78 protein-coding genes and 1 pseudogene (1 of these 79 running past the window's edge) are annotated in these 54,479 nt (G+C 32.6%); 7 read left to right on the top strand and 72 right to left on the bottom strand.

The window, feature by feature from the left end; translation table 11 throughout:
• The 53 genes from ACKI32_RS09545 to ACKI32_RS09285 form a co-directional block, all read right to left on the bottom strand.
• Positions 1-210: part of a hypothetical protein coding region (locus ACKI32_RS09545; RefSeq protein ID WP_407415832.1), annotated on the bottom strand (this coding region is incomplete at its 3' end). The annotated region extends 339 nt beyond the left edge of the window; the window shows 210 of its 549 annotated nt.
• Positions 211-214: 4 nt separating this feature from the next.
• Positions 215-505 carry a hypothetical protein gene (locus ACKI32_RS09540; RefSeq protein ID WP_407415830.1) on the bottom strand — a complete coding sequence of 97 codons (291 nt, stop codon included), beginning with the start codon at positions 503-505 and terminating at the stop codon, positions 215-217.
• Positions 506-3,196 carry a hypothetical protein gene (locus tag ACKI32_RS09535; RefSeq protein WP_407415828.1) on the bottom strand — a complete coding sequence of 897 codons (2,691 nt, stop codon included), beginning with the start codon at positions 3,194-3,196 and terminating at the stop codon, positions 506-508.
• Positions 3,196-4,881 (bottom strand): hypothetical protein, encoded by a 1,686-nt coding sequence (locus ACKI32_RS09530; RefSeq protein WP_407415826.1) that lies wholly within the window; start codon positions 4,879-4,881, stop codon positions 3,196-3,198. The genes ACKI32_RS09535 and ACKI32_RS09530 overlap by 1 nt, the downstream gene beginning before the upstream one ends.
• On the bottom strand, positions 4,878-5,081 hold the full coding sequence (locus tag ACKI32_RS09525; RefSeq protein ID WP_407415824.1) for a hypothetical protein: 204 nt from the start codon (positions 5,079-5,081) through the stop codon (positions 4,878-4,880). The genes ACKI32_RS09530 and ACKI32_RS09525 overlap by 4 nt, the downstream gene beginning before the upstream one ends.
• Positions 5,072-5,536: a hypothetical protein gene (locus ACKI32_RS09520; protein ID WP_407415822.1), complete on the bottom strand. Its 465-nt coding sequence runs from the start codon at positions 5,534-5,536 to the stop codon at positions 5,072-5,074. The genes ACKI32_RS09525 and ACKI32_RS09520 overlap by 10 nt, the downstream gene beginning before the upstream one ends.
• 1 nt (position 5,537) lies before the next feature.
• Positions 5,538-6,701 carry a baseplate J/gp47 family protein gene (locus ACKI32_RS09515; RefSeq protein WP_407415820.1) on the bottom strand — a complete coding sequence of 388 codons (1,164 nt, stop codon included), beginning with the start codon at positions 6,699-6,701 and terminating at the stop codon, positions 5,538-5,540.
• On the bottom strand, positions 6,688-7,095 hold the full coding sequence (locus ACKI32_RS09510) for a hypothetical protein (RefSeq protein ID WP_407415818.1): 408 nt from the start codon (positions 7,093-7,095) through the stop codon (positions 6,688-6,690). The genes ACKI32_RS09515 and ACKI32_RS09510 overlap by 14 nt, the downstream gene beginning before the upstream one ends.
• A gap of 20 nt (positions 7,096-7,115) precedes the next feature.
• The gene (locus ACKI32_RS09505; protein WP_407415816.1) at positions 7,116-8,027 is read right to left on the bottom strand and encodes a hypothetical protein; all 912 of its coding nucleotides are present in this window, start codon (positions 8,025-8,027) and stop codon (positions 7,116-7,118) included.
• Positions 8,015-9,544, bottom strand: coding sequence for a hypothetical protein (locus ACKI32_RS09500; protein WP_407415814.1), 1,530 nt, complete (start codon positions 9,542-9,544; stop codon positions 8,015-8,017). The genes ACKI32_RS09505 and ACKI32_RS09500 overlap by 13 nt, the downstream gene beginning before the upstream one ends.
• Positions 9,541-10,350 (bottom strand): peptidoglycan-binding protein, encoded by an 810-nt coding sequence (locus ACKI32_RS09495; protein ID WP_407415812.1) that lies wholly within the window; start codon positions 10,348-10,350, stop codon positions 9,541-9,543. Before ACKI32_RS09495 ends, ACKI32_RS09500 begins: the two co-directional genes overlap by 4 nt.
• Positions 10,347-10,760 (bottom strand): hypothetical protein, encoded by a 414-nt coding sequence (locus tag ACKI32_RS09490; RefSeq protein WP_407415810.1) that lies wholly within the window; start codon positions 10,758-10,760, stop codon positions 10,347-10,349. Before ACKI32_RS09490 ends, ACKI32_RS09495 begins: the two co-directional genes overlap by 4 nt.
• Before the next feature lie 20 nt (positions 10,761-10,780).
• Entirely contained in the window at positions 10,781-12,835 is a 2,055-nt protein-coding gene (locus tag ACKI32_RS09485; protein ID WP_407415808.1) for a hypothetical protein, read from the bottom strand.
• Positions 12,836-13,007: 172 nt separating this feature from the next.
• On the bottom strand, positions 13,008-13,367 hold the full coding sequence (locus tag ACKI32_RS09480) for a hypothetical protein (protein WP_407415806.1): 360 nt from the start codon (positions 13,365-13,367) through the stop codon (positions 13,008-13,010).
• Between the two features lie 145 nt (positions 13,368-13,512).
• Entirely contained in the window at positions 13,513-13,962 is a 450-nt protein-coding gene (locus ACKI32_RS09475) for a hypothetical protein (RefSeq protein WP_407415804.1), read from the bottom strand.
• 3 nt (positions 13,963-13,965) lie between these two features.
• Complete coding sequence (locus ACKI32_RS09470) at positions 13,966-15,033, bottom strand: hypothetical protein (protein WP_407415802.1); 1,068 nt, start codon at positions 15,031-15,033, stop codon at positions 13,966-13,968.
• A 35-nt stretch (positions 15,034-15,068) separates the two neighbouring features.
• Complete coding sequence (locus tag ACKI32_RS09465) at positions 15,069-15,575, bottom strand: hypothetical protein (protein ID WP_407415800.1); 507 nt, start codon at positions 15,573-15,575, stop codon at positions 15,069-15,071.
• Positions 15,572-15,931, bottom strand: coding sequence for a hypothetical protein (locus tag ACKI32_RS09460; RefSeq protein ID WP_407415798.1), 360 nt, complete (start codon positions 15,929-15,931; stop codon positions 15,572-15,574). Before ACKI32_RS09460 ends, ACKI32_RS09465 begins: the two co-directional genes overlap by 4 nt.
• Entirely contained in the window at positions 15,919-16,332 is a 414-nt protein-coding gene (locus ACKI32_RS09455; RefSeq protein ID WP_407415796.1) for a hypothetical protein, read from the bottom strand. The genes ACKI32_RS09460 and ACKI32_RS09455 overlap by 13 nt, the downstream gene beginning before the upstream one ends.
• Positions 16,333-16,346: 14 nt before the next feature.
• Positions 16,347-16,694 carry a hypothetical protein gene (locus ACKI32_RS09450; protein ID WP_407415794.1) on the bottom strand — a complete coding sequence of 116 codons (348 nt, stop codon included), beginning with the start codon at positions 16,692-16,694 and terminating at the stop codon, positions 16,347-16,349.
• Between the two features lie 50 nt (positions 16,695-16,744).
• A complete protein-coding gene (locus tag ACKI32_RS09445) occupies positions 16,745-17,629 on the bottom strand; it encodes a hypothetical protein (protein WP_407415792.1) in 885 nt (294 codons plus the stop codon).
• Positions 17,630-17,652: 23 nt separating this feature from the next.
• On the bottom strand, positions 17,653-18,150 hold the full coding sequence (locus tag ACKI32_RS09440; RefSeq protein ID WP_407415790.1) for a hypothetical protein: 498 nt from the start codon (positions 18,148-18,150) through the stop codon (positions 17,653-17,655).
• 21 nt (positions 18,151-18,171) lie between these two features.
• Positions 18,172-18,702 (bottom strand): hypothetical protein, encoded by a 531-nt coding sequence (locus tag ACKI32_RS09435; protein WP_407415788.1) that lies wholly within the window; start codon positions 18,700-18,702, stop codon positions 18,172-18,174.
• 144 nt (positions 18,703-18,846) lie between these two features.
• The gene (locus ACKI32_RS09430; protein ID WP_407415786.1) at positions 18,847-20,487 is read right to left on the bottom strand and encodes a phage minor head protein; all 1,641 of its coding nucleotides are present in this window, start codon (positions 20,485-20,487) and stop codon (positions 18,847-18,849) included.
• Positions 20,480-21,778: a DUF935 family protein gene (locus ACKI32_RS09425; RefSeq protein WP_407415784.1), complete on the bottom strand. Its 1,299-nt coding sequence runs from the start codon at positions 21,776-21,778 to the stop codon at positions 20,480-20,482. Before ACKI32_RS09425 ends, ACKI32_RS09430 begins: the two co-directional genes overlap by 8 nt.
• Positions 21,779-21,780: 2 nt before the next feature.
• Positions 21,781-23,220 (bottom strand): hypothetical protein, encoded by a 1,440-nt coding sequence (locus ACKI32_RS09420; RefSeq protein ID WP_407415782.1) that lies wholly within the window; start codon positions 23,218-23,220, stop codon positions 21,781-21,783.
• The gene (locus ACKI32_RS09415; RefSeq protein WP_407415780.1) at positions 23,183-23,767 is read right to left on the bottom strand and encodes a hypothetical protein; all 585 of its coding nucleotides are present in this window, start codon (positions 23,765-23,767) and stop codon (positions 23,183-23,185) included. The genes ACKI32_RS09420 and ACKI32_RS09415 overlap by 38 nt, the downstream gene beginning before the upstream one ends.
• Before the next feature lie 97 nt (positions 23,768-23,864).
• On the bottom strand, positions 23,865-24,206 hold the full coding sequence (locus ACKI32_RS09410) for a hypothetical protein (protein ID WP_407415778.1): 342 nt from the start codon (positions 24,204-24,206) through the stop codon (positions 23,865-23,867).
• Positions 24,207-24,278: 72 nt separating this feature from the next.
• Positions 24,279-24,566: a hypothetical protein gene (locus tag ACKI32_RS09405; protein ID WP_407415776.1), complete on the bottom strand. Its 288-nt coding sequence runs from the start codon at positions 24,564-24,566 to the stop codon at positions 24,279-24,281.
• Positions 24,567-25,019: 453 nt separating this feature from the next.
• A complete protein-coding gene (locus ACKI32_RS09400) occupies positions 25,020-25,268 on the bottom strand; it encodes a hypothetical protein (protein WP_407415774.1) in 249 nt (82 codons plus the stop codon).
• Positions 25,269-25,330: 62 nt separating this feature from the next.
• On the bottom strand, positions 25,331-25,837 hold the full coding sequence (locus ACKI32_RS09395) for a hypothetical protein (RefSeq protein ID WP_407415772.1): 507 nt from the start codon (positions 25,835-25,837) through the stop codon (positions 25,331-25,333).
• A complete protein-coding gene (locus tag ACKI32_RS09390; RefSeq protein WP_407415770.1) occupies positions 25,816-26,079 on the bottom strand; it encodes a hypothetical protein in 264 nt (87 codons plus the stop codon). Before ACKI32_RS09390 ends, ACKI32_RS09395 begins: the two co-directional genes overlap by 22 nt.
• Before the next feature lie 31 nt (positions 26,080-26,110).
• Complete coding sequence (locus ACKI32_RS09385; RefSeq protein ID WP_407415768.1) at positions 26,111-26,275, bottom strand: hypothetical protein; 165 nt, start codon at positions 26,273-26,275, stop codon at positions 26,111-26,113.
• Between the two features lie 108 nt (positions 26,276-26,383).
• On the bottom strand, positions 26,384-26,539 hold the full coding sequence (locus ACKI32_RS09380; protein ID WP_407415766.1) for a hypothetical protein: 156 nt from the start codon (positions 26,537-26,539) through the stop codon (positions 26,384-26,386).
• A gap of 25 nt (positions 26,540-26,564) precedes the next feature.
• A complete protein-coding gene (locus ACKI32_RS09375) occupies positions 26,565-26,792 on the bottom strand; it encodes a hypothetical protein (RefSeq protein WP_407415764.1) in 228 nt (75 codons plus the stop codon).
• 2 nt (positions 26,793-26,794) lie between these two features.
• Positions 26,795-26,974 carry a hypothetical protein gene (locus ACKI32_RS09370; protein WP_407415762.1) on the bottom strand — a complete coding sequence of 60 codons (180 nt, stop codon included), beginning with the start codon at positions 26,972-26,974 and terminating at the stop codon, positions 26,795-26,797.
• Positions 26,975-27,200: 226 nt separating this feature from the next.
• Complete coding sequence (locus ACKI32_RS09365; RefSeq protein WP_407415761.1) at positions 27,201-27,389, bottom strand: hypothetical protein; 189 nt, start codon at positions 27,387-27,389, stop codon at positions 27,201-27,203.
• Entirely contained in the window at positions 27,386-27,550 is a 165-nt protein-coding gene (locus ACKI32_RS09360; protein ID WP_407415760.1) for a hypothetical protein, read from the bottom strand. Before ACKI32_RS09360 ends, ACKI32_RS09365 begins: the two co-directional genes overlap by 4 nt.
• Positions 27,551-27,742, bottom strand: a complete 192-nt coding sequence (locus ACKI32_RS09355; RefSeq protein ID WP_407415758.1) for a hypothetical protein — start codon at positions 27,740-27,742, stop codon at positions 27,551-27,553.
• 74 nt (positions 27,743-27,816) lie between these two features.
• A complete protein-coding gene (locus tag ACKI32_RS09350) occupies positions 27,817-28,167 on the bottom strand; it encodes a hypothetical protein (protein WP_407415756.1) in 351 nt (116 codons plus the stop codon).
• A gap of 187 nt (positions 28,168-28,354) precedes the next feature.
• Positions 28,355-28,549 carry a hypothetical protein gene (locus ACKI32_RS09345; RefSeq protein ID WP_407415754.1) on the bottom strand — a complete coding sequence of 65 codons (195 nt, stop codon included), beginning with the start codon at positions 28,547-28,549 and terminating at the stop codon, positions 28,355-28,357.
• 20 nt (positions 28,550-28,569) lie between these two features.
• The gene (locus tag ACKI32_RS09340) at positions 28,570-29,079 is read right to left on the bottom strand and encodes a hypothetical protein (protein WP_407415753.1); all 510 of its coding nucleotides are present in this window, start codon (positions 29,077-29,079) and stop codon (positions 28,570-28,572) included.
• Between the two features lie 171 nt (positions 29,080-29,250).
• Positions 29,251-29,781: a hypothetical protein gene (locus ACKI32_RS09335; protein WP_407415751.1), complete on the bottom strand. Its 531-nt coding sequence runs from the start codon at positions 29,779-29,781 to the stop codon at positions 29,251-29,253.
• A complete protein-coding gene (locus ACKI32_RS09330; protein WP_407415749.1) occupies positions 29,782-30,573 on the bottom strand; it encodes a hypothetical protein in 792 nt (263 codons plus the stop codon). It lies immediately after the preceding gene.
• Positions 30,574-30,577: 4 nt separating this feature from the next.
• Positions 30,578-30,787 (bottom strand): hypothetical protein, encoded by a 210-nt coding sequence (locus ACKI32_RS09325; RefSeq protein WP_407415747.1) that lies wholly within the window; start codon positions 30,785-30,787, stop codon positions 30,578-30,580.
• Positions 30,788-31,330: a hypothetical protein gene (locus ACKI32_RS09320; RefSeq protein WP_407415745.1), complete on the bottom strand. Its 543-nt coding sequence runs from the start codon at positions 31,328-31,330 to the stop codon at positions 30,788-30,790.
• Complete coding sequence (locus tag ACKI32_RS09315) at positions 31,327-31,641, bottom strand: hypothetical protein (RefSeq protein WP_407415743.1); 315 nt, start codon at positions 31,639-31,641, stop codon at positions 31,327-31,329. Before ACKI32_RS09315 ends, ACKI32_RS09320 begins: the two co-directional genes overlap by 4 nt.
• A gap of 1 nt (position 31,642) precedes the next feature.
• Complete coding sequence (locus ACKI32_RS09310; RefSeq protein WP_407415741.1) at positions 31,643-32,407, bottom strand: hypothetical protein; 765 nt, start codon at positions 32,405-32,407, stop codon at positions 31,643-31,645.
• Complete coding sequence (locus ACKI32_RS09305; RefSeq protein ID WP_407415740.1) at positions 32,407-32,649, bottom strand: hypothetical protein; 243 nt, start codon at positions 32,647-32,649, stop codon at positions 32,407-32,409. Before ACKI32_RS09305 ends, ACKI32_RS09310 begins: the two co-directional genes overlap by 1 nt.
• Positions 32,634-32,870: a hypothetical protein gene (locus ACKI32_RS09300; RefSeq protein ID WP_407415738.1), complete on the bottom strand. Its 237-nt coding sequence runs from the start codon at positions 32,868-32,870 to the stop codon at positions 32,634-32,636. Before ACKI32_RS09300 ends, ACKI32_RS09305 begins: the two co-directional genes overlap by 16 nt.
• Positions 32,867-33,217 carry a hypothetical protein gene (locus ACKI32_RS09295; RefSeq protein ID WP_407415736.1) on the bottom strand — a complete coding sequence of 117 codons (351 nt, stop codon included), beginning with the start codon at positions 33,215-33,217 and terminating at the stop codon, positions 32,867-32,869. The genes ACKI32_RS09300 and ACKI32_RS09295 overlap by 4 nt, the downstream gene beginning before the upstream one ends.
• Entirely contained in the window at positions 33,214-33,474 is a 261-nt protein-coding gene (locus ACKI32_RS09290; RefSeq protein ID WP_407415734.1) for a hypothetical protein, read from the bottom strand. The genes ACKI32_RS09295 and ACKI32_RS09290 overlap by 4 nt, the downstream gene beginning before the upstream one ends.
• Positions 33,471-33,926, bottom strand: a complete 456-nt coding sequence (locus ACKI32_RS09285) for a hypothetical protein (RefSeq protein WP_407415732.1) — start codon at positions 33,924-33,926, stop codon at positions 33,471-33,473. Before ACKI32_RS09285 ends, ACKI32_RS09290 begins: the two co-directional genes overlap by 4 nt.
• Positions 33,927-34,243: 317 nt before the next feature.
• Between ACKI32_RS09285 and ACKI32_RS09280 the strand changes: the two genes are divergently transcribed.
• Complete coding sequence (locus ACKI32_RS09280; protein WP_407415730.1) at positions 34,244-34,426, top strand: hypothetical protein; 183 nt, start codon at positions 34,244-34,246, stop codon at positions 34,424-34,426.
• A gap of 557 nt (positions 34,427-34,983) precedes the next feature.
• Here the strand turns inward: ACKI32_RS09280 and ACKI32_RS09275 are convergent.
• Positions 34,984-36,078 (bottom strand): type I restriction endonuclease, encoded by a 1,095-nt coding sequence (locus ACKI32_RS09275; protein WP_407415728.1) that lies wholly within the window; start codon positions 36,076-36,078, stop codon positions 34,984-34,986.
• Between the two features lie 184 nt (positions 36,079-36,262).
• On the opposite strand from ACKI32_RS09275, the gene ACKI32_RS09270 reads away from it, so the two are divergent.
• Positions 36,263-36,685 carry a hypothetical protein gene (locus tag ACKI32_RS09270; protein ID WP_407415726.1) on the top strand — a complete coding sequence of 141 codons (423 nt, stop codon included), beginning with the start codon at positions 36,263-36,265 and terminating at the stop codon, positions 36,683-36,685.
• 1 nt (position 36,686) lies between these two features.
• On the top strand, positions 36,687-36,974 hold the full coding sequence (locus tag ACKI32_RS09265; RefSeq protein WP_407415724.1) for a zinc ribbon domain-containing protein: 288 nt from the start codon (positions 36,687-36,689) through the stop codon (positions 36,972-36,974).
• A gap of 4 nt (positions 36,975-36,978) precedes the next feature.
• Here ACKI32_RS09265 and ACKI32_RS09260 read toward each other — a convergent pair whose 3' ends face one another.
• Both ACKI32_RS09260 and ACKI32_RS09255 read right to left on the bottom strand, forming a co-directional pair.
• Positions 36,979-37,278 carry a hypothetical protein gene (locus ACKI32_RS09260; protein WP_407415722.1) on the bottom strand — a complete coding sequence of 100 codons (300 nt, stop codon included), beginning with the start codon at positions 37,276-37,278 and terminating at the stop codon, positions 36,979-36,981.
• A 3-nt stretch (positions 37,279-37,281) separates the two neighbouring features.
• Complete coding sequence (locus tag ACKI32_RS09255) at positions 37,282-38,682, bottom strand: hypothetical protein (RefSeq protein ID WP_407415720.1); 1,401 nt, start codon at positions 38,680-38,682, stop codon at positions 37,282-37,284.
• 138 nt (positions 38,683-38,820) lie between these two features.
• Between ACKI32_RS09255 and ACKI32_RS09250 the strand changes: the two genes are divergently transcribed.
• A complete protein-coding gene (locus tag ACKI32_RS09250; protein WP_407415718.1) occupies positions 38,821-38,988 on the top strand; it encodes a hypothetical protein in 168 nt (55 codons plus the stop codon).
• Here ACKI32_RS09250 and ACKI32_RS09245 read toward each other — a convergent pair.
• Positions 38,983-39,309, bottom strand: coding sequence for a hypothetical protein (locus ACKI32_RS09245; protein WP_407415716.1), 327 nt, complete (start codon positions 39,307-39,309; stop codon positions 38,983-38,985). The genes ACKI32_RS09250 and ACKI32_RS09245 overlap by 6 nt on opposite strands.
• 43 nt (positions 39,310-39,352) lie before the next feature.
• On the opposite strand from ACKI32_RS09245, the gene ACKI32_RS09240 reads away from it, so the two are divergent.
• Both ACKI32_RS09240 and ACKI32_RS09235 read left to right on the top strand, forming a co-directional pair.
• Complete coding sequence (locus ACKI32_RS09240; RefSeq protein WP_407415714.1) at positions 39,353-40,717, top strand: MATE family efflux transporter; 1,365 nt, start codon at positions 39,353-39,355, stop codon at positions 40,715-40,717.
• Positions 40,718-40,887: 170 nt separating this feature from the next.
• Positions 40,888-41,412: a hypothetical protein gene (locus tag ACKI32_RS09235; protein WP_407415712.1), complete on the top strand. Its 525-nt coding sequence runs from the start codon at positions 40,888-40,890 to the stop codon at positions 41,410-41,412.
• On the opposite strand, the gene ACKI32_RS09230 is transcribed toward ACKI32_RS09235, so the two are convergent.
• The 13 genes and pseudogenes from ACKI32_RS09230 to ACKI32_RS09170 form a co-directional block, all read right to left on the bottom strand.
• On the bottom strand, positions 41,413-42,429 hold the full coding sequence (locus ACKI32_RS09230) for an alcohol dehydrogenase catalytic domain-containing protein (RefSeq protein ID WP_407415710.1): 1,017 nt from the start codon (positions 42,427-42,429) through the stop codon (positions 41,413-41,415).
• Positions 42,426-43,133, bottom strand: a complete 708-nt coding sequence (locus ACKI32_RS09225) for a 2-C-methyl-D-erythritol 4-phosphate cytidylyltransferase (RefSeq protein WP_407415708.1) — start codon at positions 43,131-43,133, stop codon at positions 42,426-42,428. The genes ACKI32_RS09230 and ACKI32_RS09225 overlap by 4 nt, the downstream gene beginning before the upstream one ends.
• Before the next feature lie 6 nt (positions 43,134-43,139).
• Positions 43,140-43,724 carry a class I SAM-dependent methyltransferase gene (locus tag ACKI32_RS09220; RefSeq protein ID WP_407415706.1) on the bottom strand — a complete coding sequence of 195 codons (585 nt, stop codon included), beginning with the start codon at positions 43,722-43,724 and terminating at the stop codon, positions 43,140-43,142.
• 115 nt (positions 43,725-43,839) lie between these two features.
• Positions 43,840-44,442, bottom strand: coding sequence for a class I SAM-dependent methyltransferase (locus tag ACKI32_RS09215; protein ID WP_407415704.1), 603 nt, complete (start codon positions 44,440-44,442; stop codon positions 43,840-43,842).
• 312 nt (positions 44,443-44,754) lie between these two features.
• Positions 44,755-45,978: pseudogene (gene argJ / locus ACKI32_RS09210) on the bottom strand (bifunctional ornithine acetyltransferase/N-acetylglutamate synthase).
• 12 nt (positions 45,979-45,990) lie between these two features.
• Positions 45,991-46,416 carry a hypothetical protein gene (locus ACKI32_RS09205; RefSeq protein WP_407415702.1) on the bottom strand — a complete coding sequence of 142 codons (426 nt, stop codon included), beginning with the start codon at positions 46,414-46,416 and terminating at the stop codon, positions 45,991-45,993.
• Between the two features lie 21 nt (positions 46,417-46,437).
• A complete protein-coding gene (locus ACKI32_RS09200; RefSeq protein ID WP_407415700.1) occupies positions 46,438-47,640 on the bottom strand; it encodes a hypothetical protein in 1,203 nt (400 codons plus the stop codon).
• Positions 47,633-48,658, bottom strand: a complete 1,026-nt coding sequence (locus ACKI32_RS09195; protein ID WP_407415698.1) for an NYN domain-containing protein — start codon at positions 48,656-48,658, stop codon at positions 47,633-47,635. The genes ACKI32_RS09200 and ACKI32_RS09195 overlap by 8 nt, the downstream gene beginning before the upstream one ends.
• Before the next feature lie 70 nt (positions 48,659-48,728).
• The gene (locus ACKI32_RS09190; RefSeq protein WP_407415696.1) at positions 48,729-49,472 is read right to left on the bottom strand and encodes a metallophosphoesterase family protein; all 744 of its coding nucleotides are present in this window, start codon (positions 49,470-49,472) and stop codon (positions 48,729-48,731) included.
• 5 nt (positions 49,473-49,477) lie between these two features.
• Positions 49,478-49,828 (bottom strand): nascent polypeptide-associated complex protein, encoded by a 351-nt coding sequence (locus ACKI32_RS09185; protein ID WP_407415694.1) that lies wholly within the window; start codon positions 49,826-49,828, stop codon positions 49,478-49,480.
• A gap of 78 nt (positions 49,829-49,906) precedes the next feature.
• On the bottom strand, positions 49,907-51,043 hold the full coding sequence (locus ACKI32_RS09180) for an aldo/keto reductase (protein WP_407415692.1): 1,137 nt from the start codon (positions 51,041-51,043) through the stop codon (positions 49,907-49,909).
• Positions 51,037-51,324 carry a hypothetical protein gene (locus ACKI32_RS09175; RefSeq protein ID WP_407415690.1) on the bottom strand — a complete coding sequence of 96 codons (288 nt, stop codon included), beginning with the start codon at positions 51,322-51,324 and terminating at the stop codon, positions 51,037-51,039. Before ACKI32_RS09175 ends, ACKI32_RS09180 begins: the two co-directional genes overlap by 7 nt.
• Positions 51,325-52,383 carry an acyltransferase gene (locus ACKI32_RS09170; RefSeq protein ID WP_407415688.1) on the bottom strand — a complete coding sequence of 353 codons (1,059 nt, stop codon included), beginning with the start codon at positions 52,381-52,383 and terminating at the stop codon, positions 51,325-51,327.
• A gap of 39 nt (positions 52,384-52,422) precedes the next feature.
• Here ACKI32_RS09170 and ACKI32_RS09165 point away from each other — a divergent pair, with 39 nt between their 5' ends.
• Positions 52,423-52,956: a DNA-3-methyladenine glycosylase I gene (locus ACKI32_RS09165; RefSeq protein WP_407415686.1), complete on the top strand. Its 534-nt coding sequence runs from the start codon at positions 52,423-52,425 to the stop codon at positions 52,954-52,956.
• 2 nt (positions 52,957-52,958) lie between these two features.
• Here the strand turns inward: ACKI32_RS09165 and ACKI32_RS09160 are convergent, their stop codons facing one another.
• Positions 52,959-53,996, bottom strand: coding sequence for a sulfate/molybdate ABC transporter ATP-binding protein (locus ACKI32_RS09160; RefSeq protein ID WP_407415684.1), 1,038 nt, complete (start codon positions 53,994-53,996; stop codon positions 52,959-52,961).
• Between the two features lie 23 nt (positions 53,997-54,019).
• A partial coding sequence (locus ACKI32_RS09155; RefSeq protein ID WP_407415682.1) for a molybdate ABC transporter permease subunit occupies positions 54,020-54,479 on the bottom strand: 460 nt, incomplete at its 5' end.

Genomic DNA, 54,479 nt, shown 5'->3' with positions numbered 1-54,479 from the left:
AACACATGACGGTACAAGAACACCATCATTGATTTCAAAGAGATAATTTTTCCGTTGACTATCACGGAGAATACAATAGGTTTTTTTATCCTGCCAATCCTCGGTTTTGAAATTAAAATTTAATTTCAAGTAGTCATGGCTTTTATTGGCTAGTGGTTTTGGTTTTTCAAGTTTTAATGTTTGGTTTTCAATATTAAAGTTTAAATCCAAATGTTCATCCCTCCTGTTCTAAGTTAGTTATTCTAGTTAAGATGTTTGTTAAGTCGAGGCTAATGCATAATGGATTGTCTATGCTTCCATCTAAGAATAGGAGAATGCCTTTTGCTCCTTCTTTTGTGTAACCCATTAGCTCGATGTAGTTTAATACCCCCATATCAGTTTCAACATCCACATGGTTATCAGAGTAAACTTTTCTGATTATGCAAAGAATGGGTTGCGGTATTTGTTGTATTTGGTGTTGTATTTGGATGTCAATTTCATCACTTATTGTTTTATCCTCCTCCATTTAACCACCACTCCATATTACTGTAGTGTTACAAGATTTGTATTTATTTGTACTTGCAAATACTAATTTAACATCCATAAGATAGCTATTATAATAAGACATAAAATAACCACTACTATTTGTTGTTTGTTGTTCTAAAACAGTACCATCAAGATTTTTTATAGTTATAGTTTGATTTGATATTGGTTCATCGGTAATTTTATTGTATAAGTATCCTTCAATACGACCATCACTTCTATATGTGCAATTTCTAAATTCTGTATCATATTCTCGAACCCTATATTGTTTATTTTGTGTTTCAACAGAATAATTATCATTATCACCATCAAAAACAGCTTTATAATGAAATATACCAGTTGTTGTACAATTTACACTTTGACTGTAATCTCCATTACTGTCTGTTGTAAGTGTATATAATACAGCACTTCCATTTTGTATTTTAACAGTTTTATTAGCACCAGCACTTAAATTCCCACTAATTATGAGTGTAGTATCAACATAAATAGATGAAGGTGGTGTTAATGTACAAGTTAAAGTCGGTTGATTTTTCACAGTAACATTAACACTACTATTACTACTATAATAAGTACAACTCCCATTATATTGTGCTTTAATAGTATATGAACCAATACCCAAACCACTAATGGTTGTACTGTAATTTCCACTACTATCCGCTCTTGCAGAAGTTACATAAGTGTTATTCTTGTAAATGTAAATATTTGCATTTCCAACACTAACAGTACCATACACTGTAACTGAATCATTTGGAGTAATCTCTGAATTATTAACATTACAAGTAATGCTGGATGCATATCCATTAATACTTACATAATTAGAACTAGATGTTTTACTTTCATATTCGTTATCCCCACTGAACACTGCATTTATAAGCCAGGTCCCCATACAATTACAGTTAATACTTGTGGAATAGTTCCCACTGCTATCAGTATTCACGGTTGTGATGAAACTTGAACCATGATAAATTTTAATTTGTTTACTTGCAACACCAGACCCCCCAGCAGTTAACCTACCAGAAACTGTGATGTTTGCACCAACATTAACATTAGAGTTTGAAACTCCGCAGGTAAGTGCAGTTTCGTATTTTGAGACAGTAACACTAACCGCAGAGGAAGTAACCTCTTCACATTTAGCAGTTAAAGAAAGGTCATCATCTGTTGAAAGAACATAATCAAAAGTAGCAACACCATTTGCATTAGTGGGTTCAGTTCCTAACAACAAGTTACCATTATAGAATTTAACATCAAAACCACTACAAGCACTATCCAAAGTATTTAAAACTGTAGCAGTTAACGTAACTGTATCTCCAACTTTCACACTATTACTGTTACTGGCAAGTGTAACTGTTCCTGGAGTATTAATCCAACGAACAACAATAAACTCGCTATCAACATTAGTATAAGTCCCATCACCAGCATAACTAGCAGAAACGGTTAACTGTTTATCCCCATTATAAGACAATATTTTACTGAAAGCGCCATTACTATCAGTTGTTAAACTAAAAGTATCTCCATCACTAGTAACCAATGAAACAGTTTTATTAGACAAAGCAGTTGTGCCGAATTTCAATGTCCCACTAATTGTGATGTTTGAACCAGGCACCACAGCATTATGATCAGCTGCCAATGTTATTGTTGTTGGTTTCTTAACAACATTCACACTAAGATTATCACTTGAAATAGCATCAGCAGTAATAACACCTTTGAAAATATATTCACCAACACTATTCGGAGTATAATTATACATAGCGATACCCGACGAGTTAGTTGTACCTGTTCCTAATGTATTGTTACGGTTACGGAATGTTACTTCAACACCACTTCCACCCGCAACACTATTCATCTTATATTGAGCAGATAAAGTCAAACTATCACCAATATAATACGGCCCACTACCAATAATTAATTCTAATGTTTTAGTTAATTTGATAATTGGTTTGTCCTGTTTGATTAGGATTTCTGCATCAAAACCAACAATCATATTAAAATCCAAATCAGATAAAGGTATAACAACATCTTCAAACTCTTCCAAATCAATTGTAAGAGTATCTGTGACAATATTATTCCGATTACTATCCATAACATTAACATCACTGACACTGAAAACATTGACTTTCATTTGGTAGTTGTTGTTTTTGAAAATTGGATCCACTAATCTGACTGTTGCGGTTGATGATAATGTTTCTTCAGTGATTAGTATTCCATTGTCAACAACAGTCACATTATCTAAACTGAAACTGTAATCTGCATAAGTACCATGCACCAAACCTTCATTAATACTGATATTGTCTTTGAATTCAATGTTATTTCTTAATAATTGTATATAATTATTAAATTCTTCTGTGGATACACTGTCGCTTATATCGAATAAAGGAACCGCTGTATCATCGAATATAACGATGTCTTCGTTATCAGTTATGAAGTTGAAAAATAAGTTGTTTGTATTTGTAGTGATTATGCATTTATTTTCTAAAATCTTCACTATTTTATCGTTGTTTGAAGTGATTTGTTTGCAGTAAAACAAAGGGAATATCTTATATAATCCACTACCTAAACTAACTGTTTTGAAAAGGTCTGAACCAAGTATATCTGATAGACTCAAACTCATGTTTCTCACATTTATGAGTTTATGATATAACTCAAGTTCAGGATTAATTAAGCTTGAAAAATACATTATTCATCCTCCCATATTATTTTACGATTTCTGTTTTCAATTCCCGAGGATTCACGTGTTATTTGCACATGTTCTTTAAATATCCAATCACTACCGCTTACGCAGTAGCATAAGCTTTTGTCTTCATAGCCTGCTTCGGGACTGCTGAATACTGCTTCCTCAATTTGTGAGTAATAATATTTACAGAACACATGGGATAGGTTATTGTATGGTGCATTGCACCAGTTCACATTATTATCTTTACTTAAATCCTTGTGGTTTGCATTGTTGATTAAAGCATTTTCACCTATCATGAATAATGCCTGGGCATACATGAGGTTTGCTGCTTCATAATCTCTACCAGTATAATCAATATCGAAAATACTATCTGCAACTATTGCCTCACCATCGACTTGATAAAGGAATGCTGGATTGTTAATGTCAATGAATCCCATGTCCGTATTGTGGAAACTGGAGGTTCTAACTGTTAAAGTACCACCGTGCAGTATGCAATTGTGATTGTTTATGAATTTACAATCTGAAATATTGGTAATAAAATCATTAGGAACATTAAGACTAGAAATATCAATATCACATGAAATAACACTTCCAAGATTATTATAAGAGTCATTACTTGCACCTGTGAAACTACATTTTGTTAAATTAACTTTACTATTCTTTCTTTGGAATATTACCGGATTACCATTACTAATGTTAATATTTTCTAGTTTTAAATTACAATCTCCAGTAACAAAGAAAGAATATTCATCTAAATCTAAGTTATGTTCTGCTCCTTTAATTAAGACATCATGATTCACATAGATATGATTATAAAACAGAATGTCATCAGTTAACTGAAGTATACTTGCTCCAGAGTTAATCTGATTGACCAGGTCAACATAGGTTCCAACATTAACATAGTTAACTGGCAAAATAAATCTGAATGTTTTACTCAAAACATCCTCATTCTCAAGAATAGTAAAGAACACTTCAAGATTTTTATTACTGTTAAAATTGGTTAAATCAATTTCAAAACTTCCATCAGACAAACTAAAATTATCTGTTTTACCTAGATATGAAACAGTACAAGTAGCATCAAAACCAGTAGGAGCATTAAAAGAAACAGTATTAACTTTTCCCACAATCAGATTAGCATCCAAACTAACCTCATAATCAATTTTACGAACATAAACCATAAGATAATGATTTGATAAAATAGTGTTAACTCCACGAGCTAAAGTGATTGTAGTATCACTTTCCGCACCAGTAGTGAGATTAACATACCTAATAGTCTTATCCTCACCAATTTCGTCATGATTAACAAAGATACAATTAGGATTCACAAGCTTGTTGGTTAATCTTACGATATTAAAACTTGAAGCAAGATTAGAACAATACAATACTAATGTAATGCTTTCTTCTGTTGTAGTGTAAGACAGAACACCAGTACTACTGTCCCATGTAGCATTTGCATCAATATAATCTCCTTCACTATCCAATATGTAGTAACCACCAGTCCAAGCCGTATTTTGTGGTTTGAAAGTGAAAGTATGATTGCTTCCAGATATTGTATGACTGCAGATGACAAAATCGTATTTTACATCTAAATAAGCAACAGTACCAATGTTTGATGTGTCTATTCTATGATATGAGCCATTAATTCCATATCGACTCATGCAAGAATTAATATCTTCAACAGTAATCATTGATTTACCTCCGTAACAGCGCCTGTGATTTTATCAATGCTGAATTTACGTCCTCTTAGTTCCAGGTATAAATCTTCGCCTCTGTCGATTACGTGACTGAACACGGTTTTGAAATCCATGTCCCACATTTCATCATAATCAAACTGTAATCTTAACTGGGCGCATATGTCGTCATCTGTAACCCATTCGCTCAAAGCCATGTTATACCACTACCTAATACAAATTTTTTCTCAAGGATCTCTTGTGTTGTTTCATCAACAACACCCATAAATCCATTACTTGATATATACTCATTATCACTAGTTAGCATTGTATCTGCCTCAAAGTCATTTACTTTCACATAGAGTTCAACATTATACACACTTTTCAAGAAGTATGTAGTTAAATGACCTAAACTCTCATAAATAATTCGATTACGATAATCATCATCAGATTCATCAATCTTTCGAGGCAAACCAAAATCATTACCATGCAAATCAAGATACTTTCCAGTTGCATCCTGTAAGAAAAATTGTTCCATCCAATCCCGTTCCTCAAAACGGTCCAACCATTCACCAATAGTATTCATGATAATCTTTCTTCCAGGATTATCCTGCCGATGTAATGCTGAATGAGGAGGTAATCTAGCAATAATTTCTTCACCAAACATTGACATTTTAACTCACCACATTCTGAGAAATAGTCACAGTTCCAAGTTTAAACACCTCATCATCCTCACAAGTAATCTCTGACAACTCTTCATTATCAATAGTCACAGTAACGGATTCAACACCCTCAAAACTTTCAAGACAAGGATATAACTTATATTTTGACAAAGGCTCACCAATAAACAAACCATCAAAGTCCATACTCGGAATATTACTACCACCATTAAAGAAATCAGCAATAGCTGTTTTCAATTCATCCTCATCAAGCTCAACAAGAACATCTAACGCAACACTTAAATCCAATGTGACATAAGTAGGTCTTGCAACCGTAAACGTATGATTCACAACAATATTAAATGTATTAGTAAATTCACTTGCCACCTCAACAAGAACATCATCCGGAGTAGGTTTAACATCACCATTAACCAGGACCTTTTTTGTGTACCCTGTAGCATTGACCAATACTACATCATGAACACCATCAACATTATTTCCTAACTCTTCATAGTGTCCAATGCTACCGAAATCATCTTTTCTGATGTAAGCCAATAATCTCTCACGGTATTCATCATCCTCTTCATAATCAGTTCCACCAGAAAATGCCTCTTCATTAACAACACTTAAACCAGGAATGTTTAAATATTCATCATCAATAATAGTTACTGTTTCAGCAACACAATTACCATCACTACCCACAGTTAAACATGTGACCGCTGCATTCGCCTCATCATCACCAACACTAATAATCGTTTCATTATCAGTGATAAATTCCAATCCATTATCTTCACAAACAACAATTGTACCTTCGGGGATAATCAGTTCAGTTGTTGCAACTTCAGGGATGCTGAAAGTCACATAACCAGTAGCCTCCATTCCCACATCTCTTTCAAGACCTATGAAAGGATTCAAACCATGTTTATCCAACCATTCACCATAAGCAGTATCAACAAAACCAATTTCTGTCAGTTCATTTTCAGATTCCATTAAAATATAGACATCAACTGCAAACGCTTCTAAAATATTTCTGATTTCACTTCCTTCATTGAAATCAGTTATTTTTGTTTCACCAACCTCAAGCAATAAGGAGTAAAAATCAATCATTTGTTGAACAAGATTGTTTCGACTTATTTCCTCACCTAATAGATTGTAAAAACTTTCATCATTCACTGCCATCAACAGTCACCTCCCCAGTTTCGTTAAGAACAAGACTTAAACTTAAATCTGAGTCTTCATTATACGTATTATCAATTTCCAGTTTAATTTTACCATCACCAGTATAACTTATTTCTACAGTAGCGTCTTGCAATCGGGGATCTTGTTTTAATGTTGATTCAACTTCTATTTTCACAAATTTTAAAAGAGTTTCATCAATTAGTTCTCCCATGAAAGAATAGAGTTCGCTACCGTAATTTGAGTAATATAACTCTAAAAATCCTAATCGGGTGTTTAATCGATTAACAATTGATTGAACAATATTGTCTTCATTACTAGTTAATTCTAAATCCCCATTTAGATTATTAAAACTCCAATCGGAACGGATGTCAGTTCCTAATTCATAAATACTCATAAAATTAATACCTCACGTTTTTAACAACCACCATTTCTTACACTTCCATTAATGCCCTCAAAAACATTTTTATTGGTTCCTGCAGCACCTAATACCCGAGTATTATGTGCTCCACTTGCTCCAGATTGGTCACAATAATACCATTTACCATCGATTTTAACCCTAACCCAAAAGTGGTAATGCCCATTCATAATATCACAAGTGAAACCAGCACAACGATACATAGCCTGTAAACAAGCAGCACCATCACCACAATTATGATGTGCATCATTCCAACATTTTTTAAAACCGCCCGCTTTCATTTTCTTCATACATTCATACCCTGAGTAAACATGGGTTTTTTTGTAGTATTCATGTATTGCTTTAGCTTGAGCCAAAGCTTTCTTCGGATTACCCGCAGCTTTAAAAGCTTTAGTAACTACTTCTTTTATGAATGCTTGGTCTGATTTACTGAATCCACTAACATTTTTCAAAGTAATGTTACTAGAAACAGATTTAACAGTGTTTTTAGTACTGGAATTATTATTTTGATTAACTGCATCAGTATAAGCTTTCAAGAAATCGTTTTTAGAATCCTTAAAACTTATTAAATTAGACGCAAAAGGATTTAAATCCAATTCCATTTTCGCAGACTTACCATCGTTAGTAATAGTACTTCCTTCAATGTACCAACGATTTTTTTCGTAACCACTATACCGACTATAAGTACTATTCAATGCCTTACTAATAGCCTCCATATTCGCTAAATCAAAAACATCAGATAGTGCTTCAGTAAACAAGAACTGATTAGTATGAACAAGTTTCAAGTTAGGATTACCTAGTGGCAAAGTGATTTTCAAGGAGTATAAATCCCCTACACTTTCAACAATTTTTTTAGTAGCTTCACCTTCATCTTGATAACCTAAAAACACCATACTTATCACTTGATCCATTTGACATCATGTTTTGTCCAACTATCGTAATACTTATAATAACTGCCGGTGGTTTTGTAATTGTCTCCACCTGCAAGGAATTTCGCTACCATCTCTTTAGCATTCTTACCAAACATCCATGGAACACCATGCTGAGACATCCATTTGGCAGGATAATCTAGGTGAGCGTAACTTTGGCTTCCCTCCCAATCATGGGCGGGTCCAAGGTGTTTGTAGTATTTTCCACCTTTCAAGATACCAGTTTGTGCCGGTGGGAAGAAACCTACTACTACACGAGATTTATTCTTTTTCAAGGGATTTAAGAACCAACTACTCTCCCCAAGTTCTCTTAGTGAACCTGCACAGAAACCACCAAAAAGGACAAACCACACACCTTTCTTACATTTCTCGCGGTTTAAATAATGGTAACTAGGACCCACACTTGTAACATGAACTTCCCATCCTCGCTTTTGTAGCAAGGCTTTCATGTCATTCATTTTCTTCATATCACTAGTTTTACCATCAATCGTATCAATACTCAACCATACCACTTTCTTTTTAGTACCATACGGATTACTAGTTTTAGTTGCGGTTGTTGATTTTTTAGAAGAAGATGATTTACTAGAAGATGAAGATGATGTGGATTGGTTTGGATTATCAACAGTTGTGGTAATCTGTCCGAAAAATGCGGTTAAATCGAGATTAACCATTTCTTGAGCACCATAATACTTTCCAACATTTGTTTTATCAGTGGATTTCACAATAACTCCAGTAATAATATTTGTAGTGTCAAATTTATGATCCGCACTTGCAATCTCTGGAGCGGTTAAATGCAAACCAGTTTCCAACCAATCTTTTTTATGATAGGGTTGAATATGTAATACACCATATATGTCAAAATAAACATCAATATATGCTCCAGTACCATAAACAAGGTCACGAATTATTTCAATCCAAGACTTATCACGTATAATCATCTGATTTTTCTGAGTCATCGGATTAAAATTAGTAATGCTCCCATAATACTTCTGTTCGTATTGGTGTGCAGGTCTTAAACCAGATAACATCTTTTCATATTGTTTGAGTTTAGTTTTAGAAACAGCACCAATAAGGGTAACCCCCCCTCTAGTGATAAGATACTTTAAAACACGGTGCAATGATTTTTTAACTGAAATTATATCCACTTTAGATTGATAAAGCCTACTAAAATCTTGACATTGATAATTATACAACCCCGTATCTTCATCATACTCAACATTTAATATGATTCCACCAAAGGATTCATGCATTGTTGAAGTGATGAGAACACAATAAGTACCAGTTGTTAAATCCAAGTATTGTGGACTAGTGAATGTGGCGGTTTTAGCCCTCATATCAGATTCCTTAATCTGATATTTACTCCAATGGATTTCCTTTTTATTTTTCCAATCAACCAATGTACTCTTAGCGTCTTTTTTCCGCATCACATATACTCTTGCATTATTACTAACAATATTGGCGTCTTCAATAACTTCCTTTGTTTTAACAATCGAGGTCATTTTATTCCACCATATAATGCTTTAAAAGTAGTTGCATCAACTTTACCATTAGTTGGAAGTTTATACGATAAATTATTAGGATTACTAGAGATAGCATCCCCACTTTTAACAGTAATTGTTTTCACGTGAGTTTTATTGAATTTCTTTTGAAACTTCTTAACTGCCGCTTTTGTTTTTGGACCGAACCAACCATCAACCTGGTTTTTACTTAAAAAACCCTTCTTATAAAGAACCTTTTGCATATACTTAACGCAAGTCACAGTTTTCTGTTTCTTACTATACACCAAAGTAGAACGTTTACATTTTTTCAACTTAGCATACACAGTAGAACTAGACTTAACACTCTTTTTAGCGTTGGCTTTTTTAATTGCTTTTTTAATAAGAGTATTATCATTCTTATACTTCCAAATAGTCAACGGATTATACGTAGTGAACTCTAACTCCCAGTTAGTAGATCCTTTATAAGTTTGTTTACGCTTCGGATTTTTTGTGATAATATACTCACCATTTGGAATATCTAAAGCTTCAGTAACGACACTAACCACTTCAGTATTAGTGTAGATATTATCCAGAACATTTAACACAGAAGTATTACCATAAACATCATCTTCGTTAATGATTACTTCCACAGTAAAAGTAATTCCACCACTACCATTGTTGAAAAACTGTTTAAAACGAGTACCATTTTTATTGTTTAAATCTGTGATGCTTAAATCCAAATCCGGAACAACATTCAAACTACTTCGAATTACTGTTAACGGTAAAGATTTGCTTTTTCCCTTAGGTAATATGCTAAAGAAACTCATACTGTCCCTCCGATTATATTATTATCGAATTCGTGCCACACTAAATTTTTACTTAGGACTTTTTCTTTCAGAACAGTAATATCAACTGAAGAAATAGAAACTCTTTTACCATTTTCATGATATTGGTACTCCCAGTAAAACCCTTGTTTACAATCCTTTTTTTTCTTCTTATGTACTCTAAAATAACCTGTTTTATTTTTCATTGATTCACTAATAGTCATTTTATGAACTTCTGAAAGATTAGCGCCTTTTTTATGTAACTTATTATGAGATTCATGTTTTAATAACTGTAAATTTAAAATACAATTATTTAATCTATGGAGATATTTATTATGGTTCCCCTCTTTACGAGATTTAATCTGATAATATCCCAAATTATTAATTTCAGCATTTCCAAATATAGTTTTCATAAAAAAATATCCTCCATAGTTTATACAGTTCTGCCAGCCGTTTCGTTATTCCAAGATAATTCACGTCTTACAACTTCAACAATTTGGCGAACACGTTTATCACTGTCAACATCACCATAAACATTGATAATAACATCTCCACTATTAGCTGAACCTGAAATTACACCATTACTACCTGCATTTAAATTAGGGTTGAAACTCGCACTCATACCTTTTCCTAAACTGGCAGTATCATCTGCAAGATTGCTTTTTTGAATAACATCTTTAGTCCAATTTAACTCGTTTTCCATAGCTCCCACTATATCACCTGGAGAGCCTTGACCCAATCCTAAAACACTAAATGCATTCACGGCTTGTTGACCTAACCAAACCAAAGCCTGAACTAATGGGTGACTCATTACAAGATTATATGCCCAATCAAGACAAGCTTGAAGTGCTTTTGGAATACCAATTACAGCATTATAAAATGAGGTAACTGCCTCACTTGCAGCTGAAAACAATGTTTGAACAAAATTACCTTTAAAACCTAATGCTCTTGCAAGGGCATTTGCTAAAGCAATACCTACTTGTAAAGGCAATGTAGGTAAAAACAAGATAAATCCTAGGACTGCTTGTATCCAATCATTACTATTTAACCCTAATTGTGATGTGAAGTTATTGAACAGATTCGACAACCATTGTATAGCCCCAATCACATAACCATATATGATTTGCCCTATTTGAACAAGGCTTGCCCAGGCATTATCAACCATTTCACGGAACCAATCAACATTATTATATGCCCAGATTAATGCAGCCGCTAAAGCAATTAATGCCAACACCACCAGGAGTATCGGATTTTCATACATAACAAAATTTAATACTTGTTGTGCGCCAGAAAGTAACCAATCTGCAGCTGCAGATAATTTGGTTACAATTTCCAAATCTTTAAACCATTTGATAACACCCAAGTCTTGAAGTGATTTCAATCCAGTAGCCAATTGACCTACACCTAACAATGTATCTGTTAAAGGAGATGCGAAACTACCTACTGCAGCAGCCATACCTACTAGACCACCAGTTGCTTGATCCAAGTCCATGAGGAAATCAAGCGCACCTTCACTGCCTTGAAGGAACATATCCCCAAGGTTCATTTTTCCTCTTTCAAGCATGTCATTGAACTGCTGTAATTTATTATTATAGATCTCTTGGGAAGCGATCCCATTCCATCCTTCTGCAGTTAATGCTTCTTGCAAGAGTTTTGACCTTTCTTGGACAGTTTTTCCTTCTTTAAGTTTATCAACATGAGCTTGTAGAATAGGTGACCTTTCGATTTCCGCAGTGTTACCTGCAAGGATGTAGTTCATTAAGTCTTGTTGTGTTTCTGTAGATGTTTTTCCGAAGTTTTGCATTGCAGCCATATAATCTGCAGCAGCATTACCCATCTGTAGAAACTCTTCCTTGCCTAACTGCACATCTTTCAGAGCTGCTTGACTTAATAGGTTTTGTAAAGTTACATCGTCACCAGGTAATGTATCAGTTACACTTCTGATTTCTTCGAGTTTCTTTTTAGCTTGATCTGCTCCAAGGTTCATTGACAGAAATGTTTCAGTCTGTTCCATCCTTCCAGCAGATTCAAGCACATCACCCATTACTTGTCCAACTTCACCTGCTCCTTGTTTTAATCTGTCGAAACCTTGACTTATTTGTTCAACTGCTTCCATTGCGCTAATGTTGTTTACATCAACATCAATAGTGGTACCATCTAAGCCTTCGATTTCGGATTCTACGGATTTGAGTTTGCTGTCTTCAATGGAAACTTGCAAATCCAATTTTTCGCCTTCCAGACTTTCCAATTCAGATTCTAGTTTTTTGACTTCGGAATCGTCAACATCTGCTTTGCCTTGTAAGGTTTGTAATTCGGATTTAACAGATTCAATTCTTGATTTGACTTCTTCCAACTTTTCGGTGTTGGTTTTTATATCCAATTGAAGTTTTTGGCGTTTAAGTTCATTTATTCTCTCTTCTAAGGCTTGAACTTCTTGGAGCTTCGCTTCTGTTTCCACTTTAACTTTAACTTCTTTCTGATTCGCCATTATACCACCGCCATTGGTTTATTTTCACGTTTAAACTTAATTATTTCATCAGTGATTTTCAATATCGTATTATATTGAAGTAAAGTTAAATCAGATAATGGTTTGTTGGTTATTTTATAATCTGTGTACAAATGTAATAGTGTTAAATACTTTAATTTACCATTTTTGAGTTCTAAAACCCCAATTGGTTTTCATCAACACCACTGATTTTCATGATTTCACGGGTAATCGCAAAGCATACTCCAATTGGCATACCATTAATTAGTTCTTTGCTAAAATTAGTTTCATCTTGTTTGAATAATGCTTTAGATAGTATACTTGCAACAGTATTGGCATTCACATTTTTGAGATCTATATTTCTTAATTCTTTGATAGTTAACTGTTTGATTTTAGCCTTAGTCCTCACAATCTTCACTACACCATCATTTTCTTCAGGATATTCTATGGAAATATTAATTAATTTATCCTCACCTAAAATGATTAAATCTTCTAAGTTGACTTCGTCAACTTCTATTTTCACGTCATTTGTCAATATAATCACCAAAAAAATAAATTTTGTTTTAAAAAAAAAGATATGAATTACTTTTTTTGGGAAAAAAATAGTAAATTCATATCTAGTTAAAAGTTTTAATTCATTGAAAAAAAAGGAACAATAAAAAAAAATTAGGAATAATTTTTTATGGTTCTACATCATCACGGGATTCCGCACTGAAACTTAAATCCCTTGCTGTTAAATCTTTAGGGTCAATAGTGTGTTTGTTACTGGATAATAACACACCGTTATAATTTTCAGTTACTTTAAATGGAGCTTCGCCTCTAGGATAAGACATTTCAGATACTGTAATTGTACCTTTATTACTGCGCATGATTTTAAGAATCTTTTTCAAAAGAACATATCTTTCCCTAGCACTCATAACACTGTCCGGGGCTTCCAGATCTAATTGACTAATATCAATGCTATAACCTGGGAATTCAGTTCCTCTTCCTACTGGTCCATCAAAAGTATCAGTATTATTATTATCTAAATCTTCTTCACATTCACATTTAGTAACATGTTTAAAAGTTAAAGCCAATTTAGTATTGGTTTCTGGGTCAGTAACCCCTATGCTTACAGTTTTATCAGCCATTGCTTATTCCCTCCTAATATTAATTTTAACATTAATTTGAGTGGTAATATCCGCAAAGACCAAGTCTTCAAGAAGTACATCTATAGTTTTAGAATCTTCTTTTTCAATAGCATAGATAATATCCTTAACTAATTTGAGGTCTCTAACGAATTTAGTATATAAGTCCCCACAGAATAATGTGATTAAATCTACACTGACAGTGTTCATTTCACCTAATGCTTCTCTTAATGCAAAATCATTTACGATATAGTCACGTACACGATTCATGTATAAATCTAAGCCGTTAGGAGTTGCACTGTTAACACATTCATAAGTATTGTTTAATGCATCAATTAATCTTACAACAAAGAACCCTAGGCCAACAAGTGTTTCCCCGAGGTCTCCTTCATCAAAGGTATAGTCTACACCTACACCTGTAACTTCAGTTAAAGTTTTGGATGTTAAACTGGATCCAACTGATAATGTTGCAATCAAGTTGGTTAGATATGCTCCACTTTCAACGAGACTTAACATTGTACCATTAACTTCTAAAGGTTGAGTTAAGAATGCTGTAATTTGGTCTCCTATTTTACCGGCTGTTGTAGTGTATGTTGCAGCTGAGGTTCTTGCACCAACAGCAGTGTAACCGCATGGGTGTTTACTTTCCATTCTACTGTTACAGAACGCATCAACAGATTCTACGATTGCATCGGTGTATTCCACAGCACAGTATACTTGGTCAAAATCAATTAATCTAACAAGGTTTAATGCTGTTTCGATTTTATTAACAGTTAAACTACGATTAGCAGTAATATTATCCCCACTACCGGTTGTAGTGGTACAGTTCACAATAATACATCCACTAATATCTTTATGAAATATTTGTTTTAATGCAGCGTTACCATCATATTGAGTGTCACTACCAAATATGGCTTCTGCTTCGGTTAATCTTTTACATAATACTGGAGTATTTAATGTTTCAGTATCTTCAAAACAACCAATTAAACAAACAATATCCCTTATTAATGGATTCTCTTTTCTTATCCTTATTATTTCATTTGTCACATGAATATTTGGTATTGGATTTGTCATAATAATCGTTTTCCTCCAAAAAAATATAGTTTTTTTTAGTATAATATATGGGATAATTCTAAAGCTCCCATTACTCCCCATTTCTTGTTATTGGGTTGAATCATTTCGCTATTTAAAATAATTGTATCTCTCACAGTATCTTCTAGGAATTTGAATGATTTGTTTTCAATAAATTCCTGTATAAGATAGTCGTGTAATTCGCAAATTTTATAGTATGATTTCTCATTAGTACCTTTCAGGTAGAATATGATAATGCTATGTACACTTTCAGCTGGATGAGCATCAAAGTCTCCAGTGTACTCCACTTGATTAATGTAAATATCGCACACCGGTTTATTTCCAAATCCTTTCAGATTATCTTCATTATATCCAAAATTAACTTTGTTGAAAATAATGTTATCATCATCATCTTTTAAATTTTCAAGGTTTGCCTTTAACCAGGAGGATATTTTAGAAGCCATACGTCTGTCTGGTTTAATACTTTCAGATATGTTAAAAGAATAAGTGACATCTATATTCTCATGAACATCATCATTATTCATATGTAAGCCTCCAATGTTCGTTGCAATCCTCTTCCAAGGAAGTCATTTGCAGGAGTTCCTTTTCTTTTGGTACGGTAACCCCAAGGCATTTTCATCAGTTTACCCTCCACCGGTTTGGTAGGAGCTAATACAAAAATACCGTGTGGTGCAATTCCTTCATCCCAGTAACCAGTAATAATGCTGTATTTGTCAAGTATTCTAGTGTCAACTCTTATACCCCTTTTTAAACGACCTTTATCATAAGGAGCTTCTTTTTTAATATTATTTTGAAGTGACCTTGCGATTTCATAAGTCTTTTTAGGGAGTATGTCAGAGTCTTCAATGTATAACTTGACAAAATCAGTTATCTCACCCATCTGCGAACACCTCGGCGTCCACGTTTTTGATTATATGTTCGACCACGAGTATGTTTAACACTTTGATGAGCCACCAAATCAGTTTTATCCGCATCATTTTTAAGATAAGCCTCAATATAATCATCAACTAATGCTTGAGCTTTATTAAACCAAACATCATATTGTACTGGTAATTCATCACCTTGATATAATGATAATAAGATGTCACTAGCAGCGTAATATATTGCTGCAGTTCTCAAAGCATCAGGGTCTTCTGTAGGTATTGGAACATAGTTTCTTTTTAGATTAGCATCAATCCAAGCAGTACTGTTATCAATAACAGTATTGAACATGTCTTCAGAAACATCATCAGAAATATCACCAAAAAGACTATTTACTTCATCTTGGGTACAATATGACATCTATAATCATTCCTTTATTCAGTAATTGTTACTTTCATACCGGTGTTGGTACTACCCGCATCAGAGTATAATGCATATTTAGTTTTACCATCTGCTTTAGCAGTTTTAATAACATAAAATTTTTGACCTACAAAATCCGGAACATTGTTGGTTAATACTTCCATTTGGACATATTTCCCTACAACAATACCAGTAGATTTTACAGTTCCTTCACCGATTTTTTCATTATTACTATCATAACTAACGAAATTATAAATAGTACTATCAATATGCTCTTTTTTTTCTAAAGCTTCAATTCTACGTAAGAATCTACGATTAATATCCTCTTGACTTCCTTCAAGAGGTGAGTAGCCTTTAGCCATTAATATTCCCTCCTTTTATATGGATTTAATTGTTAAACAGGAAAAAATATTTATTCTCCTGTTACAATTAAGAAACCATTACTGTCACGCATGTTGAGATTAGCTTCACCCCAGACATAATGCTCCTCGTTTTGAGGTCTTTTGTCAGATCTAACATCCATATTAATAAATGCTTTAGGGATAGGTTCACCATCTTCAGTAGTGAGATCAATCTCATTATCTTCTAATGATTGAACAATACTGTAATCTGGATCAGCATATTTTTGAATATTTGCGCCAGGATTGAAACTATCAAAGATAGCAAAAGCACCATCAAGTACTCTGTTTGATGAAATATAATTCCAATTAGACTCATACTTTTCAATACGTAAAGCATGATCAATATCAAGTTTAGTTTTACGTGACACGATTGCAGTATTTGGAGCAAATCCTGTCCTGTTACCTTTTGAATCATATCTCATTTCATCATCGAGAGTCTCTTCATTATCAATAATGTGTTCCGCAGTATCCCATTCGTTAAGCTCAACAGAGGATTTTCTACCTCCTTTAAGGATTGCTTTTGCAAACTCTCCTTCATAGAAATCTGCAAATTGAACAACAGACGCATTATAAAAGCTTAAAAGGTCGCTTTCATAAGTACCTTTCTGTTTATTACGGGTACTTGCATTGTACATGAAACCGAGAGGCAAGGTTTGTCCACCCACGGTTTTTCCTTGTCCAAATTTAATTTCATTGAAAGTAATACCATTATTGGTATACATTGGTTTTCCAACGTCCACATCACCATGGATATAATTACTGAATAAACCAGTTTCATTTTGTTCCATTGGGAGTATGTTTAAGAATTGTAATTCGGTATAAATTCTTTTTTGCATGTATAATTCAGCATTTTGAACTCTATCATCAAATACTTCCGGTAATCCATTAAATACCATATATTATTTCCCTCCTAAATTGTTTAGTTAATTCCAATATTTACTCTGTTTTCAGAGTTTTGATTGGATAATGCAATCATTTTAGTTTCATCATTTGATTTTTCAAATGATTGGCCATCTGCACCGTATTTGACGTAATCTCCAGCTTCAATACCCTCGCCTGCTTTTGCAGTTACTGGGCGAATATCAACAAATGTAGTTTCAACACCACAGTATCTAAGTACGCCTGCAGATATTGCTTGAGCTTTGGTATAGTCTTGAGTTGGATCTTCTGTAGGTTCTGGTTTGTCATGTGCAAAACCAATGATTGGTCCATTACTACCAGTTGCTAATTCCACTAAAGGGTATCCGTCGTCAGTGACTCCGACAAGAGCTACGGTACGTCCTTTTTTAATAGGATTTGCATATACAGGTTCTTCTTTGTTTCCTGTTACGCTTCCTGTTTCTACGATGCTTATTGCACCTTCGGTTGCTTTGCATGGGAGTGTTATCCCATTAAACATAAATATGTCGTCATTCATGTATGTGTACCTCCAAGGGTTTTATTTTTTGAAATAGTTGGCTATACGTTCTGCAGTGCCTGTTGGTACGCTAACTCTTTCTTCTTGAGTTTGTACAATAGGCTTAGCATTTTTGTATAACTCTAAAAATTCATCAGTATCTGATAAACATAATTTCACAGCAGTGTCTCTTTGTGTAGGCACAAGGATTCCTTTTTGAATATAAGTGTCCACAATAGTTTCTGCTCTTTCTTTTTCCAGGACTTCAACCTTTTTGAGCATTTCTTTATACTCTTCAGATTGTTTCAATTTCTCATCAATCTCATGGTTTAAATGATTAATATTGTCATTATTTTCTTTTTCTTTTTTCTCAAGTTCTGCTTCTAACTCTTTGATTTTATCATCTTTTTCATTGAGTTTAGACTCATAACTCTCTTTAATTTTCTGGAACTTATCCAACACATCATCCTCTTTACCAGTACCATCATCCGGTTGTGGGTTTGGTTCTGGGTTTGGATTTGGATTTGGTTGTGGATTTGGTTCCGGATTTGGATTTGTACCTTTTTTACCCATAAGTAATTCACCTCAATTTTTAATGATAGCCTCCGCTAACATGAGTGTAGCATCATCGGAAAAAAATAATAAAAAATAATTTAATCATCGAATATTTCATCTAAATATTCAAAGATACTGTCATCTAATTCAACATAGTTTTTATCAGAATTGGACATTGTTTATCATCTCAATTGGTATAAATTCAATTTCAATAAGATTATCTCTTCGTTTACCCACTGCAAATTCTTCTAAAAGCCAGTTATTGTAATTATCAGTAACTTCATCCGCCATTTGTCTTTGGATTTTTCGTTTTTCATTTGGTGATTTTACATTATCGTATTGGTCTTTATACTTCTCTTTTCCATTATTAGCAAGTTCTTTATACTTAGACTCCATACGATATTTAAGTTCATAATCCCCATCAACACTGCCTTGTTTTCTAAATTTTCCAAATTCAGTATCTCTCATAATCCAAATACCTTTTGGAGTAGTAGCATAACATACATCTTGCAAATGTCCCTCTGTCTGACCAAATGCATCGCCTCCACTAAATCCATTATTGTTGGTATGATTATGAACAATACTGTATGATTTAGTAAGTTTTGGAATGGAGACTCTATGTTTACTCCCTTTAATATCAGTACTACGGGCTAATTCTCCAGTAGTATTATCAATAGAATTACCATATTCAAGAGTAGCATTTGCTCTTTTAGATTGATGAGTAACTACCTTTTCAAATTGTTCTTTTGTAATTATAACCTTACTGAAACTGTTTTCACGATTGTTCAATGAATATTTATTATTTTCAGTAGGGTTATCCACAGTTTTAGTTTTAGATTGATTTGACAATGCTTTGTCTTCTAATTCTTTAATTTGATTAGTGTAAAACTCAATACTTTGTTTATGTAATTGTATTCCTCTTTCATCGAGTCTGTTTCCATCCAACAAACTTTGAGAAAAATTACGATTAGATTTAGCCATTCTGTAAGTTTTATAATCTTCTTCAGATAATCTATCTTGTAAAAAATCATCAGTTATTGTTGTTGTGGTTGTTGTATCTTTAACAATAGTAGTCTCTTTCGGTATTTCCTCTTCAGTTATGAAATAAACAACACACCTACAATTTGGATGTAATGGTGGCAACATTGATGTATCATTCATTGAATAGACTTTGTTACCTATCCAACCTTTACCCTCTGCGCTAGTATCTGATGGGCTAAAATTATCATCATTCGCTTCTGTCCAACCTTCATGCCACGCATGTTTACACTTAGAACATGCAGTATTCCTGCACTCAACATACCAATGAGTAGCACCACGTTCTTTATTGATAATGTAATCACTAACAGTAGCAGTCCTTGCAACCTCAGTCCTAGCAATAGCACGAGCACGCTTATTCTTAATCTTAGTGACTTTCTCACTAATGTTAGCAGCTATCTCTTGCTCGGATAAGTTATTATTATAACCCTCTTTCACAACCTCACGGACAGACTCTATAACATCCTCACCAACATCAACAATTTTCTCACCAACCTTCTGCTCAACAGTAAAACGTACAAGTTCTTTTTGACCAGGACGGCTGAACTTATGATTGTTAGTTTCCTGTAATATAAGGCTTAACATTTGTTGATTATAACCACTTGTGACTAATGGGTTTTGAGTAGTGTATTCTTTTGTTGCTTCAAGAAAAGCTTCTAATGTATCACTAGCTCGGACTCCTTGATTTAACCTGCGTATAATTTCATCAAAAAGAGAATCAGTATATTTGATTCCTTGCTTAATGAGTTTTTCTTGACTAGGCATAAATCTCATCTAAATTATCTAATATCTCATCAGTCAAACCTGTATCACCAGGTTCAGGTTCTTGATAGAAATCTTCTTCAGGCATTTCTGGTTCTTCATTAACATACTCGACACCAGCCTCGGCTTTGAAGAGTAAGGCTAATGCCTCATGAACTGCACTATTTTCTGAATCAATAACTCCTTTTTCCATTAAAGGACTAATGATTTCAAATAATTTCTTCATATCACCAGATGTGAATTTATCAAAACTGAATAGTGGTGCTTTCCTACCAGGACCAAAATTCAATTCAACAATGAAATTGATTTTTCCCTGGATACTATTAGCGAATTCTTCAAGTACTCCATCAAAAACAAGCTGTCCAAATTCCATTTGAGTTTGAGATTGAGCATAAGTACCAGTCTGACTGTTATCTCCCATTAATAAGTTACCTATGAACATTCTACGGAAGATTTGGTTGTCTTTGTACTGTAAGGCGTTGAAGAAGATTTCGCCATTGTGACTTGATTCTAATATTCCAACGTCCTCATCAATTCCTACGGTTAATCCTACTGTTCCATCTGAAACATCTTCAAATGCATCTAATAATTCGTCACGTGAATTTGGGTCATTAGTTTTCCCGTACATTGTAGGTGAACCGTTACGCTCTGCAAAGGTCATTAACCAATCCATTAAGTTTTCTTTATCTTCAACTAATGGAAGGAAATCATATAATAATCCATGACCTTCTTTTTCATCGTATAAACTACCAAAACTATATACTAAACATTTATACTCCGGAATGTTAATCTCATACTTGTCAACTTTTTGATGTATGCTAACTAATTCACCAGTATTCTGATTATAAATGAATGGATCATCTTGCAATGTTTTAATATGGATTGGAACTATATCTGTGATGACTAATTTACCATCGTCATTAACATCAAATATTAATTCATGAACATTAAAACCCCACATGATTGCAGGAGTCATTTGTTTGACTACTGTGTTGATTTCGGTTTTCATGTTATCTAGCATGTCTTTTACGAAATCATAAACTTCAGAATCTTCTTCAGTATTGGTTAAAATCCATTTTTTACTTGATAATAAGTATTTCAGTATGTCAAAACCAGTTGCTACTTGAGTGTCACGGAGGATACTTAAACCAGTTTCATATGATACTGATTTTTCGTTATCCTTCCTATTGAATAATTTTATGTAGCTTTTTGCTTTTTTTGCTGCGGTTCCAACTGTGCTGATTTTACTTGCACGTTTGAATAATTGATTACCAATATCACTAATAATACTCATAATTATCTTAACCTCTTACGTTTTCTTTTTCTTGCAGTTTTAACTTGATTGCCTGTGCTTTTTTGTGATAAATAATTGTAAGCGTAAGCTAATGCATCGATGAGGTCATCGTGTTTTGCTAATGGGAATCCTTTCAATTGGCGGAGTAATATTTCACGTTGATTATCATCTAATACGAATCTGATTTTACCTGCTAATAATGCGTATTTGAAATCATTTGCTCTGTCAACTTTGGAACCTACTGGTTCTGAGTGTTCTGTACGGTAGCCTGTGAAATGTTTTTTGTATTGTTCATATAGTTCTTTAGCAGCACCACCTTTGGTTCCAGTTTCCATCAGTACAGGTACGTTTGGTGAATCCATTTTTGCATAGGATAATACTGTTTTCAATAAATCATCCCCATATCTAGCCATAGTAACATCAGTCACATAGTATGTATCATCAGATAAACGGTACATTTTACATGATGCGGTATAATCGTTATCTTTACCTGGTTCATCACTAGTATATGCGAAATCCCATGACCTGCATTTGCCGATGATTAATGGGTTGTCATATTGGAATTCTTCTTCAAATATGATGTTGTCTAGGTTGAAATAGTCTCCAGTTTCATCTAATGGTTGACCTTGATATTGTGCTTCAAATATGCGGTCTCCAATTTCCTCTCGGCGTTCTTCAAAAAACTCGGGAGTATATTTATTAGGCCATATGCATGAACCATCTTCGTTTAATGCTTTTAATTCGATGAACTCATATTTTTCAGGATGATTTTCTTTTAATCGCCCAATTATGTCTTGTGTATGCCATCTGGTCCCCAGTACAAATAACTTACTGTGGGGTTCGAGACGAGGTATCAGAATCTCTTTAAACCATTCATATAAGTCATCAAGCAATCTTTGAGTAGTGTCTTTGAAACCTTTAATTAAATCATCACAAATAGCTACGTCCACATCACGACCAGTAATTGTACCTCCAACACCAACAAGCCGAATACTACCTAGCAACTCGCCTTTACTATTTTCAAAACTAAATGAAGCTTTAGCATGCTCAGCATTCGACAAGTAAATATCCTGTGAAGCTAATAAATCCGCATTATCAATAAATAATTGTCTTAACCGTGTACCAAACGTATTAGCTAATTCTTTATTATAATTAACAACCAGAATATTCAGTTCTGGATTCATTAATATTAACCAAAACGGAAATGATAATGTTATTAAACTTGATTTAGCTGTACGTGGTGGTTGAGTTACACAAAGCCGATTTTTATAATTATCATCAAGTATTACATCCATTAACTTTTCAGATAACTCAAAAACATGCTCTGCAGGTAAACTATTCTTAACGGTTAAACTTGAATAAACATCATAAGGGGTTAAATCTTCAAGATCTTCAACATTCATATCAAGAGACGTCTTGATTTCTTCCATTGCTAAGGTCATTTAACTCACGCCGTTTCTGCTTAACCCGTTCCATCAGACTAACCTTAACCTCTTCAACATTAATCTCAACATTAGTATCCTCTTGCTTGAGAATATTAGTCTTAGCATTCACAGCACTAATACCCTGCTGACGCATCTTCAACTTCAAACCTTCAACTTTAACCTGGTCACAATCCGGATCACTAACTAACCTTTCCAAATCAACCTGAGTATTAAAAGAATCTTCAATAATCTCATCCAATTTTTCCAGATCAGAAGAAATTTTTTTAACTACTTTTTCTTTTTTCTTCTCTCTATCTTTCTGAGATTGAACTTCTTTACCTTCCTTACTTTTTTTCTTAGTGTAGTCAATTACTGCTTCCTTAGTGACGTCAAGATGTTTTTTCTTATAATTGTTGATAGCAGTGTGAGAAATACTTTCATTATATTCATTTTTCAGGTAAGAAGAAACAAAGCGTGGACTTCTTCCATCTAATAATAAGTCATCGATTTCATCTCTGTGCTCACTTCTTTCAACTGCACTTTTTGGAGGCATGTTATCTACCATTAGTATAATTTTTGTAAAGGTTTACATTGTAAAGTGTAAAGGGTAATGTAAAGGTTTACACTGTAAAGGGTTGTAAAGGTTATAAAAAAAATAGTAGTTATTTTTCTAAATTTTCCATTGCTTCTAATATTTTTTCTTCAGCAATTTCAATTGCTCTGTCATCAATATGTTTGTTGATGATTTCCAATTCTTCTCTTTTTTTCTGGTCTTTCCATTGGTCTATTGCAACAACTATTAATATTGCCAATAGTATCATTATTGCTCCAACGATTATTGAGGTTTCATGCCATCCTTGGAATAGTGGATGATTAGTTATGCCCGTGAATAAAAATAATACCCCAGTTGCAATTAATGAACTTGATAATGTTGTTTTTAGAAATCCTGTCACCCAGACTGTCCTCCGGTAGGGTATTTTTTCGCTTAGGTGGGTGTATGTCATTATTCATCACCCGTATTTTCATAGTCACTTGCCGGATCTATGTCTTCAATATCGTTTTCGTCAAAGAATGTTTTAGCACACATCTTCATCACCAGCCACAACATCAGTATTGTCTGCTGTTTCTGGTGTGTCATCTTTTGCGATTTTTTCAAGCACCATTTGTTCAGCCACATCTACACGTTTATCTTCGGTTTTTTGTGCTAGAACATATCCTGCTGCAAATATTAATATTGGAATTAAAAATGCGTATTCTGCAGGCATGATTTCAGTTAGTCCGTCTTTTCCGAGGTATGCTATTAATGCTGCAATAAAACTTATTGCAGTTGCTATTTTACTTTTATATTTGTATGTTTCCACCATGGTTAGATTCTCCCTTCTAAATAAATAGAGTTTTAGTTTAAAAATAAAATGCTGTAGTAACCTGTGACAGTTAAATACGAACACCAAACGAAAATTGAAATAAAAGAAAAGTTTTTTTTCGCTGTATTCATCTACAGCAGTATGAATAGATGTTGTTTTATGCCTTAGGGTTTACCAGATATATTAAAAAAAACTTTTATATAGTTTTTTTTAACGTGTTTTGACTTTAGGTTTTGACTTAATTTAAATGATTAATATTTTTTATTGAGGAGTTCAAAAAAAATCATAAAAAGCAAAAGTTTGAAGATGGTTTTCAATATTCTGTCCCTTACGCAGAAGAATGCATGTTTTTTTATTTTTTGGCTGTTTAAAATTGTACTATATTTACGAAAGCGGAAAAGTTTTTTTTTAGAAATCCAGCCTAAACCTAAGACATAAAACAACACCCATTTTTTATAATCGTAGACCATATGGTAGGTCTATTTTTTTTCCGGCTACGTAGCGTATGCTTGCAGATGTTACCAATCCACATTCTGTGCATACTGCTTCGTCTTCGTCTTCTGAAGAGTATTCTATTTCTCCTCCACATTCCGGACAACAATTAAGGGGTTGATGATTAAGACATTTGTTAATATAAATTCTACGCAAACTTCTTGCATATTCATTTAAGTCAAATGTTTCATCAACTTGTATTCTAGTCATATCTTTTATCTTCATATTATAGTGGGACTTACAAAATGGGTCCCTGTGTCCAGAATATTTACTCATTTTAACTTTCCTTTATACAACAAATTATGATCTACATTTGATGGTTCACTGGGTAATATTGGCATGCTTGATATGTAATGTAAATTTATTTTCCAGGTAATGATTTCACATTTGTCCTGGAATAATAATTGTCTTTCCACATCAGTTATTATGGTGCGTATTGTTTTTTGCCCTTCCATTGTATGAATCATGTTTTGTTTTGTTTCTAATGATTTGACGTATAAAATGAAAGATAATATTATTTCTTCATTAGATGCCTGTGCATGTAATTCTTTGAAATTTTTGAATATTCGTATTAACTCTTTAACATGGTCTTTCTGAGACCGTGTAAATGGAAAGTAGACTTCATTAAACAATGTGTCTGCAAGGTCAAGTTTAATATTCAAACGCTTTTTCTGTTTTACACTAGATTCATATTCACTGCTTCGAACTTCACCCTTGACATGGGTATGATTGTATAAATTTAATTTATCCTGAATACTCATTTTTTCATTTTTCCCCATTTTTCTTGAATCCCCATAATTTTTTCTCTTGGAATAGTACCATCTTCCCAAGAACCTTCCAATAAACATAAGTTAGTTGCTTTACTACGAGCCAAATCAATGAATTCATTTCTTGTCATAGTATCCGTTAAATGGTCTAATTCTTTCGGATAATTAAACAAAAAAGATAATTCCGTGTCAATCTCCAAATCTTTCGGAAATTTACTTAATACTTCTATCAAACTGGTAGTTGTGTACTTCATAAAATTTCACCTCTTGCTAAACTTTTATACATCATTCCAAAACTTCCAATAATTGTTTCAATACAGATTTTCCAAGTTCCGTCCGCTCATTATCAATTGCTTCACGGATTTGATTCATTATTCTTTCTCTTTCTTTTTCAATGAATTCATTGTGCTTTTGCGCAAGTTGTGCGCATGCATCTTGTTTATCAGTCATTCTCCCTAAAAACCTCTTTTCTTAATTTATTTAACGTTAATGTATTGGAGAGTATTGTTATAGTTAAAAACATTAATGTTATTGAGTGCATTAGTATAGTTATCTCATTCATTCTTTTTTCCTCCACACACATGATAATATAATCTCTTTCATCTCAGTATCAATAACAATATCATTCACATACCCCGCAGTATCCTCAGCAACGAAAAATATACTATAATTTTTAATTAATCTGAAGAATAATTTTAAAAGAAACATCCTCATTTATACTCACAGCACCTAAAACGAATCAGAACACATCTCTTGCTTCAAAACTCATAGTAACATAATCCTTATCCTTGCCATCATCAAATCGTATTAGCTTCAAATTATACTCCTTATAATTCTCAGAAATCTCATTAAAAATATCTCTTACATCATGATAATTTGAATAAAATAATTCTTTATCCATTCTTAATTCCGCACGCCCACTTGCTCCTAATAACTTTGATAATTTTTTTGTTACTTCACTAACCATTTTTATTCCCCCATTTCATATTTTCCAGTGTTCAATTCATTGAGAATCTTTTCTGCTAATTTTTCTCTAACTTCTTTTTTCATTAGTCCCAACGTGATTATTTTATATCCTGTGCTTAAATCATAGATAGCACTACTATTTGTATCATGGTGCAATCGATATTTGTCTATTTTAACAGTCATCATAACCCTCTCCTAATATGCTGTCATCTATAATGCACTCCACTAAGAAGTAGTATGCTTTTGTTTCAACAGCAGCACAATATTCATCATCAGTCATTCAACATCCTCCAATTCTAAAATCTTATCCATCAATTCAGGAGGAGATAATTTAGTTGTTACTCTAGTATTTACTCTTCCAAAATCATCTTCTAATGTAATTGTTATTTCAGTCATTCCCATCATCACCTTAGATATGTCTTACCAATATAACTGACTCTCCACATTTTTGACAAGTTTTAATCTCATTCTTTTTATTATCATATTTTGCATATTTTGGCATTTCTGCTCCACAGTTTCTGCATTTTAGGTTTCGCCATTCAATTTCTTGTATAATACATTTTCCACTACGAAAACCATCATAAATCAGTTCAGTCATTCCACATCACCATCATAATTTGATTTCATATTTAACTCTGTAACAGTCATATTCTCATAAGGGCAAGTTTTACCCATCGGAGGTGTTTTCTTTGAAACCATACAAGTAAAACCATCAACATTAATATAATACATAAAAATACAGTTCATTAAACATTTCATTCACACATCACCTTTTTCTAACTTATTTAATTCATCGTTAAACTTATTAACTCTTCTTCTATCAATACTATCCCTTACTGGTAATCGGCAAATCATTATTCGGCAGATTAAACATAATACTTTGAATATAAGGTCCAAACCCTCAACACCAGTATGCATTCCATATACAAATCTTGTATCTTTTTTAGTCATTGCTACCATCTCTTGCATAATCGATTAAATCTTGAATAGAATATCCTTTTTCCTTGAAGAAACCCTCATATTTCTCACAAATCAAGGATAACTTCCCATTCTCTTTTTTTGAGTTCATTAACTACTCTTTCGGCTTCTCTTGTACTCCATAATGGATGTTTATGAGTGTGTAATTCAAGTCTTAATGAACTTATTTCAGATTTTAACTGTTCATTTTCTTTTGCTAATTGTTGTACTTTTTTAACTCCTTTTTCAAACTCTCTTAATGTAGACCTATTTGCTTGTTTTAACTCCTCATTCTCATTAATTAAATTTAGAATATCTTCCCTACCATAAGTTTGATAATCTTCATCGGTAGTGTATAATCGTATTTGCCCAATATCTGCACCAATTTCAATATCTACAAATCGTTTTAAAGCCATCATATCATCTTCCTGTAACGTTCCTGTCTATCTTCAAAATCTTTTTTACGCTTATAATTATTATAACCAAACCCTATAGCACATAAAATTATAAGAAATGTTATGCAGCACAAAATCCATACAATTATCATATTTCAGTCTCAACCGTTATTATTGGAATTTCAACAATTAATATAAAAAGGATTATCCCTCATAATAACCCCTCTCTTTCGGCTTTTTCCAGTTTTCTTAATTCCCGAGTAAACTTCTTATACTCCCAAGGACTACTAAAACAATATTCCCTAACTTGATCACCAGCAGTGACAGATAAATATTTTTGTTTACGACCACTCCAAGCCTGCAAACCTAAACGTTTAATATGTTCCAATTCACTTGCCTGATCCACTTTAACATACACTTAAATCATCATCCCTTAATTTCCAAGAGTACTGTTTTAGTATGAATCAAACTTTTCAAGAAACTAATGCGCCTTTTAAGATTATCAATACTAAACTCCAACTCTTTCAATTCACCATATTCATCAGCAAGCTCTTCTTTAACATGTTGCTTACGAATAGATTCATTGTTTTTTCCATACAATGCTTTAAAATCAGTTTCTTTAATGATTTCTTCACTCAAAGCATTATAAGCTTCTTTTTTATTGAAGTAATCTTTTTCATCTTTGGATAATTTGGTGATTAATCTTGACCATTCACTGAGATTGTCTTTTACATCTGAGTGGATACTGTCATCAATTTCAAGTTCAATATCGATTTTCCCGATAAGCTCTTTAAAATCAAGTGGTATCAATTCACTAATCAAGACAGATACATGACTGTCATTTGATTGGATTGTTTCACTTAAACTGTCGAATGCTTTTAAACCAGTCAATGAGACTAGGTCATGTCTGATTTCTTCTAATAATTTGTTTTTCATGTTTAAAACTCTCCTTTTATTTTATATAACATCGTTATATGATATCATTGATATTGAAAAAAGTATTATTAATAATAATAATCAATAATAATAATCCCCATTTTAATTGTAACACTTGGATGTGTTACATTTCAATTTTAGAATTGTAAGAATCTGTAACACAGTAATGTATTAACGTGTTACACCACCCAACAAGTCATCATCTGAAATGTCACACGTTTCTGTATTACACATTTCTTCCAACTGATTTTTCACCTCAACAAAAAAACTATCCTCATTATAACCCAAATCACGCCCCTCAGACTTAATACTAGACTTCGCTAAAGACTTCTCAATTTTAAGGATAGACTCAGCACCATGCTTATTGAAAATAGAAAATGCATAATCTCTAGCAGATTCCACCAACATACTCGCAAGAGTCTCATCATCTAACTCATGAGGAGCAATCATCCGTAAACGTCTTTTCTTAGCAATCAACAAAGCCCTATCATTATTAACATCAACATCTTTTTTTGCAACAAGCTCTTCAAGTAAATCCACCTCAAACTTCAACCGAATAGCCTCATCAGATAAAGCATTAAGACCATACATGAAGATTTCCTTAAAAGTTTGAGGCAACTTTTTAGCACGCTCCTTTTCAGAGGGATGCACACGGATTGTAATAGTTTCAGTCATAGGAAATTCGCCTTTCTGATTAACCACTTAAACCACCAACACACTTAGAGGAGGAGTTAAATTCCCCCCCCCCAAATTCAGCAAATTAATCAACTGAGAATTATCATAATTTGCACAAATAATCACCACATGCTGCGGAAGCACATCAATTGCCCGGCAATTCCATTCCTCAACAAAATAATACATACTTTTACCTATAAGACCACTATCTTGAATAGAACAAACAATATTCCGAACTTCCTGCAAATTCAACCTGGTCCTCTCCCCATCTATATACAATTCATTACCATGTTTCCCAAAAGTATGATCCAATAACAAATCATTTTGTTCTTTAAGAAAATCATCAACATGCCCTTCCAAGAACTCCACACCTAACCTATTAGTCTTAGTAGGTGCAACACCAAACTTTTTAGCTAATTCTTGAGTATACCTCATTTTATTATCATTTTTAAAAACTTCACAAACATATATGAACTGCCATAACGGTAAAACCTCTTTATTTCCTGTTTGAGTTTCATTCCACACAATCATATCATCATCAACAATCAACTTACGATATACATCATGTGTTTGATAGGCTTGCAATGGACCATTAGGATCATGGTTAGGTCCTCTAACTCTTGTTGAAGTAAATTTTTTTACTTCCATTTTCTCAACAGAACCCCTAACAGGTTCATCGAATAATTTGAATAAATCTTTTTTACTTTCTTCAACATCATTTGCAACACATGTTGCAACATATTTTTCAAGCTCCACACCTTTTAATCTGGCTATGATTGTAGCTTGAGTTAATAACTTTCCTTCTAATTCAATAATCATATCATCACACCAACTTCAATTGTGTTTCAGGGACATTCTCGTCCACTAAATTTTTAATTAAACTTTTTGCCTCACGGATGTGTTTACAGGTATGTTTCCTGTAATGCCTGTCGGGGCAGTTGCAGAACCATCCGTCTTCATTGTCATATGCTACAATATACTTGTCTGTTTCGCCATGGACTGTGAATTGTGCATAAATTAATTCTGTTTCCACTTATTCTGCCTCCATATTTTTTAAATATTTATTGCATTCCATTCTTGCAGAAGTACTCATTTTACTTAAGGGTAAATGATTTTTAATTGCTTCTACTGTGACTGGTATGCCTTTAGCTTGAATAGTGTCAATCGCTTTCCTAATATGAGTAGGCACTGGTTTATCATTACTAATAATTGCTGATTCTTTTTCTTCAACTGGTGTGTTCTCCGCAGGAACGGGTATGCCAATATCAACAGAATCATTAATTAAAAGAAAAGTATTACAAAGCAACCTTACCTTCAACAAGTCCATAATGTCCTCTGGAATATCTTCAAGGCCATGGTGATAACGAATATTCAATTCCATGTTTTCTTCAGATATGTCACGTAAATTTAAAACACAAGCATTTTCCACGAAATTAAAAAAGAACATTAAGTTTTGCTTATTGCATTCTTTGAAAATTAATGGGATTAAAGTATTGAGGTTGTAATCCTCAATATTTTTACCCATTAAATTTTTTTGAATTTCGGAGATTTTATGATAGATCAACTTTAAACTCATACCGCTGCAGCCTCCTGAACTTCAACTTTAGTATACTTCACAGTCACATCTTCAGGAAACTCAGTAGTACCTACAGGAATACGGCCTCCTCTTAAGTTGATGACTAATGCCACATCACCAACATCAAGATTAATATAACTTGGATTATATGGTAACTCAAGTATTTGTGCAAGTATTGGATTACCGATGCATGAGATTGCACCGATAACTTCTTTATCGAATTCTTCTTCAGTTAAATCCTCATATTTGAGGGTGCCTTTTTTGGGATGAGGCATATTCCAACCCCATCCATTTAAAATATACTTGCTCATTTCATTCCACCTCTTCAAATTTAATATTTTCATTTAACCAGTCCATGCAAAGATTATACTCATTTTCATCTTTGCTTCTGTCTTCAATACATGTTTTAATCACTTTATTTGTGATTTTCATACCTCTAGCAGATAATGCGTTGATACAGTCTTGGATTAATTTTGGTGGTTCATTTTCAACTGGTTCTTGAACAGTATCTTCAGTTTCTGAAATTTCTTCTGGTGTTTCTTCCTCTACGGTAGCGGTAGAGATATATTGAGAATCCGATTCTTCAACAGCTTGATAATCTGAAGTCATCTCATCACCGGAAGTTTCACCAGCACCAATCAACTCAGCAATGGCCCTATTAGTAGCACGTGTTTTAGCAGTGGTCATTATAGCATGGTCACTAACTTTGGATTTTCCTTTTTCCTTACGGGAGCATAATGCATCTGATTCTACACTGCGACCATTCGGAAGTGTTGCGCAGATACAGTAATATGCTTCATTGATACTGCCGGTTTTTGTTCTTTGAAGTTCACGAGTTACAATCTTAGTGTCTACGTTAAAAGCCCTGGCTAATTTTTGCCATGCACTTTTTTTCTTGAATTCTCTTTCAACACGAACATATTTTCCAGTTTCAGGGTCTTTTTCTTTGACTATGATTTTTTGATAGTCTGATTCATCAAGGATTCCTTCTTTCCCACATAATTGTTGATATGCTTTCCATTGTTCGAGGGCATCCTTCACATTTGGGATATAATTAGTCATTAATTCATTTACCATTATATCACCTCATTGAATCTGTTAGTGTATGGATCCATGGCAGGGAACCATTTCACCAAAGCCACTACACCCAAAATCATAATTGCAATAATGAGTATTAATAAAAATTCATATTTGTGCCTATTAAACCAAAGCCTAATTTTATCCATTCCTGAAACCGGTTTTCTTAAATCATATTTTGGTTTATGAGTATCTTCAAAACCTAATAAGTTTAAAAGTATTAACATTAATAACCTGAACATTTCATTCTCCCCCCTTTTCTAACCATCAAATCTACAATAACATGGTTTAAACATGTTGGATCTCTAACCAAATCTTCACCATACTCACTGACAAATCCATCATAATTTAGATTTAAATGTTCAAGTAACTGGTCGAAGATGAAATCCCCTTGAATATCTCGGAATTTTTCTACAGCAACACGAGGTCTTTCTTCCACATGGTAATCATAGATGTCACTCATAATGGAACCTCCTTGTTGTTATGGAATCTTTTCACAGCAGAAACGAATGTCTCACCTGCAAAGTCATATGAATTTATGATTGCTGCTTTTCCATGGCCTTCTGCTTGAACTTCAACAACCAGTCTTTGGCGGAATAATTGTTCAATTAATCTACCCATGTCCTGGCGGTTTACTTGTAAAGCGTCATGCCATTCACGGTCAGCACCAATACGAAAAACAGAATGTGCTTCATACCCTTTGCGATAGAGGGTTTCTTCAATTATGCTGCTTTCTTCACTAGTCCATCTTGGATAATTGCATGTTGCTAGTTTAGTTTCTTCAGTGAGGTATTCTGCAGTTCTGCTCATACAAGGACACCTCCTTTGTTGTGGATGTATCCATGTATTAGTTTTCCTGGCGGGTCAGATGCTTCAACCACACAAGTTATATCCAATTTTAAAGTATCAATTACTTCTGCGATTATATCAAAATCAGTGAAGTCAGTGAATGCTTCTAATAATTCACGAACTACTTCAGGGTAGAATAGGTTTAATCCCATTGCAGTATCGCCAACAGAAAGAATTTCCACGTCTTGAGGGACATTATGAATATCAATTACATTCATAAAATCACTCCTTCTAGAAAATTAGGATTACTTAAAATGGCTTCGGTTAAACTGGACATTCCACGGTGTAGATTATTCTTTTCAAAGAATTCTTTTTCCTCTTCAATGGAGTGGAAATGGATTCTTAGGAATATTTCACCTTTCTGTTTAGCTTTCCAAACACTGAGGTTTCCAGATTTTTTAGCCTCTAACTCGCTAACATGGCGAAGTAGTTTACTTGCAGTGTCACATAATTCAAAATAAGTATCTTTTAAATGTGCAAGTTTTGGATCATCCCATTGGATTTCATCGGCAGTCCAGATTTTCCTTCCAGGTTTCAATGGAAGTATGCCAACAATAACTGCAGCATCCATTCTTATTGACTCACATCTGTGATTGATTGCTCTGAGACTGCTTCTCAAATCTTCAAGGCTTCTGCCTTGATATTTAGGAGGTAGGAGAGTGTTACTCATTGGTAACACCTTCCTTAAAATGTTCGCTAATTTCTTCGTACCTTAAACCATTGGCGACCTTGTGTATAAGGTCTTTGCCAGTTAGTTCAAGCCCATGCACATTATATGTGCGTTCTATATCTATTTCTAATATTTCATTCATTTTTCTATCCTCACAGGATTTTTTCATGAAAGTCAAATATGTTGGCGCATATTAAACTTTCATCTAATTATTAATTGAACACTCTAATATATAAATCTTTCTACCTATTCTGTGGAAATAATTATATATATCTTTCGTATATATGTATATATAAGAATAAACAAAAATAGGAGATATGACAGTGTTTGAATATGAATCTAAAATTTCAGTAGCTCGGCCAAATAGTTTATCTGCACGAACAACAATTCCTAAAGAAGTAATGAAATTTTTAGGAGCTGAAATTGGAGATAAAGTTAATTGGATAGTTGAGTACAATAATGGAAAAACAGAAGTTAAAATAGAAAAAGTTGTAGAATAACTTTTTATTATTATTTTTTTAAAAAAGCAATATAAATAATTTATAGCCATAGCTAATACATAAAAACATCGCATTCTGTCTGCGACCCATTCAATAAAACTTAAATAGGATTTTAACCATAAATTATTAATGGTTACAACAAACATTCTATCCTCACAGGTAGTTCTGTTTTTTATGTAACCGCTGGTAGGGGGTGTTGGCGCACTATTTAAACCCTACCATTTTATGTTACATAAAATAACATCTGTTTTTCACATTATTTAAACCATTGTTTTACAATAGATTTTTTTGATGATCTTCCTGGTGGTCGGTCATGGTATCTATCGGTAATTATACTATATCCAATTGAATATTTAAATGTTATCCTTACTTATTTTTGAACAATATTCAATAATAATTCTTGTTTATTATCACATTGAACAGTGAAAAGTGCAAAAACACATAGCGAAGGTTTCCAAAAAACACAAGAAAAAATAGTAAAATGTATAAAATTCTCCAATAGAAAAAATCAATGCAAAACATTAAAAAAAAATAGTGAAAGAATGGAATATTACAAATCATTCCATATCTAAATATTGTTGAATAACATTAAGCATACGTTGCTTATGATTATACAAATCAGAAACCCCTTCAATATCGATTTTCTCACCTTTCTTACCACCATTCTTAGTTAAAGTGATTTCATCATAGAATTCAACACGAAGATGATCCTCATTATTAAAGTAAAATCTCACTATAGGGAATCTTTGATTATTGTCAAAAAGGATATTACAATAATTTTTCCTGTCACGAATAGCAACCCTATCAGGGTCCACTAATTCAGAAGCAATTGATTTAACAATGAAATAACCTTCTTTTTCTGTAGCGGTTGTAATAATTCCATCATCATTGATTTCTTCTTCAACTTCAATAGCATTGTTATCTTCTTGTTCTTCTTCATTACTTGCAACGGCATCATTCAATGTTTTATTAACCCTCTCATTAATGATTTCTGTAATAGATATCGTAATCAGATTACCGAAGCGTTCCTTAATGTTTGGAGTTAACCTGCCTTCATAAACTTGTTGACCTATTGCTTTAATGAAATCTTCAGAGGGTTTTTCAAACTCAGATACTAATGCTTTTTTTATCAAGTTACGATATTTTAAATTGTCTGCTCTAGAGACAACTTCATCAACATCAAAATTAACTTTCTTAAACTTCTCTAACTCTTTAATATCCTTTTTAGTTAAATTCAATAAGTTAAGGTCAAGGAATGGTTTTTCATCCATCCTGTTATTGTCCTCACCAGTAGTGAAAAACTTATAATCCACACCATTAGTTAATATTCCAATTTGAATATCTGTTATGCTGAAGTAACGATATAATTGTGAAATATTATCAGTGCTTAATTCATTTGCTGCTGATTTACATTCAATGAATATGATTGGATGTCCATCTTCCAGGACTGCGAAGTCTACTTTTTCACCTTGTTTTGTTCCAACATCAGCAGTATATTCAGCTTTAACTTCCGCGGGATTGGTTGTATCATAACCCATCAATCGTAAAAATGGAGTTATTAATGCTATTTTACTTGTTTCTTCACTATCAATATGCTCTAGTTTTTCAGGTATTGTTTTTATGAATTCTTTGAGTTCATCTTCAAAAGTCATTTTAACAGCCAGCCTAAATAATTTAAGTTATTTATAATGTATATTTTTTAGGACTATAAATACTTAATAGAAAATTCTATCGCATATTAGTGAACATTATTTGAGGATAGAAAAAAATAGTAAAATGTATAACCCCACAAATACACACATACTAATATCAAACTAATATGTGAGGGTCAAAAAAATGAGAACAATAACAAAAATAATACTCGGAGCAACACTCCTCTTCCTAATAATAGGAGTAGCTTCCGCAACAGACATTATAGATATATTTCAAGCCCCATCATCTTTACATGCACTGGGTACCAGTTCCTATGTTGATGAACAAGGCCATAATATTATGATTGTAGAATACAGTGACGATAATTATGACCTCTGGTTTGAAAACGATACAGAAGCAGGATATGTAGCGCAAAAATATAATGACACTTGTTATATTGGAGCCGATGATGAAAACGATTGTTATATCCTAGAAATTGTTGAAAAAGAAGGAACAAAATATATTATAGGGTCTTGGACCCCTAATGGTGTAGATGATGCAAAAATCATTCAAAACAATCTTGAAGAGTTCAACAAGTTAAATAATCTGAATCCACTTGAGGTCTAACATGGTTGTTTTAAGATGTCCTTACTGTGGTGAAAAAATAAATCAAGGCGATGAGTTCTGCAGCCATTGCGGTAAAACTATTGATAAACCACATATCGATGAAGTTGATTCAGCATTCCAGGATATTGGAAGCATTATTGTAAAAATTATTGGTTTCATAATATTATGGATTATTGTAGGTTTAATCATAGGATTCATTACTCATACTTTTAATTTGTTGCCTACATATTCGCCATGGTTGTTGATTTTGACTACCGTTTTAACTGTGGTTATTTGGATATTAAAATAACCACTTATCTTTTAATAAATTTTTCCAGGTCTTCAATTGAACCATTAATTACTTCATTTAATTTTTCCATATCTTCTTTAATATGTGATGAATATTCTCCGATGATTATTGATTCACTCTCATAAAGCCATTCTCTTAATTTTTTGTTTTCTTCATTTAACTGCGCCTTTTCATCTGATAAATCATTTAACAAATTACCTATGTCCTCCATATCGTTATTGAAATAATATTCATCATCTTCATGGTCATATATGCTTTCAGAACCATCCTCATAAAGAGAATAACTAAATCTTTTTTCAGCCATTGTTCAGCCTCCTTTTTTTCTTGCAAATAAACTAAGTATCTCATCATCACTTAAGTTATCTACACCATTAAATATTTTTTCAACATTTGACAAACGTTCTTCCATATTACCCATAGCATCTTCCTTATCTTGGACTTTAGATTCTAATTCTTTATTTTGTTTTTTCAAATCAGTGATTTGAGCTTCCATCTCACGTCTTGCCTTTGAAGTATATGTTTTTGTTTCAATATTTTCAAGACTCAAATCTGGCAAAGCTGCCATGTAAACTTCTTTTACCTCTTCAGCTTCAATTTTAATATACGATGGATCTGTCTTAACAGGACTAGTATGGCCTTCCATCAGAGTACATATCCGTAAGTTACCACAGTTTTTAGCAATAGTACTTTGGAAAAATTTTCTTAATCCATGAGCATGAAATTTCGGGATATCTTCAATTGCCTTAGCCTTATCTTCTTCAGATAATTCACCATTCTTTATTTTTTCATCAATTAACTTCAAATGATGTTTCCTTAGTTTTTTGTTTTTCCTGTTGAACACATTTGAAATTGATTGAACTAACAGATGTCCTTTGTAATGTTTGTTTTTATTTCCGAATAATGCATCTTTTTTAGACATTTCAAGGTTTAAACCTTCCTTTTTGTTAATGTATGGTAAGTATTCATTTTTTATTTTTCTTAAGTTTTGCAGAATAAGGTTTGTAGTCCCAGGACCTATACATGTAATACATAATAAATTGAATCTTATTGTCTTATGTGGATAAAATTTAATTACTCCTATCATATCTTGAGGAGCATTGTCAATAAAGTCATTTACATCAACGAAATTATGATATTCTGAAGTCCATTCCATAAGGTCCTCAATTGTGAAACCTACAACATCACTTAATCTAGCACCACAATCTTTAATTAAACTTATAAGACCTTGATGCAATATTGTTGAATCATCCATGACAAACTTAATATCACTTTTTGTTAATGGCGTCCATTTCGGTTGTTTTTTATCTATTTTTATTTCAGGATAAGTTATTGAGTAAAATTTTAGGAATGTTTTGATAAATCCTAAATCTTGAACTATAGTGTTTATGGAGTTATCTTTATTTTCACAGTATGCGATGTATTTGTTAAAATATTGTTTTATTATGGAATCTGGGCTATTGACATCAAATTCCATTATCATTTTTTCAGTTATTATATTTCCCTGCTCATCAGTACCTCGATTGATAATTTTTTCAATTACTTTACCTTGTTGGTCTTTGCAGGTAAGTATAATCTCTTGCAATGATAAGTCAATTGCCTGTGATAGTTTTGTTAATGTTTTGTAATAATTGGCTTCTGTTGCTGTACTAAAATTTTTTGAAGATATGAAGTTGGTATAATAAATATCCTCTCTTACGTTATATGTCATGATGGTTTCACCTAATTATTATGTATTAGGTGCTATAATATTTAAGTTTTTTTTAATGTTGACTTCATAGTAATAATTAATTAACATAATTACACCTACAATAATATTTAAAATTAATAGTTAATAAAATTAGATTATATGAAAACTTGTCCAAAATGCATGAAACAATTAAAAAGAGTATTTCACGATGATTCCGATGATGAACTTGCAATTGAATCAATAAATGGTGAGGTCATCATAGGAAATTATTGTAAAAGTTATTATAACTACTATTGCGAATATTGTGATGAGTTTTTCCAGCTATAACCCCAAAATATCCTTATCAGGGTCTGCATTTTTAAACAAATTAATTTTAGTATCGCTTTTCCACGTGAATTTCAAAAGCCCCGCATGGACAATCTTTAAATCATCATCTGAAAAACCTTCCAAATAATAGATTTTTCCCCTATGACCCACATTTACTAAAAAACGGATGAAATGCCTGCTGACAATTACTGAATGGGGATTGTAAACAACAATATCATCAGTAATGTATTCTACCAACTGTTCTATTTCAAAAACATCTGGTTTGATGACTTCAACATCACATTTTGGAAATTTTTCACTAATGATAGCTTCATAATCCATCCTTTCACCTAACAATAAATATGATTAAAATCAATATTTAAATATGGCTAATGAAAATGTGGAGTTAATGAGAGGAGAACCTGAAAAGGCAGTTAAGAAATTAGCTATCCCAATCATGATTTCAATGATATTAACTGCATTGTACAATATCGTTGACGGAATTTGGGTAGCTGGACTTGGACCGACTGCCATTGCAGGAATTGGATTTGTAACACCAATATTCATGGTATTGAATGGAGCGAGCGTGGGACTTGGAAATGGTGCAACAAGCAGTATTGCAAGGTTTATTGGAGCGAAAAATCATGAAATGGCCAATGAATCTGCAACACACGCATTGTTTATCTTTTTAATAGCTTCCGTGATTTTAACTATTATCTTTTTAATAATTCAAGAACCTTTACTTGCAAGTTATGGGGCTACAGGTCAAACTTTAAAAGAAGGAATAGCTTATGGAACTCCTTTATTTTTAGGTTTGATTGCATTTATGTTTTCAAACGGTTGTAGCGGAATCCTTCGTGGGGAAGGAGATATGAAAAGAGCAATGTATGTTGTCATTGTAACCGTTATTTTAAATGCAACTCTAGATCCAATATTTATCTACACATTAGGCTTTGGTTCTGCTGGAGCATCTCTTGCAACAATTGTAAGTTCAGCAATTGCAGCTGCAGTAATGTTATACTGGATTTTAATTAAAAAAGACACATATGTTAATGTTAGCCTAAAAGAATTTAAATTTGACTCCAAATTGACAAGAGACATTTTAAAAGTAGGAATTCCATCTTCTCTTGACATGTTAATTATGGCAATTGCAATGTCAATATATCTAATAGTAATCTCAATGGTTGGTGGAGATTATGGTATTGCAACATTCACATCAGGTCAGAGACTATACTTATTTGCAATAATGCCATTAACAGCAATTGGATCAGCAGTAATTGCAGTATCCGGAAGTGCTTTTGGTGCTAGAAATGGAGATTATCTCTCAAGAGCCCATAAATATGGTTCCAAATTTGGTTTGGCTTTAGGAACTGTCATTACATTAATCCTGGTAATTTTTGCAACTCCTCTTGCAACAATATTTGCATATACTCCCGAAACTGCAGGCCTGGTTCCTGGAATTGCCCTATATTTACAGGTGGCCTGTCCAACATTAATTTTAACAGGTATCGGCATACCTTCAAGCTTCTTTTATCAGGGTATTGGAAGGGGAATCTACAGTTTGATGTTTACCATTTTAAGAGAGATAATATTTGTAGTGCCATTGATTTATATTCTAGTATTCATATTTAATTTCGGATTAGTTGGTATTTGGTTAGGTTTATGTATTGGAAGAGCAATAGCCAGTGTATTAAACTACATCTTTGCAAGATATGAAATCAAAAGGCTTAGAAAAATATTTGGGAATTAACCCAAATTTTTTTACCACATATATAACAGTGTTATCATATGGAAAAATAATCTATTAATTCAACAAAATTGATTTAACCTTGTTAAATTGCTTTAAAATAAAACTTACTAATTTATAAACCTTAAAATTAAAAATAAACAATGCAAATTAAAATTAAAAAAGGTTAAATCATGAAACAAACAGAATTAGAAACAAAAAATAAACTCATAAGCCAGTCATTTAATGACCCACGAAAGCTTAAATATCCTCCGGAAGAAGTTAGGCTTAAACTAGATGATGAACTTTTTAGTGAAAGTGAAATTTTCCAAACAGATGATGGAGAATACATTTACTTTGATGTTCAAATAAGCGATTTTCACGAAGAAGAACTAGTAAGATATGTTGAAATTGCAGAAAAACTCTATGAAATAGTAAAAGAACAGGTTTACATCTACATTTTATGTGCAAAAACTGCTAACGTTTTTGTAAAAGAGTTTGAAATCCTGTCTGAAGCCACATTTACTATAAGATTGGCAAGAGACGATAGTGATCCTGCAGAAATCATTTTAAATGTAATCAAAAGAAAAATAGCAGACCATGAACTATTAGACAAAGATGACATACATGCATTGTTAATGATTCCAATGATATGTGATAAAGAAAAAATTAACCATTATAGATTGGAATCTTTTAGAATTCTTAATCGATTCCATTAACTATTTATCCCATATTAAAATAGTTTTTCCAAATTTGGAAATGTAATCTTTATCAAAGGCTTCTTTTAAGTCGTCGATAGATTTTATTTCACAAATATTGGTTATGAGTTTCTCCAAATATTCAAAAAGGACCGGGTTTTGTTTGAGAGTTTCAACAACTCCAACAAAATCTTCTCTTTCAGAGCGGCTATTTCCTTGAATGGTCAATCCTTTTTCTAAAACCATACGTGTGTTTACAGGTATTGGATACTCACTTACTCCAAACAAATTGATTGTTCCTTGCGGATTAATTAAATCAATAATTTGCTCAATAGCAGATTGTGAAGCGCTAGATCCAACACATTCAAAAGCATGGTCAACGACTACTTCATTAGGAACATTATGAATTTGATAAATTTCATCAGCAAAAGTAAATAGATTTAAATTTTCCTGATGTTTCCCGAAGATAACTATTTCAGAGTCTGGAAACTTCTCCTTTAAAAGCAAAGATGTGATAAAACCTAGGTTTCCGTCTCCCCAAACACCAAGTCGGTCTTTAGGAGTAATGGCAATTTCGCCAAACTTGCTAATGCCTTGATAAGCTACACTTATTAACTCAATAAAAGCAGACACATTAAGATTGAAATCATCAGGTATCCTTAAAACCCTATCAGAAGTTAATTTGATTAAATCAGAAGTAAATCCATCAAAACCACTTCCTCGAAACTTGGAATGATAAGAATAATTAGCCCTGCAGACATCACTTTCCAAAGGAGTATTTGGAATCATTACAACTTTATCTCCAGCTTTGAAATTACCTTCACTATCAAATACCACCTCACCAATTGCTTCATGAATTAATGCCATAGGCAGTTTTTCTTCCAGTACTTCAGCAGGTCTTGATCCTTGATAATACCTTTGATCTGCTTGACAAATTGAAAGATGAGTAGGTCTTACAATAACCCCATCCAAATCAACTTCATCAATTGCCTCTTCAAAGAATTTAGGAGACTTTAATCTATAAACAATGTTTATCATGAATTATCCTCAAGTATTGTATTTGCTAATTTTAAATCATATGGGTATGTAATCTTAATATTTGTCACTTCACCATCCACGAGATGTACATCCTCATCTTTAAGAGTGAAGATTTTACATGCATCTGTAAGGATATTGGATTCTTCCTCTGTTAAACTATTAATTAGATTGAAAAGTTTCTTTATATTGAAGCTCTGTGGAGTTTGGCCTTGGTAATAATAATCCCTTACAGGGATGCTTTCAATAGTTTCACCATTAATACTTTCAACAATTGTGTCAGTAGCCGGTATAACTGTATCGCAAGCCCCATATTTTCTTGCAGCTTTAATGTTATCTTCAATAATTCTATGAGTTACAAATGGACGTACAGAATCATGTGTGAGAATAATAGACTCATCATCAATACCAAAGTTCTCATCAATATAATTTATGCTGTTTATTAATGTATCATTTCTGGTTTCTCCACCTTCAATAACAATAATATCCCCATTATTACCAATATATTCTTCAATTAAGTCATTAGTATGATTAATATAGTTTTTAGGTATTAAAACAATAGTTTTGTCAATATTTTCATTTATAACAAATTTTTCAATAGTGTGAATAATAACAGGCTTATTACCTAATGTTAAAAATTGTTTAGGAGTGTCGGTTCCTCCCATTCTTGATCCAATTCCGCCCGCTAATATTGCTGCAAAAATCATTTAAAATTACTCCTTTTCAAACATTATTAAGTAATGAGATTTATCTTCACCAAACTCGGCGCCAATTTCCTCATTTAAATAAACTTTTTTAAGATTATAATTATTAAATATTTCTTCCAATTCATTTGGAGAAATCCTAATTTCCATTGGTGGACCGATAGGCATGTCAATTGGTTTAAAATCCATAATAGCTATTTTGCCATCATCTTTAATTAACCGTGAAAGCTCATTGATAACATCACTCTGATTATCCTCATTAAATCCATGAAATACATTTAACATCAAGATAACATCAATACTGCCATCTTTAACATCAGGAACTCCTTTAGTTAAATCTGCTACAATTGTAGACAAATTTTCAAGATTATTTTCATTTTTATAATTATTTAAAGCATCAATAGATTCCTCGTAAATGTCAATAGCATAAACTTCACCTTCCGGAAGATATTCTTCAATGGCTTTAATTGAAATATATCCATCTCCACAACCAGCATCTAAAAAAGTCTCATTACCTTTAAAATTAAATTCCTTTAGAATTTCATCAGAACTAAGGAATTTTGAACTTGATTTTCCATGATGTTTATGCTCCATTTCTAACCACCATTTTACTTATTATAATAATTATCTTTAAAAAATACTATTTAATAATTTTTAATTAGAAAAAATAAATATTGGGAGCATTAAGCTCCATCTTTTATAAAAAAAATTATCCTTTTTCAAACATTATCAAATAGTGAGATTTGCCCTCAGGAATGTCCTCACCAATTTCTTCATTAAGATAAACTTTCTTAAGACCATGATTGTTGAAAAATTCTTCTAATTCTTCAGGAGAACTTCTGACTGGTGTTGGTGGTCCTTTTGGAACATCCCATGCTTTGTAATCCATGATAGTTATTTTGCCATCTTTTTTAATAATACGTTTAAGTTCTCCAATAGCTTCATCAATTTTTCTTGATGCTTTAAACCCATGGAACACATTAACCATTAAAACAACATCAATTGAATCATCTCCAACACCCGGGATTCCTTCGGCAATGTCTGCTTCAATGTTTATTAAGTTTTCAACATTGTTTTCTTTTTTATATGTTTCCATATCTTCTATAGATGAATCATAAACATCAACCGCATAAACTAATCCTTCATGATTATAATCTTCCAAAACTTTAATTGCAATATGGCCATCACCACATCCAGCGTCCATGAAAGTTTCATTTCCATTTAAATCCAATTCGTGTATAATTTCATCAGAATCTAAGAAGTGTTCACTAGAAAATCCATGAGCCCTATGTCCATTTGGAGGCATCATCATATTATCACCTTAGATAATATTCTTTAAAAAAACAGTATTTAATAATTTTCAATGCGAAAGATTTTGTAAAACAGTTTTAAAAATAGTTAAAATTATAAAAAAAAGTTATAAGAGGATTATTTTTTCCAAGTTTGTTTTACTCCTCTTCCTCTTTTACTACCAGGTTTAGTATAACTTCTTTTTTGTCTGGTTCTTCTGTTAGTTCCTTTAACTTTTGCCATATTTTCCCCTCCTTCAAATTTATAATAAAAATAATTAGAATTAAATCTATAACAAAAAAATATATGTTTTTAATATATTTAAAGCTTTTCTTTAAGTGGTGTATTCAGCATTAATTTTAACATAATCATATGTTAAATCGCAACCCCATGCAGTAGCCTCGCCATCACCTAAATCAAGGTCAACATTAACAGTGACATTTTTGGTTTGCATTATCTTTTCAGCCCTTTCAAGATATGGAGTGTCTTCAAATGCCAAAATTTCACCATTTTTTACTAAATCAACCTCATCATCATCGCCAGCAATAGCTATTGTAACAATATCTGGATTTAAATCACAACCGGAATATCCAATTGCAGAAACTATTCTTCCCCAATTAGGATCTCCGCCAAATACTGCTGATTTAAATAAGCTTGATGATATGATGGATTTAGCTGCAAGCTTTGCATCTTCAAGGTCTTTTGCACCATAAACATTAGCTTCAATGAATTTGGTTGCACCTTCACCATCACGAGCCATTATTTAAGCAAGGTCAATACATAAATAATCTAAGGCTTCCTGGAAATTGGAGTCTAATTTTCCATCTTTCATGACTTCAACACCAGATGCACCATTAGCCATCATCAAACATGTATCATTGGTACTTTCATCCCCATCAACAACAATCATGTTAAAACTAATTCCTGCAGCCTGTTTAAGAGCCTTATTAATCTCATTTGCAGGCATTATTGCATCAGTAACAATAAATGAAAGCATTGTTCCCATATTTGGAGCAATCATACCACTTCCTTTTGTAATACCTGCAATCTTAACTTTCTCACCAGTTGTTAAAGTTACCTCAACCGCACACTCTTTTGGAAATGTATCGGTTGTCATGATTGCTTTTGCAGCTGCAAGAGAGTTTTCAGGATTATTTCCTAACTTAGATAAAGACTCATAAGCCACTTTAGAAATTATATCAATAGGCATTTGACGCCCAATAACACCAGTTGAAGATATTGCAATCTCATCTTTAGGTATTTTTAAATCCTTAGAAACAAGTTCTGCTAATGTTTCACAGTCTTTAAAACCCTGTTCGCCAGTAAAACAATTTGCATTTCCACTATTAACAAAAACAGCAGAGAGTTTTCCATTTTTAATAACCTTTTTAGTATAATTAACTGGAGCGGCAACTACTTTATTTGAAGTAAATACTGCAGACGCATTACTATCGGGTGAAACTATTATTGAAACACCATATTTGCCTTCACGAGCTCCAGATACTTTAAGATTTTCAATAACAGAAAATCCACCATCTAAATCTCTAATAAAATCCATAAAATCACCAAATTAATATGATGGCTCTACTTCCGTTAGATTATATTCTACAACATCCTGATTACTATTATAATCTAACGCATCAAAATCAGGATCATAAACAATTTTCTCAGTATCGTTTAAGTTTGTAGTCATTTCTTTTGTTACATTTTCTATATGAGGACCATCATCACTGCTATCATCAAAGCTTAAAGAAATTCCCATGCCTACACCCGCAACAAAACCAACTAAAGCAAGAATCATTAAAAATAAAGTAAGTTTACTTCTTTTCTTTTTTGGTTTATCATTATAACGATTATTTCTGTTAATACGATTATTACGACTACTGCGATTGTTTTGATTCCTACCAAATATTCGTCTACTTTTTTTTCTATTGGAAGCATGTTTTTGACTGTTTCCTGGAATCAAAACCCTCTTATCGTCTTTTTTTCTTCTCATGTTATTTCTCTTCAAACTTTTTTAGGCCACAAATGCATAAACTAACGCCAATATAACTGCAACAAAACTGAACATTCCAAGTCCTAAAATGGACATCAAATATGCAAATATAAATACAAATGCGAAAACTCCAATTAGTTTAGCTTTTTCATTTTCAATCAAATTGATTAATGTCCTTGTAAATTCAGATGGAATATTATAAGCATATAGACCATTAGCCAATTCAAATATTACCAAAGACAATGGAGAAGTTGAATTTAAACTATCAACAAGTTGTGCTCTTTCACCAGCTTCCCTTCTACTCCTTCCAACACCAGCTCTAATTTTAGCACCATTATCTAGGGCGAACCATGCAGCATCAAGTCCTGCACGAATAGCTAAATCTTTAGATGGGAATCTTGCAATAAAATCATCTCCACCTTCACGATAACCTTCTAGTTCACCACCACATTCAGTTTCAATGAAACTTTTAATTCCGTTCATTAACTCCACCAATTGAGTTCTTCCGTTTTTATCAATGAATTTAGTGGAATCAATTAAATCAATGAATAAATAATTTTCCAAATCAACTGGCTTAGATTCTTGTAGAAGGAATGGTGAATCAAAAACTAATGCATATTCTCCACCAAGTTTTGTAAAAGCAATACCTGGGAAACTTCCCACATTTTGAGTGTAGTGAATTGCTCTTTCAATTGAAGCTGCACCAGTCATTCCCACAGCAGAAATTACTTGCATATTTTCAGATAATCCAATACCAATAAGTTCAATAGCTACACGAATAGCATCGTTTTTACTTAACATTCTAGCAACAAGTTCTGTTGCTGTTTTTTCCACAATTTCTCCTTTTTCATTTTGAATAATCTTTTCAAAAATATTAATCATGTTTGAAGGATAAGGAAGCTCAATGTAAAAATAACGATCACTACCCATTACAATATTACTTACTAAAGCATATTCCTCAATTCTATTCTCTGCAGGTTTTAATTCATGAAAAGTGTAGTCTTTAGGAATATTTTCAATACCTACATCACGAATAAGATTTTGCAGAATGGAATCTGAAGTGATTTCTGCTTTCTCAATCTCAAAAAGAATAGTTTGAGTGTAATTGAATAACTCTACATATTCTGTTTCAAGAGAATTTGTTGGAAAAAATTTTGTTCCGACAGCAATAGGATTTAATTTAGTGGTTGTCTTGATTAATGACTTAGTTAATGCATTAACCATCTAAATTCCCTCCTTTTTCCAGCTCTATTTCAAAATCACCAGGTTTTTCTAAAAGCATGTCTGGTTTTACGGAAACGAAAGGGAATTTCCAAGATCCCAGTCTTCCAGCTATTGTACTTGCAATATTTCTGGAGTTTTTCTTAATAAATACTTCATCATGCTCACTTACACGGATTAATATATTATAAGGAGCATTTTCAGTAACTTCATCAGCCAATAAAATATTTAACTCAAAGTTACCTGGTTTGGTAAATAAATCATTACGAACAGCGATTAAAGGTTTTTTCTCAAGACCTAACCTATCAGCTACAGTAACAGAAATATTACCTGCATTTTTAACAACAACTTTATAATCTTTAGGGTGAACCAATACAAAAATCACATATGGAGCAGCTATTTCCACATCATCAACCATCTCTACAATTTTATTAAACATTGGGATTTTTGAAAAAATGTTTTCTAGCTTGGACTCTGCATTGTTCTCATTATCAATACGAATAATAGCTTGTTTAGCAATATTTAATGGGGAAACTTCTAAACCTTCTTTTCCATTATAAATTTCCCATTTTTTAAAGTTTAATTCTTTAATAATTTCATCACAGATGTGCTGAAGTATATTTCTATCTCTTTTAGGTTTTTTTGGTTTTCCAAATGTGAGTCTTCCATTATCAATTACAAATGGAATTCTCATAGAAGCAATATTTCTAAATTCAGCAGCATAATCTCTGAATTTATCATTTGATAGGACTTTTGCTCTTTCATTTGTAGCAATATCTAAAATAAAATGGTCTGCATCATTACCTGCTGGAACTTCTTCTACATTCTCACTTTCCAACAATTTTAAAAATTTTTCTTTATCATCAATATCATGACGAAGTGATGCATCGGCAATTATTACAAATTCATCTTCACTTTCCTCTAATGCTTTAACAGCCGCAAGAATATTAGACATTTGAGGTTGTCCATTTTCATTTTTAACATAATGTGCTACATTAGAAGCATCTACGACCACTTTCATAATATCACCTAAAACATTAATTAATTTTAATTCAGTTTTTTATTTTTGTATCATTATATATAAATATATTTTAAAGTTTATTTCTTGGATATTTTCCAAATAAAAATTTTTCTCCACCAACATTATTCAAGAAAATCTCAATTTCATCTTCTGTTATATTATAAACATTATAAGAGTTCTTATTTTTACCTCTAAGTTTACAAGAGCATAATGATCCTGCATTAACAATAAGTGTATCATTTATTTTCCATATATTTGGAACATGCTTGTGTCCTGATAATATTAAATCAACCTCATGAGTTGTTAATGTTTTTAAAATATCACCTGCATCCGATAAGACGTTACGTTCACGACCTGTTTGAGGAATTGGAACAATATGATGGTGCAGGGCAACAATGGAAAAGTTTTCGTTAATTACACATTCATCCAATTGATGTTCTAACCACATATGCTGAGGAGTTCCAATATGACCCCTACTTTCATCAGGAGAACTGCTATCAAGACCCATTACAGTGAAATTATCATCCATTGTTAATTTCCAGCTTCTCTCACCTATTAATTCTTCAAAAGTCTGATAACCTAGGTTTCTTGAATCGTGGTTACCTGGAACTGCAAACAATGGAGCTTCAAACATTGCCAAATATCTTGTTGCTTGTTCAAATTCTGTATAATATCCATTGTTAGTAATATCCCCTGTTAAAATTATCATGTCTGGATTTAAGTTGTTGATTTCACTTACTGCAGTCATGAAAACTTCTTCATCAAACTCAGATTTACTGACATGTAAATCAGAAATGTGTACAATTAAAGTCATTTTATCTATTGATTCAATTTCATAATAGCTTCAGCTAAATCGCCTTTACATTCTTCAAGAGCTTCTCTTGCTTCATCTGCAGAAACACCTGCACTATTGGCAACCATTTCTACATCTTCATCAGGAATTTCAATTTCATATTCAAGCTCTACTTCGCGAGCTTTACCATCAACCTGATAGGTTTCTTGACCCATCACATTCATTAAACTTACACTAGGATTATCAATGATTAATTCTTTATCTTCAAAACGGATAATTACTTCTTTAACCCCTTCAAGGTCTTCCATTTTCATACCCATTTTTTTCATTTGTCTTTCCATCTGTTTCATTTGTTTTTTATTCATACCAGGCATCATTTTAAACACTCTATAAAATAACTATTTATAATTATATAATTAATTATTATTAAAATTAACTTAAATTATGAATTTAATCTAAAATCCATAACCTTCAGTTTCAAAAGTTTTAGCAACATCCTTTAGAACTTCAGGTATGTTGATGTGCTGTGGGCATTCTTCAATACAAGTTCCGCATTCACTACAATCTGAAGCTAGGCCAACACCAGGAAGCTTTGAATAGTTGACATATGCATTTCCAAATTGAGACCAAGGCTGTTCACCCAATAATTTTTCTTTATTGTAGAAATCAAATATTCTAGCAATATCAATCTCTTCAGGACATGAGTCGACACAATATCTGCATTTAGTACAATCCACAGTGATATTACTGTTAATTATCTTGGATACTTCTTCAATGATTTTATATTCATCATCATTTAATGGAGTGATGTTTTTGAACTCTGAAATATTCTCTTCCATTTGATCTATGCTACTTGCACCAGTTAATATTACGCAAATATCATCCAAACTTGCTACAAATCTTAAAGCCCATGATACGATAGATGCATTAGGGTTATATTCTTTCATGATTTTTTCGGCTTCCTCAGGAACATCCGCTAAAAATCCTCCTTTAAATGCCTCCATTACCATTATTGGTTTTTTATGTTTTCTTGCAACTTCAAAACATTTCCTAGATTCTATTGCATCGTCATCCCAGTCAAGATAGTTAATTTGAAGTAAAACAAATTCCATTTCTGGATGGAGTGTTAATATATTGTCTAAGAACTCTGCATTGGCATGAGTGGAAAGTCCCAAATGTTTAATATATCCTTCTTCTTTTTTCTTGTTTGCAAATGAAAATGAATCAACATCAAGCCAACCCGCTTCTGAAAATCCACTTACATTATGCATCATGTAGTAATCAAAATAATCTACACCACATCTTTCCAGCTGCTCGGAAAATATTGGTTCCAATTGTGATTCTTCTGTTATTGAAAATAAGGGTAGTTTATCTGCTACTTTAAATAATTCTCTCGGATATCTTTCAACCACACATTTTCTAAACGCAACTTCACTTAAACCCTCATGATATGGATATGCAGTGTCAAAATGATTAAAACCATTTTCCATAAATAAATCAACCATTTCATTTACCTGTTCATAATCCACACTTGAAAAATCATTTTCATCCAAAATAGGGAGTCTCATCATCCCCATACCTAAATTTACCATAATATCCCCCAATTTTTAAAAAATACTCTCTCTTTTTTGTATAAGTTCATCACAAATTTCATGGAATAAGAAATAAATTTTTCTTTTAAATTTAAGTCTTGTTTTACATCACCATCATTATCAATGATGTCCATCAAATTTGTTTTTAAAGTGTTTGGAACACTATAAATATCCAGATAAGTTAAAATAAAATTGTAAATATCGGTTATTTTAACTTGCATATCATATATCTCTTTATTTTCATCAGTTACTTCAATATTTTCCCTTACAACCTGATTCAATTATCTAACCCCACTTCCAATTTTCAATAGCGGAATTTTACTCATAACCCATATCAATGCCCAGCAGAATCCAATAATAATTATTGAGGAAATTGGGAAATTATACAGATGTTTAATCCATGACTGCATAAATCCTAATTTGAAAAGATACATTGTTAATATGTAATGTGAAAAGTAAATTCCAAAACTACAGCTACTAAATAAAATTATTATTTCGCCTAATTTTTGTTCCTTAATAGGTTTAATCTTTGATGAAATCATTTTAACATCCGCATATTTAAATGCAATGAATAAACCAATAGTTTCTGCTACAACAAAAATATTAAAGAAATCAACTGGTTTTAACTGGGTTCCACCCAAACCAGAATAATAAATCTGTAAAAAGTGACCGATTATACCAATAATGAATAGAACAACACCAAATAAAAAAGATTTTGATTTGCTCATGCTAAATTCAGAGTTTTGAATATAAGAACCTAATATGAAGTATCCCAGTACGGAGAAGAAATTAAAAATTACTCTAAATTCATATTTTGCCTGTTGAATCTGGAAAAATCCAATGGTGGTAAACAATGACAATACAATTGTAATAATGATTAGATATTTATAAGCAAAATCCCCGTATTCACGAATGAAACTACTCAGTATTGGAATTAATAAGTAAATACCTATTAATGACCAGATAAACCAAAATGGTGAAGCAAGATAATTAGAACCTAAGATTATTCCCAAACAATAATCCGGTGTTAATGTATAACCCCATAATATAACTCCTAAAATCATGTACACTATAATCCAAAATGCAAAAGGTAAAACAACTCTTTTAAACCTCTTTTCTAAAAATTCCATGATTACATGTTTTCTAGTTAAAAGCAACGCCCCACTTACAGTGAAAAATAAAGGAACACCAATACGAGTTAAACTAAAAATACCCGAACAAATTAACCAACTTGTAAAATCTTTAGAATACATTCTTACGATATGGCCTAATACGACCAATATTATAGCCAAGGACCGTACTTCATCCAAATATAAAATTCGTTTGGGACTTATTTTCATTGAAAATATATTTAAATTAAGATTATAATAAGTATTTCCATGAACAAAAGATGTAGTTGGGTTACACAAGATGAAATCTATATAAAATATCATGATGAAGAGTGGGGAGTTCCAACACATGACGATAAAGAGTTATTTGAAATGCTTGTTCTAGAATCATTTCAGGCAGGTCTTTCATGGATTACCATTTTAAAAAAGCGTGAAAATTTTAAAAAGGCTTTTGATGATTTTGATTTTATAAAAGTGGCTAATTATGATGAAGATAAGGTAAATGAACTTTTAGAAAATGAAGGAATTATACGCCATAAAGGTAAAATCAATGCTGCCATTAATAACGCTAAAATATTTATTGAAATTCAAGAAGAATTCGAAAGCTTTGATAAATATATCTGGAAATTCACAGAAGAAAATATTATTAAATCAGAATATTTAACCGAATCTGATTTATCAAAAGAGATTTCAAAAGATTTGAAAAAGCGTGGAATGAAATTTGTAGGGCCAACAATTATTTATTCCTATTTAGAATCAATTGGAATAATTGATAATCATGAAAAAGATTGCTTTAAATTCTAAAATTACTCTTCTAATAAGATTATATTTTTAGGGTCTACCTTCAAATACTCTGGAATCACAAATTCATGCTCGCGAATCTGTTTATCATACTTCCACCATAAGCCATTTGCCAATGTTATTTCCCATTCAAAAGGCATTTCCACTAATGTGGAATTTGCAGTATCAATCACATTGACATCATCCTTTTGAGCGGCAGAAAAATCGTGTGCTCTTATTCCCATATGAGTGATATTAGGTGAAATTTTTTCAGATACTTCGAATGTTACTCCCCAATCTAAAGATTTGAGATGATACTCATCAATAATTTCGATTTTAGAAATATTTTTACACCCTGTAAGTCTTGCAACTTGAACCTTTCTTGGATTTTCAAATATTTCGTGCGTATCCCCTTTTGCTATAATTTTACCTTCATCCAAAATTATTAGTTCATCACAAAACTGGAATGCTTCATCACGATTATGAGTAACCAAAATTGAAAATCCATCAAAATCATTTAGTAAATTATCAAGTTCTATACGTAACTGTTCTTTTAAGAATGTGTCCATTGCACTGAACGGTTCGTCTAACAATATGACATCTGGCCCATAAGCTAATATACGGGCCAATGCTACTCTTTGCTGTTGACCTCCAGATAATTGTCTAGGATATCTTTTTTCTAAACCTTCCAAATGAAAACGTTTAATCATTTCAGATATGCGTTTTTCATCATGATTTTTGGATAAACCAACAGCAACATTTTCTTCAACAGTCATATTAGGGAATAAAGCATAATTTTGAAATAAGTATCCGACATTTCTTTTTTGAGGTTTTAAATTAATTTTTTTATTAGAATCATAATAAACAGTTTCTTCACCTGTGTTTAAACTAACAACACCACTATCTGGGTCCACAATACCTGCAATGGATTTCAAGGTCATACTTTTACCACAACCAGAAGGGCCAAGAATACCCAAACACTTTTTTTTCAATTCAAAATTGACATCCAAGTCAAATTCTTTAAGTTTTTTGTGGATATTAACTTTTAATAATTTATTCCCCATAATCTAATCCTCCTGACATGAAATTATTTCCATTGCTTTTCCTTACGTATAGAAACAAAATCCATGATAAAAATAGCTATAAACGCTATGACAACAATGATTATAACATAATTAAAAGCATCTCCCATATTACCCGCAGCCACTTCTGAGTAAACTGCCATAGGGAGAGTTCTGGTTTGTCCAGCAATATTTCCTGCAAGCATAGCAGTAGCACCAAATTCACCTAACCCCCGTGCATAAGCAAGAATTCCTCCACTGATAATTCCCGGTAATGCATTTGCAAATAAGACTTTCCAGAAGATTTTCCATTCTGACATTCCTAATGTACGTCCTGCATCCAATAGATTGGAATCAATTTGCTCAAATGCACCTCTAGCTGAACGGTACATCAATGGAAAAGCCATCACAACCGCTGCAATGACAGTTGCAGGCCATGAGAAAGCTATTTTGTATGCAAAAAAGTCTATAAAAAAGCTTCCTATA

The sequence above is a fragment of the Methanobrevibacter sp. genome, assembly GCF_045611865.1.
Lineage (GTDB): Archaea > Methanobacteriota > Methanobacteria > Methanobacteriales > Methanobacteriaceae > Methanocatella.
The sequence above is the reverse complement of the archived record's forward strand: the minus strand, read 5'-3'. Positions and strand labels throughout refer to the sequence as shown.

What these genes read in the sequence shown, in the direction of transcription:
- ACKI32_RS09540 (WP_407415830.1), bottom strand. Translation starts at nt 505, where the DNA reads ATGGAGGAGGATAAAACAATAAGTGATGAAATTGACATCCAAATACAA.
- ACKI32_RS09535 (WP_407415828.1), bottom strand. Translation starts at nt 3,196, where the DNA reads ATGTATTTTTCAAGCTTAATTAATCCTGAACTTGAGTTATATCATAAA.
- ACKI32_RS09530 (WP_407415826.1), bottom strand. Translation starts at nt 4,881, where the DNA reads ATGATTACTGTTGAAGATATTAATTCTTGCATGAGTCGATATGGAATT.
- ACKI32_RS09525 (WP_407415824.1), bottom strand. Translation starts at nt 5,081, where the DNA reads ATGGCTTTGAGCGAATGGGTTACAGATGACGACATATGCGCCCAGTTA.
- ACKI32_RS09520 (WP_407415822.1), bottom strand. Translation starts at nt 5,536, where the DNA reads ATGTCAATGTTTGGTGAAGAAATTATTGCTAGATTACCTCCTCATTCA.
- ACKI32_RS09515 (WP_407415820.1), bottom strand. Translation starts at nt 6,701, where the DNA reads ATGGCAGTGAATGATGAAAGTTTTTACAATCTATTAGGTGAGGAAATA.
- ACKI32_RS09510 (WP_407415818.1), bottom strand. Translation starts at nt 7,095, where the DNA reads ATGAGTATTTATGAATTAGGAACTGACATCCGTTCCGATTGGAGTTTT.
- ACKI32_RS09505 (WP_407415816.1), bottom strand. Translation starts at nt 8,027, where the DNA reads ATGGATCAAGTGATAAGTATGGTGTTTTTAGGTTATCAAGATGAAGGT.
- ACKI32_RS09500 (WP_407415814.1), bottom strand. Translation starts at nt 9,544, where the DNA reads ATGACCTCGATTGTTAAAACAAAGGAAGTTATTGAAGACGCCAATATT.
- ACKI32_RS09495 (WP_407415812.1), bottom strand. Translation starts at nt 10,350, where the DNA reads ATGAGTTTCTTTAGCATATTACCTAAGGGAAAAAGCAAATCTTTACCG.
- ACKI32_RS09490 (WP_407415810.1), bottom strand. Translation starts at nt 10,760, where the DNA reads ATGAAAACTATATTTGGAAATGCTGAAATTAATAATTTGGGATATTAT.
- ACKI32_RS09485 (WP_407415808.1), bottom strand. Translation starts at nt 12,835, where the DNA reads ATGGCGAATCAGAAAGAAGTTAAAGTTAAAGTGGAAACAGAAGCGAAG.
- ACKI32_RS09475 (WP_407415804.1), bottom strand. Translation starts at nt 13,962, where the DNA reads ATGGCTGATAAAACTGTAAGCATAGGGGTTACTGACCCAGAAACCAAT.
- ACKI32_RS09470 (WP_407415802.1), bottom strand. Translation starts at nt 15,033, where the DNA reads ATGACAAATCCAATACCAAATATTCATGTGACAAATGAAATAATAAGG.
- ACKI32_RS09465 (WP_407415800.1), bottom strand. Translation starts at nt 15,575, where the DNA reads ATGAATAATGATGATGTTCATGAGAATATAGATGTCACTTATTCTTTT.
- ACKI32_RS09460 (WP_407415798.1), bottom strand. Translation starts at nt 15,931, where the DNA reads ATGGGTGAGATAACTGATTTTGTCAAGTTATACATTGAAGACTCTGAC.
- ACKI32_RS09455 (WP_407415796.1), bottom strand. Translation starts at nt 16,332, where the DNA reads ATGTCATATTGTACCCAAGATGAAGTAAATAGTCTTTTTGGTGATATT.
- ACKI32_RS09450 (WP_407415794.1), bottom strand. Translation starts at nt 16,694, where the DNA reads ATGGCTAAAGGCTACTCACCTCTTGAAGGAAGTCAAGAGGATATTAAT.
- ACKI32_RS09445 (WP_407415792.1), bottom strand. Translation starts at nt 17,629, where the DNA reads ATGGTATTTAATGGATTACCGGAAGTATTTGATGATAGAGTTCAAAAT.
- ACKI32_RS09440 (WP_407415790.1), bottom strand. Translation starts at nt 18,150, where the DNA reads ATGAATGACGACATATTTATGTTTAATGGGATAACACTCCCATGCAAA.
- ACKI32_RS09435 (WP_407415788.1), bottom strand. Translation starts at nt 18,702, where the DNA reads ATGGGTAAAAAAGGTACAAATCCAAATCCGGAACCAAATCCACAACCA.
- ACKI32_RS09430 (WP_407415786.1), bottom strand. Translation starts at nt 20,487, where the DNA reads ATGCCTAGTCAAGAAAAACTCATTAAGCAAGGAATCAAATATACTGAT.
- ACKI32_RS09425 (WP_407415784.1), bottom strand. Translation starts at nt 21,778, where the DNA reads ATGAGTATTATTAGTGATATTGGTAATCAATTATTCAAACGTGCAAGT.
- ACKI32_RS09420 (WP_407415782.1), bottom strand. Translation starts at nt 23,220, where the DNA reads ATGACCTTAGCAATGGAAGAAATCAAGACGTCTCTTGATATGAATGTT.
- ACKI32_RS09415 (WP_407415780.1), bottom strand. Translation starts at nt 23,767, where the DNA reads ATGGTAGATAACATGCCTCCAAAAAGTGCAGTTGAAAGAAGTGAGCAC.
- ACKI32_RS09410 (WP_407415778.1), bottom strand. Translation starts at nt 24,206, where the DNA reads ATGACATACACCCACCTAAGCGAAAAAATACCCTACCGGAGGACAGTC.
- ACKI32_RS09405 (WP_407415776.1), bottom strand. Translation starts at nt 24,566, where the DNA reads ATGGTGGAAACATACAAATATAAAAGTAAAATAGCAACTGCAATAAGT.
- ACKI32_RS09400 (WP_407415774.1), bottom strand. Translation starts at nt 25,268, where the DNA reads ATGACTAGAATACAAGTTGATGAAACATTTGACTTAAATGAATATGCA.
- ACKI32_RS09395 (WP_407415772.1), bottom strand. Translation starts at nt 25,837, where the DNA reads ATGGGGAAAAATGAAAAAATGAGTATTCAGGATAAATTAAATTTATAC.
- ACKI32_RS09390 (WP_407415770.1), bottom strand. Translation starts at nt 26,079, where the DNA reads ATGAAGTACACAACTACCAGTTTGATAGAAGTATTAAGTAAATTTCCG.
- ACKI32_RS09385 (WP_407415768.1), bottom strand. Translation starts at nt 26,275, where the DNA reads ATGACTGATAAACAAGATGCATGCGCACAACTTGCGCAAAAGCACAAT.
- ACKI32_RS09380 (WP_407415766.1), bottom strand. Translation starts at nt 26,539, where the DNA reads ATGAGGATGTTTCTTTTAAAATTATTCTTCAGATTAATTAAAAATTAT.
- ACKI32_RS09375 (WP_407415764.1), bottom strand. Translation starts at nt 26,792, where the DNA reads ATGGTTAGTGAAGTAACAAAAAAATTATCAAAGTTATTAGGAGCAAGT.
- ACKI32_RS09370 (WP_407415762.1), bottom strand. Translation starts at nt 26,974, where the DNA reads ATGACTGTTAAAATAGACAAATATCGATTGCACCATGATACAAATAGT.
- ACKI32_RS09365 (WP_407415761.1), bottom strand. Translation starts at nt 27,389, where the DNA reads ATGACTGAACTGATTTATGATGGTTTTCGTAGTGGAAAATGTATTATA.
- ACKI32_RS09360 (WP_407415760.1), bottom strand. Translation starts at nt 27,550, where the DNA reads ATGAAATGTTTAATGAACTGTATTTTTATGTATTATATTAATGTTGAT.
- ACKI32_RS09355 (WP_407415758.1), bottom strand. Translation starts at nt 27,742, where the DNA reads ATGACTAAAAAAGATACAAGATTTGTATATGGAATGCATACTGGTGTT.
- ACKI32_RS09350 (WP_407415756.1), bottom strand. Translation starts at nt 28,167, where the DNA reads ATGATGGCTTTAAAACGATTTGTAGATATTGAAATTGGTGCAGATATT.
- ACKI32_RS09340 (WP_407415753.1), bottom strand. Translation starts at nt 29,079, where the DNA reads ATGAAAAACAAATTATTAGAAGAAATCAGACATGACCTAGTCTCATTG.
- ACKI32_RS09330 (WP_407415749.1), bottom strand. Translation starts at nt 30,573, where the DNA reads ATGATTATTGAATTAGAAGGAAAGTTATTAACTCAAGCTACAATCATA.
- ACKI32_RS09320 (WP_407415745.1), bottom strand. Translation starts at nt 31,330, where the DNA reads ATGAGTTTAAAGTTGATCTATCATAAAATCTCCGAAATTCAAAAAAAT.
- ACKI32_RS09315 (WP_407415743.1), bottom strand. Translation starts at nt 31,641, where the DNA reads ATGAGCAAGTATATTTTAAATGGATGGGGTTGGAATATGCCTCATCCC.
- ACKI32_RS09310 (WP_407415741.1), bottom strand. Translation starts at nt 32,407, where the DNA reads ATGGTAAATGAATTAATGACTAATTATATCCCAAATGTGAAGGATGCC.
- ACKI32_RS09305 (WP_407415740.1), bottom strand. Translation starts at nt 32,649, where the DNA reads ATGTTCAGGTTATTAATGTTAATACTTTTAAACTTATTAGGTTTTGAA.
- ACKI32_RS09300 (WP_407415738.1), bottom strand. Translation starts at nt 32,870, where the DNA reads ATGAGTGACATCTATGATTACCATGTGGAAGAAAGACCTCGTGTTGCT.
- ACKI32_RS09295 (WP_407415736.1), bottom strand. Translation starts at nt 33,217, where the DNA reads ATGAGCAGAACTGCAGAATACCTCACTGAAGAAACTAAACTAGCAACA.
- ACKI32_RS09290 (WP_407415734.1), bottom strand. Translation starts at nt 33,474, where the DNA reads ATGAATGTAATTGATATTCATAATGTCCCTCAAGACGTGGAAATTCTT.
- ACKI32_RS09285 (WP_407415732.1), bottom strand. Translation starts at nt 33,926, where the DNA reads ATGAGTAACACTCTCCTACCTCCTAAATATCAAGGCAGAAGCCTTGAA.
- ACKI32_RS09280 (WP_407415730.1), top strand. Translation starts at nt 34,244, where the DNA reads ATGACAGTGTTTGAATATGAATCTAAAATTTCAGTAGCTCGGCCAAAT.
- ACKI32_RS09275 (WP_407415728.1), bottom strand. Translation starts at nt 36,078, where the DNA reads ATGACTTTTGAAGATGAACTCAAAGAATTCATAAAAACAATACCTGAA.
- ACKI32_RS09270 (WP_407415726.1), top strand. Translation starts at nt 36,263, where the DNA reads ATGAGAACAATAACAAAAATAATACTCGGAGCAACACTCCTCTTCCTA.
- ACKI32_RS09265 (WP_407415724.1), top strand. Translation starts at nt 36,687, where the DNA reads ATGGTTGTTTTAAGATGTCCTTACTGTGGTGAAAAAATAAATCAAGGC.
- ACKI32_RS09260 (WP_407415722.1), bottom strand. Translation starts at nt 37,278, where the DNA reads ATGGCTGAAAAAAGATTTAGTTATTCTCTTTATGAGGATGGTTCTGAA.
- ACKI32_RS09255 (WP_407415720.1), bottom strand. Translation starts at nt 38,682, where the DNA reads ATGACATATAACGTAAGAGAGGATATTTATTATACCAACTTCATATCT.
- ACKI32_RS09250 (WP_407415718.1), top strand. Translation starts at nt 38,821, where the DNA reads ATGAAAACTTGTCCAAAATGCATGAAACAATTAAAAAGAGTATTTCAC.
- ACKI32_RS09245 (WP_407415716.1), bottom strand. Translation starts at nt 39,309, where the DNA reads ATGGATTATGAAGCTATCATTAGTGAAAAATTTCCAAAATGTGATGTT.
- ACKI32_RS09240 (WP_407415714.1), top strand. Translation starts at nt 39,353, where the DNA reads ATGGCTAATGAAAATGTGGAGTTAATGAGAGGAGAACCTGAAAAGGCA.
- ACKI32_RS09235 (WP_407415712.1), top strand. Translation starts at nt 40,888, where the DNA reads ATGAAACAAACAGAATTAGAAACAAAAAATAAACTCATAAGCCAGTCA.
- ACKI32_RS09230 (WP_407415710.1), bottom strand. Translation starts at nt 42,429, where the DNA reads ATGATAAACATTGTTTATAGATTAAAGTCTCCTAAATTCTTTGAAGAG.
- ACKI32_RS09225 (WP_407415708.1), bottom strand. Translation starts at nt 43,133, where the DNA reads ATGATTTTTGCAGCAATATTAGCGGGCGGAATTGGATCAAGAATGGGA.
- ACKI32_RS09220 (WP_407415706.1), bottom strand. Translation starts at nt 43,724, where the DNA reads ATGGAGCATAAACATCATGGAAAATCAAGTTCAAAATTCCTTAGTTCT.
- ACKI32_RS09215 (WP_407415704.1), bottom strand. Translation starts at nt 44,442, where the DNA reads ATGATGATGCCTCCAAATGGACATAGGGCTCATGGATTTTCTAGTGAA.
- ACKI32_RS09205 (WP_407415702.1), bottom strand. Translation starts at nt 46,416, where the DNA reads ATGAGAAGAAAAAAAGACGATAAGAGGGTTTTGATTCCAGGAAACAGT.
- ACKI32_RS09200 (WP_407415700.1), bottom strand. Translation starts at nt 47,640, where the DNA reads ATGGTTAATGCATTAACTAAGTCATTAATCAAGACAACCACTAAATTA.
- ACKI32_RS09195 (WP_407415698.1), bottom strand. Translation starts at nt 48,658, where the DNA reads ATGAAAGTGGTCGTAGATGCTTCTAATGTAGCACATTATGTTAAAAAT.
- ACKI32_RS09190 (WP_407415696.1), bottom strand. Translation starts at nt 49,472, where the DNA reads ATGACTTTAATTGTACACATTTCTGATTTACATGTCAGTAAATCTGAG.
- ACKI32_RS09185 (WP_407415694.1), bottom strand. Translation starts at nt 49,828, where the DNA reads ATGATGCCTGGTATGAATAAAAAACAAATGAAACAGATGGAAAGACAA.
- ACKI32_RS09180 (WP_407415692.1), bottom strand. Translation starts at nt 51,043, where the DNA reads ATGGTAAATTTAGGTATGGGGATGATGAGACTCCCTATTTTGGATGAA.
- ACKI32_RS09170 (WP_407415688.1), bottom strand. Translation starts at nt 52,383, where the DNA reads ATGAAAATAAGTCCCAAACGAATTTTATATTTGGATGAAGTACGGTCC.
- ACKI32_RS09165 (WP_407415686.1), top strand. Translation starts at nt 52,423, where the DNA reads ATGAACAAAAGATGTAGTTGGGTTACACAAGATGAAATCTATATAAAA.
- ACKI32_RS09160 (WP_407415684.1), bottom strand. Translation starts at nt 53,996, where the DNA reads ATGGGGAATAAATTATTAAAAGTTAATATCCACAAAAAACTTAAAGAA.